The organism is Streptomyces sp. NBC_00400, from assembly GCF_036048035.1.
Lineage (GTDB): Bacteria > Actinomycetota > Actinomycetes > Streptomycetales > Streptomycetaceae > Streptomyces.
The window spans coordinates 7,239,119-7,296,789 of the sequence record NZ_CP107940.1; the positions used below are offsets into that span (position 1 = coordinate 7,239,119).

At 71.2% G+C, this 57,671-nt stretch carries 47 protein-coding genes and 2 pseudogenes (2 of these 49 running past the window's edge); 26 read left to right on the forward strand and 23 right to left on the reverse strand.

The window, feature by feature from the left end:
• From OHS81_RS31835 to OHS81_RS31890, 12 genes are all read right to left on the reverse strand, one after another.
• A protein-coding gene (locus OHS81_RS31835; RefSeq protein WP_328388973.1) for a bifunctional nitrate reductase/sulfite reductase flavoprotein subunit alpha crosses the window boundary here: on the reverse strand, positions 1–3,432 show its 5' portion. 840 nt of this gene lie to the left of the window's left edge; only the first 3,432 of its 4,272 coding nucleotides appear in the window; the start codon lies at positions 3,430–3,432; its stop codon lies off the left edge, out of view.
• Between the two features lie 141 nt (positions 3,433–3,573).
• Complete coding sequence (locus OHS81_RS31840) at positions 3,574–4,806, reverse strand: NAD(P)/FAD-dependent oxidoreductase (RefSeq protein WP_328388975.1); 1,233 nt, start codon at positions 4,804–4,806, stop codon at positions 3,574–3,576.
• A gap of 87 nt (positions 4,807–4,893) precedes the next feature.
• Positions 4,894–5,664, reverse strand: a complete 771-nt coding sequence (locus OHS81_RS31845) for an HpcH/HpaI aldolase family protein (protein WP_328388977.1) — start codon at positions 5,662–5,664, stop codon at positions 4,894–4,896.
• Complete coding sequence (locus OHS81_RS31850; RefSeq protein WP_328388979.1) at positions 5,665–6,912, reverse strand: type III PLP-dependent enzyme; 1,248 nt, start codon at positions 6,910–6,912, stop codon at positions 5,665–5,667. It lies immediately after the preceding gene.
• Complete coding sequence (locus OHS81_RS31855) at positions 6,909–8,690, reverse strand: IucA/IucC family protein (protein WP_328388981.1); 1,782 nt, start codon at positions 8,688–8,690, stop codon at positions 6,909–6,911. The genes OHS81_RS31850 and OHS81_RS31855 overlap by 4 nt, the downstream gene beginning before the upstream one ends.
• Positions 8,690–9,967, reverse strand: a complete 1,278-nt coding sequence (locus OHS81_RS31860) for an MFS transporter (RefSeq protein WP_328391559.1) — start codon at positions 9,965–9,967, stop codon at positions 8,690–8,692. Before OHS81_RS31860 ends, OHS81_RS31855 begins: the two co-directional genes overlap by 1 nt.
• A gap of 14 nt (positions 9,968–9,981) precedes the next feature.
• Positions 9,982–11,799: an IucA/IucC family protein gene (locus OHS81_RS31865; protein WP_328388983.1), complete on the reverse strand. Its 1,818-nt coding sequence runs from the start codon at positions 11,797–11,799 to the stop codon at positions 9,982–9,984.
• Positions 11,796–12,986 (reverse strand): ATP-grasp domain-containing protein, encoded by a 1,191-nt coding sequence (locus OHS81_RS31870; protein ID WP_328388985.1) that lies wholly within the window; start codon positions 12,984–12,986, stop codon positions 11,796–11,798. The genes OHS81_RS31865 and OHS81_RS31870 overlap by 4 nt, the downstream gene beginning before the upstream one ends.
• Positions 12,987–13,078: 92 nt before the next feature.
• Positions 13,079–14,092: an ABC transporter substrate-binding protein gene (locus OHS81_RS31875; RefSeq protein WP_328388987.1), complete on the reverse strand. Its 1,014-nt coding sequence runs from the start codon at positions 14,090–14,092 to the stop codon at positions 13,079–13,081.
• A 59-nt stretch (positions 14,093–14,151) separates the two neighbouring features.
• Positions 14,152–14,964 carry an ABC transporter ATP-binding protein gene (locus OHS81_RS31880; protein ID WP_328388989.1) on the reverse strand — a complete coding sequence of 271 codons (813 nt, stop codon included), beginning with the start codon at positions 14,962–14,964 and terminating at the stop codon, positions 14,152–14,154.
• On the reverse strand, positions 14,961–16,037 hold the full coding sequence (locus tag OHS81_RS31885) for a FecCD family ABC transporter permease (protein WP_328388991.1): 1,077 nt from the start codon (positions 16,035–16,037) through the stop codon (positions 14,961–14,963). The genes OHS81_RS31880 and OHS81_RS31885 overlap by 4 nt, the downstream gene beginning before the upstream one ends.
• The gene (locus OHS81_RS31890) at positions 16,034–17,044 is read right to left on the reverse strand and encodes a FecCD family ABC transporter permease (RefSeq protein WP_328388993.1); all 1,011 of its coding nucleotides are present in this window, start codon (positions 17,042–17,044) and stop codon (positions 16,034–16,036) included. The genes OHS81_RS31885 and OHS81_RS31890 overlap by 4 nt, the downstream gene beginning before the upstream one ends.
• Positions 17,045–17,368: 324 nt before the next feature.
• Here OHS81_RS31890 and OHS81_RS31895 point away from each other — a divergent pair, with 324 nt between their 5' ends.
• The 6 genes from OHS81_RS31895 (at position 17,369) to OHS81_RS31920 (ending at position 23,007) form a co-directional block, all read left to right on the forward strand.
• Entirely contained in the window at positions 17,369–18,538 is a 1,170-nt protein-coding gene (locus OHS81_RS31895; RefSeq protein WP_328388995.1) for an FAD-dependent oxidoreductase, read from the forward strand.
• A 133-nt stretch (positions 18,539–18,671) separates the two neighbouring features.
• A complete protein-coding gene (locus tag OHS81_RS31900) occupies positions 18,672–19,436 on the forward strand; it encodes a VOC family protein (RefSeq protein WP_328388997.1) in 765 nt (254 codons plus the stop codon).
• Positions 19,437–19,612: 176 nt separating this feature from the next.
• Complete coding sequence (locus OHS81_RS31905) at positions 19,613–20,032, forward strand: SH3 domain-containing protein (RefSeq protein ID WP_328388999.1); 420 nt, start codon at positions 19,613–19,615, stop codon at positions 20,030–20,032.
• A gap of 111 nt (positions 20,033–20,143) precedes the next feature.
• Positions 20,144–20,938, forward strand: coding sequence for an SDR family NAD(P)-dependent oxidoreductase (locus OHS81_RS31910; protein ID WP_328389001.1), 795 nt, complete (start codon positions 20,144–20,146; stop codon positions 20,936–20,938).
• A gap of 229 nt (positions 20,939–21,167) precedes the next feature.
• The gene (locus OHS81_RS31915) at positions 21,168–22,391 is read left to right on the forward strand and encodes an acyl-CoA dehydrogenase family protein (protein ID WP_328389003.1); all 1,224 of its coding nucleotides are present in this window, start codon (positions 21,168–21,170) and stop codon (positions 22,389–22,391) included.
• A 217-nt stretch (positions 22,392–22,608) separates the two neighbouring features.
• Positions 22,609–23,007 (forward strand): hypothetical protein, encoded by a 399-nt coding sequence (locus OHS81_RS31920; RefSeq protein ID WP_328389005.1) that lies wholly within the window; start codon positions 22,609–22,611, stop codon positions 23,005–23,007.
• Between the two features lie 990 nt (positions 23,008–23,997).
• Here the strand turns inward: OHS81_RS31920 and OHS81_RS31925 are convergent.
• The 5 genes and pseudogenes from OHS81_RS31925 to OHS81_RS31945 form a co-directional block, all read right to left on the reverse strand.
• Positions 23,998–25,104 (reverse strand): hypothetical protein, encoded by a 1,107-nt coding sequence (locus tag OHS81_RS31925; RefSeq protein WP_328389007.1) that lies wholly within the window; start codon positions 25,102–25,104, stop codon positions 23,998–24,000.
• A 677-nt stretch (positions 25,105–25,781) separates the two neighbouring features.
• Positions 25,782–26,210 carry a peptidase inhibitor family I36 protein gene (locus OHS81_RS31930; RefSeq protein WP_168476385.1) on the reverse strand — a complete coding sequence of 143 codons (429 nt, stop codon included), beginning with the start codon at positions 26,208–26,210 and terminating at the stop codon, positions 25,782–25,784.
• Positions 26,211–26,364: 154 nt separating this feature from the next.
• The gene (locus tag OHS81_RS31935; RefSeq protein WP_328389009.1) at positions 26,365–27,372 is read right to left on the reverse strand and encodes a helix-turn-helix domain-containing protein; all 1,008 of its coding nucleotides are present in this window, start codon (positions 27,370–27,372) and stop codon (positions 26,365–26,367) included.
• Positions 27,373–27,576: 204 nt separating this feature from the next.
• Positions 27,577–28,362, reverse strand: a pseudogene (locus OHS81_RS31940) (DDE-type integrase/transposase/recombinase); the annotation flags it as partial.
• An 87-nt stretch (positions 28,363–28,449) separates the two neighbouring features.
• Positions 28,450–28,815, reverse strand: a complete 366-nt coding sequence (locus OHS81_RS31945; protein ID WP_262036924.1) for a VOC family protein — start codon at positions 28,813–28,815, stop codon at positions 28,450–28,452.
• Between the two features lie 96 nt (positions 28,816–28,911).
• Here OHS81_RS31945 and OHS81_RS31950 point away from each other — a divergent pair, with 96 nt between their 5' ends.
• Positions 28,912–29,877: a helix-turn-helix transcriptional regulator gene (locus tag OHS81_RS31950; RefSeq protein WP_262036925.1), complete on the forward strand. Its 966-nt coding sequence runs from the start codon at positions 28,912–28,914 to the stop codon at positions 29,875–29,877.
• Between the two features lie 619 nt (positions 29,878–30,496).
• Positions 30,497–31,249, forward strand: coding sequence for a hypothetical protein (locus OHS81_RS31955; protein ID WP_328389011.1), 753 nt, complete (start codon positions 30,497–30,499; stop codon positions 31,247–31,249).
• A gap of 177 nt (positions 31,250–31,426) precedes the next feature.
• Here the strand turns inward: OHS81_RS31955 and OHS81_RS31960 are convergent.
• Together OHS81_RS31960 and OHS81_RS31965 are read right to left on the reverse strand one after the other, a co-directional pair.
• Positions 31,427–32,444, reverse strand: a pseudogene (locus OHS81_RS31960) (IS701 family transposase); the annotation flags it as partial.
• A gap of 36 nt (positions 32,445–32,480) precedes the next feature.
• Positions 32,481–32,858, reverse strand: a complete 378-nt coding sequence (locus tag OHS81_RS31965; RefSeq protein WP_328389013.1) for a VOC family protein — start codon at positions 32,856–32,858, stop codon at positions 32,481–32,483.
• Between the two features lie 440 nt (positions 32,859–33,298).
• On the opposite strand from OHS81_RS31965, the gene OHS81_RS31970 reads away from it, so the two are divergent.
• Together OHS81_RS31970 and OHS81_RS31975 are read left to right on the forward strand one after the other, a co-directional pair.
• Entirely contained in the window at positions 33,299–34,147 is an 849-nt protein-coding gene (locus OHS81_RS31970) for an oxygenase MpaB family protein (RefSeq protein WP_328391561.1), read from the forward strand.
• A gap of 25 nt (positions 34,148–34,172) precedes the next feature.
• Positions 34,173–36,290 (forward strand): serine/threonine-protein kinase, encoded by a 2,118-nt coding sequence (locus OHS81_RS31975; protein WP_328389015.1) that lies wholly within the window; start codon positions 34,173–34,175, stop codon positions 36,288–36,290.
• A gap of 186 nt (positions 36,291–36,476) precedes the next feature.
• Here OHS81_RS31975 and OHS81_RS31980 read toward each other — a convergent pair whose 3' ends face one another.
• Complete coding sequence (locus tag OHS81_RS31980) at positions 36,477–37,784, reverse strand: glycoside hydrolase family 27 protein (protein ID WP_328389017.1); 1,308 nt, start codon at positions 37,782–37,784, stop codon at positions 36,477–36,479.
• 179 nt (positions 37,785–37,963) lie between these two features.
• On the opposite strand from OHS81_RS31980, the gene OHS81_RS31985 reads away from it, so the two are divergent.
• The 6 genes from OHS81_RS31985 (at position 37,964) to OHS81_RS32010 (ending at position 45,576) form a co-directional block, all read left to right on the forward strand.
• Positions 37,964–39,535: a phytoene desaturase family protein gene (locus tag OHS81_RS31985; RefSeq protein ID WP_328389019.1), complete on the forward strand. Its 1,572-nt coding sequence runs from the start codon at positions 37,964–37,966 to the stop codon at positions 39,533–39,535.
• 124 nt (positions 39,536–39,659) lie between these two features.
• Positions 39,660–40,763, forward strand: a complete 1,104-nt coding sequence (locus tag OHS81_RS31990; RefSeq protein WP_328389021.1) for an NAD(P)H-dependent flavin oxidoreductase — start codon at positions 39,660–39,662, stop codon at positions 40,761–40,763.
• Between the two features lie 19 nt (positions 40,764–40,782).
• The gene (locus OHS81_RS31995) at positions 40,783–42,342 is read left to right on the forward strand and encodes an acyl-CoA synthetase (RefSeq protein ID WP_328389023.1); all 1,560 of its coding nucleotides are present in this window, start codon (positions 40,783–40,785) and stop codon (positions 42,340–42,342) included.
• A gap of 77 nt (positions 42,343–42,419) precedes the next feature.
• Complete coding sequence (locus OHS81_RS32000; protein WP_328389025.1) at positions 42,420–44,045, forward strand: fatty acyl-CoA synthetase; 1,626 nt, start codon at positions 42,420–42,422, stop codon at positions 44,043–44,045.
• Positions 44,046–44,156: 111 nt separating this feature from the next.
• The gene (locus OHS81_RS32005; RefSeq protein ID WP_328389027.1) at positions 44,157–44,957 is read left to right on the forward strand and encodes a VOC family protein; all 801 of its coding nucleotides are present in this window, start codon (positions 44,157–44,159) and stop codon (positions 44,955–44,957) included.
• A 172-nt stretch (positions 44,958–45,129) separates the two neighbouring features.
• Complete coding sequence (locus OHS81_RS32010; RefSeq protein WP_328389028.1) at positions 45,130–45,576, forward strand: alpha/beta hydrolase; 447 nt, start codon at positions 45,130–45,132, stop codon at positions 45,574–45,576.
• Here OHS81_RS32010 and paaK read toward each other — a convergent pair.
• Entirely contained in the window at positions 45,524–46,852 is a 1,329-nt protein-coding gene (paaK, locus tag OHS81_RS32015; RefSeq protein ID WP_328391563.1) for a phenylacetate--CoA ligase PaaK, read from the reverse strand. The genes OHS81_RS32010 and paaK overlap by 53 nt on opposite strands.
• A gap of 121 nt (positions 46,853–46,973) precedes the next feature.
• Between paaK and OHS81_RS32020 the strand changes: the two genes are divergently transcribed.
• Together OHS81_RS32020 and OHS81_RS32025 are read left to right on the forward strand one after the other, a co-directional pair.
• Positions 46,974–47,666, forward strand: a complete 693-nt coding sequence (locus OHS81_RS32020; protein WP_328389030.1) for an alpha/beta fold hydrolase — start codon at positions 46,974–46,976, stop codon at positions 47,664–47,666.
• Between the two features lie 144 nt (positions 47,667–47,810).
• A complete protein-coding gene (locus tag OHS81_RS32025) occupies positions 47,811–48,488 on the forward strand; it encodes a chorismate mutase (RefSeq protein ID WP_328389032.1) in 678 nt (225 codons plus the stop codon).
• Between the two features lie 52 nt (positions 48,489–48,540).
• Here OHS81_RS32025 and OHS81_RS32030 read toward each other — a convergent pair whose 3' ends face one another.
• Positions 48,541–50,169 carry an acyl-CoA synthetase gene (locus OHS81_RS32030; protein WP_328389034.1) on the reverse strand — a complete coding sequence of 543 codons (1,629 nt, stop codon included), beginning with the start codon at positions 50,167–50,169 and terminating at the stop codon, positions 48,541–48,543.
• A 165-nt stretch (positions 50,170–50,334) separates the two neighbouring features.
• Here OHS81_RS32030 and OHS81_RS32035 point away from each other — a divergent pair, with 165 nt between their 5' ends.
• The 8 genes from OHS81_RS32035 to OHS81_RS32070 all read left to right on the forward strand — a co-directional run bounded on the left by OHS81_RS32035 (position 50,335) and on the right by OHS81_RS32070 (position 56,523).
• Entirely contained in the window at positions 50,335–51,135 is an 801-nt protein-coding gene (locus tag OHS81_RS32035) for a crotonase/enoyl-CoA hydratase family protein (protein WP_328389036.1), read from the forward strand.
• Positions 51,136–51,150: 15 nt separating this feature from the next.
• Positions 51,151–52,134 (forward strand): Zn-ribbon domain-containing OB-fold protein, encoded by a 984-nt coding sequence (locus tag OHS81_RS32040; RefSeq protein WP_328389038.1) that lies wholly within the window; start codon positions 51,151–51,153, stop codon positions 52,132–52,134.
• Positions 52,134–53,219 (forward strand): thiolase domain-containing protein, encoded by a 1,086-nt coding sequence (locus tag OHS81_RS32045; protein WP_328389040.1) that lies wholly within the window; start codon positions 52,134–52,136, stop codon positions 53,217–53,219. Before OHS81_RS32040 ends, OHS81_RS32045 begins: the two co-directional genes overlap by 1 nt.
• The gene (locus OHS81_RS32050) at positions 53,216–54,382 is read left to right on the forward strand and encodes a thiolase domain-containing protein (protein WP_328389042.1); all 1,167 of its coding nucleotides are present in this window, start codon (positions 53,216–53,218) and stop codon (positions 54,380–54,382) included. Before OHS81_RS32045 ends, OHS81_RS32050 begins: the two co-directional genes overlap by 4 nt.
• Before the next feature lie 138 nt (positions 54,383–54,520).
• Complete coding sequence (locus OHS81_RS32055; RefSeq protein ID WP_311623862.1) at positions 54,521–54,760, forward strand: DUF397 domain-containing protein; 240 nt, start codon at positions 54,521–54,523, stop codon at positions 54,758–54,760.
• A gap of 151 nt (positions 54,761–54,911) precedes the next feature.
• Entirely contained in the window at positions 54,912–55,520 is a 609-nt protein-coding gene (locus OHS81_RS32060; protein WP_328389046.1) for a CGNR zinc finger domain-containing protein, read from the forward strand.
• A 9-nt stretch (positions 55,521–55,529) separates the two neighbouring features.
• Positions 55,530–55,925, forward strand: coding sequence for an ACT domain-containing protein (locus OHS81_RS32065; protein ID WP_328389048.1), 396 nt, complete (start codon positions 55,530–55,532; stop codon positions 55,923–55,925).
• A 97-nt stretch (positions 55,926–56,022) separates the two neighbouring features.
• Positions 56,023–56,523: a hypothetical protein gene (locus tag OHS81_RS32070; protein ID WP_328389050.1), complete on the forward strand. Its 501-nt coding sequence runs from the start codon at positions 56,023–56,025 to the stop codon at positions 56,521–56,523.
• Between the two features lie 99 nt (positions 56,524–56,622).
• Here the strand turns inward: OHS81_RS32070 and OHS81_RS32075 are convergent, their stop codons facing one another.
• On the reverse strand, positions 56,623–57,671 hold the 3' portion of the coding sequence (locus OHS81_RS32075; RefSeq protein WP_328389052.1) for an N-acetylmuramoyl-L-alanine amidase. 958 nt of this gene lie beyond the right edge of the window; only the last 1,049 of its 2,007 coding nucleotides appear in the window; its start codon lies beyond the right edge, outside the window; its stop codon occupies positions 56,623–56,625.

The window sequence follows — 57,671 nt, forward strand, 5'->3', positions numbered from 1 at the left end:
GGCGATATCGAGATGGCGGTGCAGGGCCTCGCCCAGCGGCACCGTGCCGAGGCCCGCGAGGTCGACGGCGGCGGCGGGATCGAGGCCGGTGACGGCCAGCCACTCCGCGACGAGGTCCGGGCAGTTCCGCGGCAGCACGCCGAGCGCGTCGCCGGCCTCGTAGTCCAGCGGCGGTCCGTCACCGTCGCGGGTGTCGAAGGTGAACTGCCGTACCTCCTTGGCGGCCCCGGGGCGGCTGAGCAGCTGATTGCCGACGAGGCGGACGGTGGCGGGCGCGGCCTTGGAGGGCCGGGCAGGGGCGGGAGCCGGGGTGGCCTCCGGGGCGGGAGCCGCGGGGGCCGGGGCCCCGGCGGTGCCGGTGTCCGCCCCTCCGCCCGGCTCCGTGCCGGACTCCAGGGCCGTGAGGACCTGGTCGAGCCACAGCCCCGCCGGCTGCTCGTAGTCCGGTTCGCAGTCCGTGCGCGGCGCCAGCCGCTCCGCGCCCAGTTCGGCGAGCCGGGCGTCGAGGCGGCGGCCGTGTCCGCAGAAGTCGTCGTACGAGGAATCGCCCAGCGCGAGGACGGAGTAGCGCACACCGTCCAGCCGCGGGCTGTCCGGCGCGTTCAGGGTCTCCCAGAAGCCCGCCCCGTTGTCGGGGGCGTCGCCGTCGCCGAAGGTGCTGGTGACCAGGAGCAGATCGGCGCCGCGGGGCAGGGTGGCCGGTGCGCTGTCGGCCATGCTCAGCAGCGTTGCATCCCGCCCGCTGCCCTGCAGGCGCCGGGCCGTGTCGGCGGCGGCCTCTTCCGCGTTGCCGGTCTGCGAGGCCCACAGGACCAGGACCGTACGGGCGGGCCGGGCGTCGGCCTCTTCTGCGGTGTCCGCCGGGCCCGCGGGCACCGGCCGGGTGTCCGGTGCCCGCGAGAACATCCCGGCCAGCACGCCGTTGACCCATAGCGCGCTCTCCGTAGCGAAGGGGGCGTGGGAGGGCAGGACGGGCGTGCCGGCGGTGGTTCCGGAGCCCAGCCCGGCGAGGAAGCCGGACAGGTAGCGGCGTTCGTGGCCGGCCAGCACCGGCGGGGCACTGCCGCCGAGCTGGAACACCTCGGCCAGCACCGCCACCGTCCGCTGGGCGCCGGGCCCCTGGCCGCCCTGGCCCGTACCGGAGTCCTGGCCCGTACGCGACTCCTGGTCCGCACCGGCCTTGGGCGCGCCGTCCGTATGCGCTGTGCCCGCCCCTCCCGGCCCGTGCCCCGCCTCGCCCGCCACCCTGGCCAACGACACCGCGCACACCTTGAACTCGGGCTGGAAGGAGACCGGGTCGACCGCGTCATGGGTGACCGCGTTGACGCTGAGGTATTCGCCGAACAGGTCGTTCCAGTGGAACGGCGCAAAGCAGTTCCCGGGCCGTACCCGGTCGGTCGGCACGGCGGGCAGCACCGCCCGGCCGCGCCGTGAGGCGACCTCGACGGGGTCGCCCTCCGCGATGCCCAGCGCCTTGGCGTCGTCCGGATGGAGCTCCACGAAGGGGCCGGGGTCGAGCTTGTTCAGCTTGGCGACCTTGCCGGTCTTGGTCAGGGTGTGCCACTGGTGCGGCAGCCGCCCGGTGTTCAGCACATACGGGAAGTCGTCGTCGGGCAGCTCGGCTGCCGGGAGGTGCGGGCGGGCGAAGAAGGCGGCCCGGCCGCCGGCGGTGGGGAAGGCCAGCCGGGGACGGGTGCCGTCCGGCCGCTCCCGAAGGGTCTGGCTGCTGCCGTCGTTGAGGTAGCGCACCGGATTGCGGTCGGGGCCGTCGGCGGCCGCGCTGGGCCACTGCACGGGGGTGTCCCGCAGCCGCTCATAGCTCACCCCGCGCAGGTCATAGCCGGTCTGCGGGTTCCAGGCGCGCTTGATCTCCTCGAATATCTCCTCCGCGCTCTCGTACCCGAAGGCGTCCTCGTAGCCCATCTCGCAGGCGATCCGGGCGATGATCCGCCAGTCCGGCCAGGCCTCGCCGGGAGGATCGGCGGCCTGCCGCACCAGCGTCAGGTTGCGCTCCGAATTGACCATCACGCCCTCGGACTCGGCCCACATGGCGGCCGGCAGCACCACATCGGCGTAGGCATGGGTCTCGGTCTCCGCGAAGACGTCCTGCGAGACGACGAACTCGGCCGCCTCCAGCCCCTCGATGACCGTCCTGCGGTTGGCGACCGAGGCGACGGGGTTGGTGCAGATGATCCAGCACGCCTTGATGTCCCCGTCCGCCATCCGCCGGAACATCTCGACGGTCCCCTGACCCCCTTCGTCAGCGCGCAGCGTCCCCGCCGCAAGGCCCCACAGCTCTTCGACGAAGGCCCGGTCGCCGGGCACCAGCGTCGAGCGCTGGCCGGGCAGGCCCGGGCCCATGTAGCCCATCTCGCGGCCGCCCATCGCATTGGGCTGACCGGTGAGCGAGAAGGGGCCGCTGCCGGGGCGGCAGATCGCACCGGTCGCCAGATGCAGGTTGATCAGGGCGTTGGTGTTCCAGGTGCCATGGGTGCTCTGGTTCAGGCCCATGGTCCAGCAGCTCATCCAGTCGCCCGCCGCGCCGATCCACTCGGCGGCCCGGCGCAGGTCCGCCTCCGGTATCCCGGTGATCTCCGAGACCACCGAGGGCGGATAGTCCCGCAGGAAGTCCGGCATCGCCTCCCAGCCCTCGGTGTGCTCGGCGATGAACTCGCGGTCGATGGCGCCGCTTTCGACCAGCAGGTGCAGCAGGCCGTTGAGCAGCGCCAGGTCCGTACCCGGCGCGATCTGCAGGAACAGATCGGCCTTGGCGGCGGTGGCGGTGCGCCGGGGATCGACCACGATCAGCTTGGCGCCCGCCTTCACCCTCTCCCGCATCCGCAGGAAGAGGATCGGATGGCAGTCGGCCATGTTCGAGCCGATGACGAAGAAGACCTCGGCGTGCTCGAAGTCCTGGTACGAGCCGGGCGGGCCGTCCGCGCCCAGCGACAGCTTGTAACCGCTGCCCGCGCTCGCCATGCACAGCCGCGAGTTGGACTCGATGTGCCGGGTGCGGACGAAGCCCTTGGCGAGCTTGTTCGCCACGTACTGCGCCTCCAGGGTCATCTGCCCGGAGACGTAGAGGGCGAGGGCGTCCGGTCCGTGCGCGTCGACGATCTCGCGCAGCCGCCCGGCGGTCCGCTTGATCGCGGTGTCCATCGCCTCGGGTGCCGGCTCGTCGCCGCGGTCCGCGCGCACCAGGGCGGTCGACAGCCGCCCCGGCGCGGCGAGCAGTTCGGCGCTGGTCGCGCCCTTGGTGCACAGTCGCCCGCCGTTCGCCGGGTGGGCCTTGTCACCGGCCGCCTTGCGGACCGTCCGCCGCCCGTCCGGGCCCGTCGCCACATCCAGCACGATCCCGCAGCCGACGCCGCAGTACGAGCATGCGGTGCGCACCTGCGTGATGCTCTCGGCCGGCGGTTCCGGTGCGGTCACGGGTGATCCCCTTCGTGGTCGGCTGCTCCGACCACGGTAGGAATCGCCCGTTAACCGGGTGTCACGCCTGGTGATCACCCGTCGTTACGGCGGCCACACAGTCGCCGGCCGCGCCCCGTGAGAACGGCCGGCGGCCGCCGCTCAGGAGAGGAGCGCGTCCAGCGGTACGTCCGTGTCGGCCAGCCGCTCCGGGTCCACGGCCTGCCCGCTCGCCACCAGGGCCCGGATCGGATCGGTGACGTCCCAGACGTTCACATTCATCCCGGCCAGCACCCGGCCGCCGGACAGCCAGAAGGCGATGAACTCACGGGCGGCGGTGTCGCCGCGGAAGACGACCCGGTCATACCCCGCCGGTTCCACGTATCCCGTGTACTCCATGCCCAGGTCGTACTGGTCGGTGAAGAAGTACGGCAGCCGGTCGTAGCGGACCTCCTGGCCCAGCATGGCCCGGGCGGCGGTCCGGGGCTGGTGGAGGGCGTTGGCCCAGTGCTCGACGCGGAGATGCCTGCCCAGGAGGGGGTGGTAGGCGTTGGCGACATCGCCGGCGGCGTAGATGTCCGGGTGCGAGGAGCACAGCCGCTCGTCCACCACGACCCCGTTGTCGACCTTGAGCCCGGCCGCGGCGGCCGGCTCGGTGTTGGGGGTGATGCCGATGCCGACGATGACCGCATCGGCCGCGATCCGGGTGCCGTCGGCCAACCGCACCCCGTCCACCGCACCGTTCGTGCCGGTGATCTCCGTGACCTGGGTGCCGCAGCGCAGCGCGACACCGTGCCCGGTGTGGAGACCGGCGAAGATCTGGGCGACCTCGGGGCCCAGCACCCCCAGCAGGGGCAGCGGCGCCGACTCCAGCACGGTGACCTCGGCACCGGCCGCCCGCGCGGCGGCCGTGGTCTCCAGACCGATCCAGCCACCGCCGATCACCACGACCCGGGACGCGGAGCGGAAGACCTCCTTGAGCCGGTCGCTGTCCGCCAGGCGCCGCAGCGTGTGGACCCCTTCGAGGTCGGCGCCGGGCACCGGCAGCGGGCGGGGGGTGGAGCCGGTGGCCAGCAGCAGCTTGGCGTAGCCCAGCCTGCTGCCGTCGGCGAGGGTCACCTCGTGGCCGGCCGGGTCGAGCGCGGTGACGGCGTTGCCCAGGCGCAGGTCGACGTCGTGCTCGGCGTACCACTGCGGCGGGTGGACGTACACCTTCTCCTTCTCGGAGGTGCCCAGGAGGTAGCCCTTGGACAGCGGCGGACGCTCATAGGGACGCTCGCGCTCGTCACCCAGCAGGACCACGGGGCCGTCGAAGCCCTCCGCCCGCAGTGTCTCCGCGGCCTTCGCGCCGGCCAGCCCCGCTCCCGCGATGATGAATGCCGTGTTCTGGGCCATGTCCCGCTCAGCTCCTTCGGACGATCGGTTACCCGGTCATCAGTTACCCGCCCGGGGCCCGGGCGGGTACCGCCGAAGGAGTTGCCGTCAGTCCCGCCCGGCGGTCCGCTCCAGATGTCCCCGCAGCGCCCGCGCCGTCAGATCCCGGTCCTCGCCCACGACGAAGGCCCGGACGCCGTCGGCGCGCCACTCCGCGCGGCGCTCCGGCGTGGTGGACATGGCGCAGAAGGACACCTCGTGGCGGGCGCAGGCGCCGCGGAGGCCGCGGACCGCCTCCCGGACGCGGGGGTGCCGGACCTGCCAGGGGACCCCGTAGGACTGGGAGAGGTCGCCGGGTCCTGGCAGGACCAGGTCGACGCCGCCGGGGGAGAGGATGTCGTCGATCGCCTCGACCCCCTCGGCGTCCTCGATGAGCGCCACGATCATGATCTCCTCGTTGGCCCGGCGGAGGTAGTCGGCCGGGTCGATGCGGCCGAAGCCGGGGCCCCGGCCGCCGTTGAGGGAGCGCATGCCCTCGGGCGCGTAGCGGGCGGCGCGGATCGTGGCGTCGATGTCCGCGCGCTCCCGGACGTGCGGGACGACGATGCCCATCGCCCCGGCGTCCAGGGCGCGCAGCACGGCGCCGGGGTCGGCCTCGGGGACCCGGACGAACGGGGTGAGCCCGGTCGTCTCGGCGGCCCTGATGAGGTTTTCCAGCCGCTGCGGGTCGACGAGCGTGTGCTCGGTGTCCAGGATGACGAAGTCGTAGCCGGCGCAGCCGATCATCTCGACCATGGTGGGCTCGGGCAGCGTGCTGAACAGTCCGTACGCCTCCTCGCCCGCGGCGAGCCTGCGCCGGACCTCGTTGGGGCGCAGCACTCAGACCTCCCCGGCCGCACCGGGCTCCCCGGCACCGAGGAAGTGGAAGCCGGGGCGCGGGTGCATCAGGAAGTCGTGGTGCGAGATGTTCCAGGCGTACGCCCCGGCCACCCCGAACACCACCCGGTCACCGGCCCGCAGCCCCGGCGCCGGGACGTTGCGGGCGAGGACGTCCTTGGGGGTGCACAGCTGCCCGGCGACGGTGACCTGGTCGCCCCGCGCCGCCGACCGCGGCCAGGGGTGCGGCCAGGGCGCGTCGGACGGCAGAACCGTGCACGGCTGGTCGTGTCCCTTGGTCGCGGGCGTGCGCAGATGGTGGGTGCCGCCGCGGACCACGGCGAACTCCTCGCCGTGGCTGTGCTTCACATCCAGCACCTCGGTGGCGTACCAGCCGCAGTACGCGGTCAGCGCACGCCCGGGCTCGATGCGCAGGGTGAAGCCGGGGTGGGCATCGGCGAGCCGCGCCAGACCCGCACCGTACGCCGCCCAGTCGAACCGGCGCTCCGGGGCGGCGTAGTCGACGGCCATGCCGCCGCCGATGGTCACCTCGGAGAGAGGTATCCCGTGGTGTGCGGCCAGGGCGGCGGCCCAGGTGACCACGGCCTCCGAGACGGCCAGCTGCTCGGGTGCCTCCAGGCCGCTGGCCAGGTGGGCGTGGATGCCGCGGAGTTCGAGCTGCGGGTAGGTGCCGTCGGTGAGCAGGGTGACGACCTCACCGGCCTGCGCGGGGTCCAGCCCGAAGGGGGTGGGCCGGCCGCCCATGGCGAGCGAACTGCCGTCCAGGGAGCCGTCGTCGACCGGCAGGTTGAACCGGGCCAGCACCGCGATCCGGCGCTGCGGCGCGAGGCGGGCGGCCAGGCTCGCGAGCATGTGGAGCTCGTACACGCTCTCCACGTGGAAGCGCGCCACACCCAGCTCCAGGGCCTGGGTGACCTCGGCGGGGGTCTTGCCCGGTCCGCCGAAGGCGAGCGGCGCGTCCGGCACGGCCTTGCCGACGTGCGCCAGCTCGCCGCCCGAGGAGACCTCGTAGCCGTCCACGTACGGGCGCAGCGCCTGAAGGATCTCCGGCTCCGGGTTGGCCTTGGCCGCGTAGTACAGCTCCACGCGCTCGGGCAGCGCGGCCCGGACCTCGGCCAGATGCGCGCGCAGCGCCGTCAGGTCGTAGAGGTAGGCGGGCAGTTCCTCGGGCGCGAGGGACAGGGCCCGGTCGCGGACGCCCGGGGTGAGGGCGGGGGCGGGAGGGGTCATCGGGCGCTCCAGGGGGTGGTGTCGTCGGTACGCACGGCGCCCGACAGAACGGCCTCGGCCAGCGGCGAGGGCAGCAGGACATAGCCGGCTTCACGGTCGGCCTTGCGCTCCCAGCGGGTGAGCAGATTGGCCTTCGCGGGCAGCGGGACGCCGGCCAGCAGGGCGGCCAGCCGCGGCGGGCAGCCGTACCGGTCCGCGTGGGTCTGCAGGGTGCGGCGGACCTGTGCCCACAGCTCCGTCTCGGTGTCCGGGTGCAGATCGGCGAGCGCGGCCAGCATTTCGGCGACGTGGTTGACCAGCAGGCAGTACACCACCCGGTCCCAGCCGCGCTGGGCGTCGTAGGTCATCGGCGCCGCGATCTGCTCGGGCAGCGAGGCCAGCAGGTCGGCGTGGTGCTCGGGGACGAGCTTGGTGCCCTCCAGGTCGCGGAAGAGGACCTGTGCGGGCATCCCGTCGCCGTCGACGCAGACCAGCACGTTCTGCAGATGCGGCTCCAGCACCAGGCCGTGGTCGAAGTAGGCGGCGAGCACCGGCGGCACCAGCAGGTTGAGGTAGGCGGCCCACCACTCCAGCGCGGCGTGCGGACCGGCGCCGTCCAGGAGGCGGGAGATGTGCGCGGGGCTGGTGGGGTACTCGTCGGCGACCGCGCCCGCCAGCAGCGGGGTGGTGCCCGGCAGCAGTCGCTGGGACAGGCCCTCGCGGACGATGACGCCGAAGCCCTCCAGCAGCTCGGTGTCCGGGCGGCCGTCGGCGCCGGGCAGCGCGAGGCTGCGGTAGGCGGGCTCCCGGAGCACCGCGGCGCCGGGGAAGCGGGTGGCGAGATCGGTGAGCGCCGGCGCCAGCAGCCGGGTGAGGGCCACGGCGCCCGACAGCTCGTAACTGGCGTTCTTCCGGAGGCAGTTGGTGATCCGGACGTTCAGGCTGAACTTCAAGAACGCGTCGCCGTCGTAGAGCGTGCGCACCGACGCGGTGGCGGCGAACGGCGTTTCGCTGCTGCCCAGGACGCGGACGTCGTCGCGCTCCAGCGCCTGTGCCAGGCCCGCGTGGTCGCGCAGCAGCTCGTACTGCCAGGGGTGGACGGGCAGCAGCCGGTAGCCCTCAGGGACGTCGGCGTGCAGCGCGTCCAGCGGGTCGGTGGCACCGTCGCCGGACCCCTCCTCGGCGATCAGCTCCTCGCGTACGGCGAGCAGCAGCAGCGGGAAGACGGCTCCGGTCTCGGGGGCGTAGGACTGCCAGGCGGTGGGGTCGCCGGTGCGGGCCTTGGGGGTCGGGTGGAAGCGGTGGCCCAGGAGCAGCGACTGCTCGGAGGTGACGTAGGCGGCCTGCCAGTCGTCCGCGCCGGCCGTCGGGACGGCCGGGTGCTGCTCCGTACGGGCCGCGAGCGCCGCCGAGACGGCCTGGTGGCTGGAGGCGATCTGGGCCAGGAACTCCTCGTTGTCGACACCGGTGCGCAGGGACAGCTCGGCGTGCACGTACTCGGCCAGCCGGCGCCAGCCGACCTCGGCCCAGCCGTCGGCGGTCTGCTCGGACACCGGGCCGGTGAACCGGTGCGCGCCGAGCAGCGAGGTACGGCGCAGCGCGACCCGCAGCAGCACGCCGCGGCGCGGCAGCCGCAGCAGCAGCCGGCTGTGGTCGACGGCGGTCTGGTGCTCGGGTCCGGACACCTCCCGCAGCAGGCAGTTGAGCAGGGTGTGCGCCACGGCCTGGTCCGCGGTGGGCAGCGTGGCGGGGGCGGCGCAGTCCGGGGCGGGGGCGGGCGAATTGGTCAGCGAGGGCATCAAAGGCTCCTGCGGGTGCGGAGAGTACGGGGAAGGCGGGGGACGGCGGTCGCCACCACGGTGACCAGCGCTATCGCGGTGCCGGTCAGGACGGGCGCGGTGGGGCCGAACCAGTCGTTGCCGGCCGCTGCGGCCACACCGGCGGCGACCGCGCCGGCCTTGGAGAAGAATTCGATCGACCCGAACAGCCCGCCGGGGGCACGGCCCTTGGCGCAGTCGGCGGCCAGCACCGACATACAGACCAGGCCCAGGGTGAGGCCGGCGCCGAGCACCACACGCACCGCGACGAACGCGGTGAGCGAGTGGGCGATGCCGTGCCCGGCCAGGCCCAGCGCGATACAGCCGAAGCCGAGCGCTATGCCGGCCCGGGGGCGGCTGCGGAAGAGCGAGTGCACCGGGATCGCGGCGATCAGGTAGCACATGTGCGGCAGGGCGAACAGGACACCGGACACCATCGGTCCGGTGCCGGGTATCCGCTCCTTGATGAGGGAGATCAGGTACGGGAACGAGATGACGGTGGAGAAGACGAAGGCGAACTCGATGGCGTACAGGGCCCGCAGGGAAGCGGCGGGGGCACGCCCGGAGGGCTCGGCCGCGGGCTCGACCACCGGCGTTCCGTCCGCCTCGGTCTCCGCGGTGGTGGCCTGCGGGGCGGCGGGCCGGGTCCGCGGCGGCTCCGGCAGCGCCGCCAGCATCACGGCGGCGGCCAGCGGCAGCACGGCCAGCAGCGCGTACTGGCGGTGCGGCGACAGCCACGGCGTCAGCGAGCCGACCACGATCGGCGCGCACACCAGCGCCGCGCGGGCACTGCCCTGCATCAGCGTCAGCGCCCGGGACAGCGCATGGCCCTCCAGCGCCGCCCCCAGGTAGCCGTTCGAGGCGGCGAAGGTGCCGCCCAGTACGCCCTGGATCACCAGGGCGGCGGCGAAGGTGCCGATCGAGTCGGCCCAGCCCGCCAGCAGGAACGCCGCGGCGAGCCCCAACTGCGCCCGCAGCAGCAGCCGTTTGCGGCCGAACCGGTCCGCGAGCCGCCCCCACAGCGGCGCGCCGATGGCGCCGAAGATGGTGGGCACGACGTAGAGCAGACCGGCCCAGCGGGCGGCGCCGTCGCCCAGCTCGGGCAGGATCTCGGTGAGGTAGGGCGGCAGTCCCAGCGCGGCGAACGAGGCCACGAAGTAGCAGCCGGCCACGGCGAACACCTGGCGGCGGGCGAGTTGGGGGCTGACCTTGGTCTCGACGGCGTGCGGTTCGACCCGTGCGGCGGTGGCGGTTTTCATCGGGCTCATCGGGCTCATCGGGAAATCCCCGTCGGCAGCAGATAGTTGGGGCCGGTGGTGTAGTGCTTGTTGATGTCGGCCGCGCCGGACCGCTCCTTGGACAGCAGGGTGCCGGCGCTGACCATCGCCTTGACCGGCAGCTCCGGGGCGTCCAGGACGTGTGCCCGCAGCGCGGCGCCCGGCCCGCCCGGCGTAGTGCCCAGGCGTGCGACGGCCTCGGCGAGCCGGTCGCGGACCAGGCCCAGCAGCCGGTCGAGCGGCGCCCGTCCGTGCCGGGCCAGCCCGAAGGCGTAGGAGCCCGCGCACAGATGGAGCGTGATGGTGCTGAACAGGTCCAGCACCGGCCGGTCGTGGTCCGCGAAGATCCGCGGATCGGCGAAGTCGGCGGGGTCCGGGGCGTCCTCGCCCAGGGTCTCCCGCAGTCGTACGGCGTTGATGCGCGGCGCGTCGTTGTCCTTGAACAGCAGCCGCAGCCGGGTGCCGTGCGCCCCCTCGTCCAGGACCAGCGAGATGTTCTGCTGATGCGACTCCAGGCCGAAGCCGTAGCCGAACAGGGTGGTCTGCCAGTCGAAGAGCAGGGTGAGCACGGCGTCCAGCAGGGCCAGTGGGTCACCGCCGTAGAAGCGGTCGGCGAGTTCGTCGATCACCAGCCGTCCGCCGGGCGCCCGGCCCAGCAGCGCGGCCATCGGCACCACGGCGCTGCCGTCCAGCCCGGCCGGGTAGCGCCGGCACAGCACGGCCAGCAGCTCATGGCCGGCGTGCGCGTAGACCGTCTCGTCGGCCTGCAGGATCGATTCCGCGAACCGCGGTTCGCGGGCGATCACCTTGTCCAGCAGCCGCTGGCCCTCGGCGCCGTCGATGAGCGTACGGGGCTTGATGGTGCGTCGGTTGCGCAGCCCCAGCGTCGCGGTGGCCAGCGGCAGCTTCAGATGCAGCCGGGGGTCGGCGTCCACCGCCACGGTCCGCATCGACAGGGTCGGCACGGCGCGGAGCAGGGCGCGCCCGGACAGCACCGCCTCGCCCTGCAGACCGGTCTCGCGCAGCGCCTCGTCCAGCGGGCCGCCGAGCGTCAGCGGGTGGACGGGCAGCGCGAGATGGCTGTCGTCGAGGTGCGGCAGATCCAGCTCGGCCGGCGTCGGCCAGCAGCCGGGCAGCGCCGCGGTGCCGCCCGCGACGGTCATCGCGGCGCGCGGTACGGCCAGCCAGCGCAGCGGGAATTCCGGGTGGAACTCGGGGGCGTAGGAGCGCAACTGGTCCTCGTCCAGGCCGGAGCGGCCCCGCGAGGTCGGGTAGACGGGATGGTCGATACGCGCGGCGAGGGTGTCGTAGGCCAGGCCGCCGTCCACTCCCTGCCAGGCACCGGCCGAGGCGCCATGGCGCTCGGTCAGTACCCGGTCGACCTCGTCCCGGGTGCGGGTGTGCAGCCGCATCGTCGCCAGGGTCTGCCGGCACTCCTCGGCGAAGGCGTCGAAGCCGGGGCGGTCGGCCGGGTCGGCGAGCGCACGCAGCGCGGTGAGGACCGCGCCGACCGAGGTGAGCCGGGCGCCGTCGGATTCGCGGACGAGCAGCGGCAGCCGGGCCGCACGGGTGCTCTGGTAACCGTCCGCGCCCAGCGGCAGCAGCAGGGCACCGGCGTCCGGGCCGGCGGGCAGCCGCAGCCAGGGGCCGTCCGGCCGCTCCACCAGCGTGCCGCGGGTGCGCAGACCGACCACGTCCTCGCGCAGCAGCGCGCTCAGCACCCGCACCAGCAGTTCGGACTCCTCGGCCCCGGCCGCCTCCTGCCCGGCCGTGTCGGCGGTGAGGCCGGCGGTGATGTCGGGGGAGACCGTCATGACGAGATCTCCCAGCGCTCCGCGGCGAAGAAGCCCTTCGCGGCCTGCTCCAGGGCGGCGTGGTCGGTGCCGGTGGCCCGCAGGACGCCGAGGTAGTCGCGGTTGGTGCGGTACAGCGGGTGTTCGGCGCCGACCGCGCGCAGCGGCCGGTAGGCCAGCCGTACGCCGTCCGTCTCGCGGTCCGTGGCGGCGGGCGCGGCGGTGAGCGTCCCCGCCCGGTCGGCGAGGGCGTACTCCACCCGGCCCGCGCCGTCCTGCCGGGTACCGAGGTCGGCGGGCAGCGGCTCGCCGAGATGGGTGCGCAGGACGTGCTCGAACAGCTCGATGCCCAGGACCCGGGCGAGCAGCAGATCGCACTGGTCGCCGATGACGCGGTAGTTCACCTCGATGAGCCGCGCCCGGCCCTCGTGCACCACGAACTCCGTGTGGCAGGCGCCGAACCCGACACCCAGCGCGTCGAGTTGGGCCAGCACCTGGGCGACGACGGGCTCCGGGTGGGCGGCGACGAAGTCGTGCCGTTCCTCGATGAAGGACGGCGGGGCGGAGAGGGTGGTGTGGAAACCGCCCAGGACATGGCGCAGCCGGCCGTCACCGAGGGTTTCCAGCGTGTACAGCTCGCCGGCCAGGAACTCCTCGGCGACCAGCGCCGCCTCCGGGCGGCGGGCCTGTATCTCCTCGGCGCGCGCCACCAGTTCCCCGGGGCCGCCGGCCGGCATCACGTCCTCGCTGGCCACGCCCTCGCGGGGTTTGACGACACAGGGGTAGGGGAGCCCGGCGGCGGTGAGCGCCGAGGGGTCCTGCCCGGGGGCGAGCTCCACGGACCGCACGCTGTCGGCGCCGGACGCGGCGAGGTGGCGGCGCATCTCGGCCTTGTTCTTGGCACGCAGCGTGGCCCGCCAGTCCTTGCCCGGCAGCCCGAAGTACTCGGCGGCCAGGGCCGCCTGGGTCTGCAGATGGTCGCTGTTGGTGAAGACCGCGGCGGCGGGGTGGTGGGTGGCGATGCGGGTGATGACGGCACGGAAGTCACGGACGTCGCACTCCAGGACCTCTGCCCGGAAGCCGGTACGCCGGTGTGCCTCGGGCTGGTCCGTCAGCAGCGTGACATCGAGACCGAGGCGGGCGGCGGCGGGGAGGAATCCCTCGGTGACCGAGTCGGTGGGGTTGAGAGCGAGCAGGTACATCCGCATGGGCGGGGCCCTTCAGGATCAAGGGTGGTGCGGGGGACATCGAGGACGGGGGCGGGCCGTGGGGACGGCGGCCCACCCCCGTTGCGGGCGGGTCAGCCCTTGGGCAGCGGCACGCCGGTGGCCTTGGCCACGTCGGCGAGCATGTGCTCGGCGGCCTGGATACCGATGCCGGACATCCAGGTCTCGTCGGGCACGTTGATGACCTTGTGCTTCTTGACGGCCGGCAGGTCCTTCCAGACCGGGTTGGACGTGACGTCCTTCTGCTGGGTCTTGCTCGGCGTGTCCGCGGTGGTGACGAACACCAGGTCAGCGTCGGCCTTGTCGATCTGCTCCGGGCTCACGTCGAGCATCGTCTTGGCCGGGTCGGTCGAGCTCTGCGACTTCGGCCGGGCCAGGCCGATGTCGTCGAGGACCACACCGCTGTAGGAGGACTTCTGGTAGAGGCGGGTCGGGCCGGCGACGAAGCGCACCACGGACGCGGACGGCATCTTGCCGTGGTACTTCTTCTTGATGGCCTCGCCCAGCGCCTTGGCCCGGGTCTCGTACTCCTTCAGCTTCCGGTCGGCTTCCTTCTCCAGACCCAGCGCCTTGGCGTGGACCTTGAGATTGGCCTTCCAGGGGCCGCCGGTGGTCTCGGTGAAGACGGTCGGCGCGATCTGCTGGAGCTTGTCGTAGATCTTCTCGTGCCGGACCTTGGAGGACAGGATCAGGTCGGGCTTCAGGGCGATGATCTTCTCCAGGTTCGGCTCCAGCAGCGGACCGACGTCCTTGACACCCCCGATCTCGTCCTTGAGGTAGGAGGGGAAGCCGCCCTCGGTCTTCATGTGCGGGGAGACCGCGCCGACGGGCTTGATGCCGAGCGTGGCGACGTCGTCGAGTTCACCGGTGTCCAGGACGACCACGCGCTTGGGCTTGGCGGGGATCTTCACGTCACCGCCCATGGCGCTCTTCACGGTGCGCGGGAAGCCGGCGCCGCCCTTCGCCGCGTCATCGCCGCCCGAGGACGTGCCGCCGCCGCACGCGGTGAGGGCGCCCGCGCCCAGGACGACGGAGAGCAGCGCGGCCGGCAGCCGGCCGGCGCCGTGGCGAGTGGATCTGGTCAGCATGAGGGTTCAACTTCCTGAGGGGGAGGGGGAGGGGAGAAGTCGTGGGGGGAGAGGCCGGGTCAGGCGGAGACGGTGGTGTGCCGTTTCGCGTTGCCCTTGGGGACCACCAGCGGGGTGCCGGTCTCGGGGTCGGGGATCACCCGGCAGTCCACGTCGAACACGGACTTGACCAGCTCCGCGTCGAGGACGTCCGCCGGTGCGCCGGCCGCCGCCAGCTGCCCGTCCTGGAGGACCACGAGGTGATCCGCGTACCGGGCCGCCTGGCCGAGGTCGTGCAGCACCATCACCACGGTGCGGCCCGCCTCGGAGTGCAACGCGGCGACCAGATCGAGGACATCGAGCTGGTGCCGCAGATCGAGGAAGGTGGTCGGCTCGTCGAGCAGCAGCAGCTCGGTGTCCTGGGCCAGCGCGAGCGCGATCCAGGCGCGCTGCCGCTGGCCGCCGGAGAGCCGGTCGACGCTCTGGTCACGCAGCTCCAGGGTGCCGGTGCGCCGCAGCGCCTCCTCCACCGCCTGTTGATCCGCCGTCGACCAGGGGCTCAGCAGCCGCTGGTGCGGGTAGCGGCCCAGCCGGACCAGCGCCTCGACCGTGATCGCGTCGGGGGTGACCGGCTGCTGGGGGAGCAGCCCCATCCGCAGGGCGAGCGCCCGCGCCGGCATCCGGTGGATATCGGCGCCGTCCAGCGCGACGGAGCCGGCGGACGGCGCCAGCAGCCGGGTCAGCCCGCGCAACAGGGTCGACTTGCCGCAGGCGTTGGGACCGACGATCGCGGTGACGGCGCCGCCGGGCAGCACCAGATCCAGACCGCCGACGATCAGCCGGTCGCCGTAGCGCAGATCGAGTCCCTGGGTGGAGAGCTGGTTGGCGGTCATCGGACACTCCTGTTGACGGAACTGCTCTGACGGATCATCAACACCAGCAGCCACGGCGCGCCCAGCGTGGCGGTGACCACGCCGACCGGCAGCCCGCCGACCGGCAGCAGGTACTGCGCCACGAGGTCGGAGGCGAGCAGCAGCACCGCACCGGCCAGGCCGGACAGCGCCAGCGTCCCGGCGGTCGGCGGCCCGGCGAGGAACCGCACCATGTGCGGGACGGCGAGCGCGACGAAGGCGACCGGGCCGGTGAGCGCGGCGGCCAGCGAGGCCAGCACGATGGCGACGACCAGGATCTGCAGGCGGGCGGTGTGGGTACGCAGTCCGAGCGCGCCCGCCGAGTCGTCGCCCAGGTCGAGGACCGCGAGCCGGCGCTGCAGCACGAAGGCGGCGAGCAGCGCCACGGCCATCGCCCCGCCCGCTGACCACACCTCGGTCCAGGTCCGCCCGTACACCGACCCCGTGGTCCACTGCAGGGCCGAACCGGCCAGCTCGGTGGGGAAGCGGACCACCATGAAGCTCACCGCCGCCGACAGCCCCGCCTGTACGGCGAGACCGACCAGCACCAGGCGGGTCACGCTGACCCCGGCGCGCCAGCCGAACACCCCCAGCAGGACCGCGGCCAGCAGCCCGCCGCCGAGGGCGGCCAGCGGCATCAGCGCCTGTGAGGCCCCGGCGGCCAGCATCGCCACCGCGCCGAACGAGGCACCGCCGGTCACCCCCATCACATCGGGGGAGGCGAGCGGATTGCGGAACAGCCGCTGCAGCAGGGCACCGGCCACCGCCAGGCCCGCGCCCGCGACGATCGCCGCGACCATCCGCGGGGCCCGGAACTCCTGGACCACCAGCACGGTGGCGGAATCGCCGATCCCGAACAGGCCCTGGACCGCATCGGCGGGCGGCAGCGGCATATCGCCGTTGGCCACCGACACCGTCACCAGCGCGCCGAGCACCACGAGGCCGGCGAGGGCGAGCAGCTGGGTCCGGCGGACCGTGCGCCCGCGCCGGGAAGCGGGGGAGGGAGAGGAGGACGGCGAGCCGAGCGGCTTCTCGTCCCGTGCGAGGTCGGTCATCGGGCCACCTTCCGGGCCAGCAGCGCCAGCAGCGGCGCGCCGAGGAACGCGCTGATGATGCCGACCTGCAGCTCGGACGGCCGGATGACGATCCGTCCGAGAATGTCGGCGGCGAGCAGCAGCAGGGGACCGGCGATCAGACAGCCGGGCACCACGATCCGGTGGTCGGAGGTGCGCAGCAGCTGGCGGACCAGGTGCGGTGCGGCCAGTCCGATGAAGGCCAGCGGACCGGCCACCGCCACCGCCGACGCGGCGAGCAGGACGACCGCCAGGCCGCCGGCCACCCGGATCCGGGTCACGCGCACGCCCAGCGCCTGCGCCGCATCGTCGCCCAGCGCCAGCGCGTTGAGGGCGGGGGCGAGGGCCAGCGCGAGGAGCAGGCCGAGCACCAGGGTCGGCAGCACCGGGTAGAGCACCGACAGCGGGCGCTCGGCCAGCGAACCGGCCATCCAGAACCGGGCCTCGTCCAGCGACCGCTTGCTGGCCAGCATGACCGTCGAGGTCCAGGAGATCAGCACGAGTTGGAGGACGGTGCCGCCCAGCGCGAGCCGCGCCGGATCGAGATCACCCGCGCGCCGGGCCAGCGCCTGGGCGAACAGCGCGGCGGCCGCGGCCCCGGCGAACGCGAACCAGACGTACTGGCCGGGGCGGGTCAGATGCAGTGCGTAGATCGCGGTGACCACCGCGAAGCCCGCGCCGGCGTTGATGCCGAGCGTCGTCGGGGACGCGAGCGGGTTGCGGGTGACGCCCTGGACGACCGCGCCGGCGACGCCGAGCGCCGCGCCGACCGCGAGGGCCACCACGGTCCGCGGCAGCCGAAGTCCGGTCACCACAAGGGCATCCCGTCCGTGGACGGCGCCGGACAGCGCGTCCCACACGGTGGACAGCGGTACGGACCGGGCACCGAGGGCGAGGCTCAGGGCGGCACAGGCCGCCAGAGCGCAGAGCCCGGCCACGAACAGCGGGACGCGCCGCAGGAGGTTCGCGGCGGGACGCGCATCGGGCACAGGGGGTGCAGTGGCAGGTGGTTTGAACGTCGGCACGCGTCGTTACATTAGGTTAGGCATACCTAATCCTGCAAGCGCGGAAGCGTTAACCGATCAACTGTCCCTTTTGCCGGCGGACATCCGCCGCTGGACCCTCGCGGGGCCCCGACCTGGGGTGATCTACCCATCCGCAATCCCGCTCACTCCGGTGAATCGCCGCGATTCCTCTGCCGCGCCCCTCTCCCGCAGGGGGCGAGATGTGCGGAAAGTAAGCCTATGGAGCTTTTCGCCCGATGTGCTTTTCTGGGGGAGAGGCCCCGCCGTCCTGTCCGCCTGAGGAGCGCCATGACCCCCGCCACTCCCCGTATCGCGATCATCGGCGCCGGCCCCGGCGGACTGACCTGCGCCCGCGTTCTGCAGCGCAACGACGTACCGGTCACCGTCTTCGAGCACGACGCCTCCGCCGGTGCCCGCCCGCAAAGAGGCGCACTGGAGCTGCACCTGACGACCGGTCAGGCGGCGCTGCGGGCCGCCGGTCTGCAGAAGGAGTTCGCCGCTGTCGCCCGCCCCGCGGGCCAGGAGGTCCGGCTGCTCGACCACACCGCGACGGTCCTCTTCCAGCACGCCCCCACTCCCGCTCCCACTCCCGCTCCCGCCCCCGGCGCGGCCGGCCGCGCCGAGATCGACCGGGGCGAGCTGCGCCGGCTGCTGCTGGACTCCCTCACCCCCGAAACCGTGCGCTGGGGCAGCTATCTGCGCACCCTTCATCCGCTCGGCGACGGCCGCCACCGGGCCGAGTTCGACGACGGCCACACCGAGACCTACGAGCTGGTCATCGGTGCCGACGGCAGCTGGTCCAGGGTCCGGCCGATGCTCTCCGACGCCACCCCCCACTACACCGGGGTCACCTTCGTCGAGTCCGGATTCGAGGACGCCGACACCCGGCACCCCGAGGTCGCCCGGCTGGTCGGCGCCGGCAGTATGAGGGCGGAGTCCGCCGGCAAGGCGCTGATCGCCCGGCGCTGCAGCCGCGGCCGCATCCGCCTCTATGCCGCCTTCCGCGGCTCCCAGGACTGGGCGCTGGAGGCCGGGGTACGGATCACGGACACCGAGGCCGTCCGCGCCGTACTCCTCGACCGGTTCGCGGGCTGGGACGAACGGCTGCTGGCGCTGCTGCGGGACAACGACGGCGGGTTCGCGAACCGGCCGCTGTTCGCCCTGCCGGTGCCGCACACCTGGACGCACACCCCCGGCCTGACCCTGCTCGGCGACGCCGCGCATCTGATGCCGCCGTTCGCCCGCCCGGGCGCCGGCCTCGCCATGCTCGACGGTGCCGAACTCGCCCGGAACCTCACCGGACACCGCGACCCCGACGAAGCGGTAAGCGCCTACGAAGCGGCCCTGCGGCCCCGCGCCGCCGAGGCCGCCGAGCACGCTGCCCGTGGTCTGGCCGAAGCCCTCGCCCCCGACGCCCCGCGCGGCTCGCTGCGCCATCCGCGCGACCGCCCGCGGTGACCTGCGGGCCCTCCGGTTGCGGCCCCGTCGCACCCGTCGGACGATCGGCAGCGTACGAACGCCGACCGGCAGTGCGCGGCCGCGAGCGCGGCACCGCCCGGCCACGGCCGGGCGCGGAGGGACGGAACGCACCGTGAAGATCACTGAGCCCACACCCGGCGCGCCCTGCTGGGTGGAGCTGGGTACGTCGGACGTGGACGCCGCCAAGGTGTACTACCGCCAGGTCTTCGGCTGGCGCGCCGAGACCGACCCGCGCGACGAGGCGGGCGGCTACACCATGCTGTACCTCGGGCCCGCCCCGGTCGCCGCGCTGACTCCGCTCTACGCCCCCGGGCAGCCGACCGCCTGGACCGTGTCGTTCGCGACGCGGGACGCCGATGCGCAGGCCGCGGCGGTCACCGAGGCGGGCGGGCGCCGGCTGACGGGTCCGATGGACGTCTTCGACCTGGGCCGCTTCGCCGTACTGGCCGACCCGGAAGGTGCGGTCTTCTCGCTGTGGCAGGGCCGGTCGTTCGCCGGCGCCGCGGTGTTCAACGCACCGGGCTCGCTCGGCTGGGTCGAGCTCGCGACCCGGGACGAGGAGGCCGCCAAGGCCTTCTACACACGGATCTTCGGCTGGACCGTGGGCACACACAAGGACTACCCGCAATGGGGGGTCGACGGCGCCGACTTCGGCGGGATGAGCGCGCTGGACGAGTTCTACCCGGACGACGTCAGGGCGCACTGGCTGCCGTACTTCGCGGTCGCCGACGTCGACGGGACGGCCGCCCGGGCCGCAGAGTCGGGCGGCATGCTGCTGGTGCCCCCGACCGATGTGCCCGCGGGGCCGAGGATTGCGGTGATCCGGGATCCGCAGGGAGGACACTTCGGGATCCACGGCGCCGGTATGGAGGGCTGAGTCCGGTATCGCTCCGGTGTACCCGCGGTGCGGCGACTGCCCGCGCCACGGGCGCACTTGCGCTGTCACACGATCGGCGGCCTGTTCGTCGTTTCACCACATTCCAGGAGTGGTTTATGCGTAATGTCCACTTCGCGGCAATGGGTGGCATTGCGCGTCGAGAACAGGAGACCCCTATGCCCACGACCGACCTCCTCGTGGCCCGAGGCAAAAAGCTCGCAGCCGGCGCGGGCGCACTGGCCGCGGCCGCCGCTCTCGGCGCGACGCTGCTCGCCGCGGCCCCGGCGCACGCGGCCCCCGAACCCGCCAAGCCCTTTGGTGTGGTCACCGCCAAGACGGGCCTGAGTCAGCGTCAGTACCCCAGCACGGACTCCTCGGTGCGGGGCCACCTCCACCACCGTGCGCAGGTCGGCCTGGTGTGCAAGGTCCGCACCCAGAGCGTCGGCGGCAACACCATCTGGTACCTCACCCGCGAGGAGCGCGCGACCTGGGTCTCGGCCAGGTACGTGACCAGCAGCGGCGCCGTCAGGTACTGCAAGGACGTCCAGCGCAGCCGGCTGCTGCCGCCCAACGCGGCGAAGCACACCGTGGGCTGATGGAACCCCGGGAAGGCCCGGTCCGGTGCCGCGGAGGCACCGGACCGGGCCTTCATGTGTGCGCCGGGCGGAAAGGAAAGGAAGAGCGGGCAGAAGGGAGAGGAAGAGACCGTGCAGATCGATCTCAGCGGACGGACCGCAATCGTCACCGGGTCGACGCAGGGCATCGGGGCGGCCATCGCCCTGGGGCTGGCGCGCGCCGGAGCCAGGGTCGCCGTGAACGGCCGCAGTGCCGGGTCCGTGGATGCGGCGCTGGAGCGGATGCGGGCCGAGGAACCGGACGCGGCATTTCTCGCGGCGCCCGGTGACATCGGCACCGACGACGGCCTCGACCGCGTCGCCGAGGCCGTACCGCAGGCGGACATCCTCATCAACAACCTGGGTATCTTCGGCCCCCGGCCCGCCCTGGAGATCGATGACGCCGAGTGGCGGCGTTACTTCGAGATCAATGTGCTCACCGCCGTCCGGATGATCCGCCGCTATCTGCCCGGAATGACCGAACGGGGCTGGGGCCGCATCCAGAACATCGCCAGCGACTCCGCCGTGGTGATTCCGGCGGAGATGATTCATTACGGGATGTCCAAGACGGCGCTGCTCGCGGTGTCCCGGGGCTTCGCGAAGGAGGCGGCCGGGAGCGGGGTGTGTGTGAACTCGGTCATCGCCGGACCGACCCATACGGGCGGGGTCGAGGACTTCGTTTACGACCTCGTCGGGCGGGATCTGTCATGGGACGAGGCGCAACGTGCCTTCATGCGGGAGTACCGGCCGCAGTCACTGATCCAGCGAATGATCGAACCGGAGGAGATCGCCGCCATGGTGGTCTACCTCAGCTCCCCGTTCGCCTCGGCGACGACCGGCGCGGCCGTCCGCGTCGACGGCGGTTACGTCGACTCGATCCTCCCCTGACCGGGCGGGCGAGCGTCCCGTCGCTGCCTCCCGTCACTGCCTCCCGCGACGGCCTCCCGCCCTCCGGACGTACTCCGGCTCGCCCCCGCACGACCAGCCTCCCGTGCAGCCGCACCCTTCCGAATTACTGAAACAAGTTCTACTGTGCCCTCGATCCGGCAGCCGACGGGCCGTCAGCATCCCGTGCCCCCTCGGACCGGACGACCGGACCGGACGAACTGGAGGGGCCGTGCACCTCGAATACACCCCCGAGCAGCAGCAGTTGCGCGCCGAGCTGCGCACCTACTTCGCCGAGCTGGTGCCGGACGGTGCCCTCGCCGGCCCCCACGGTTCCGAGGCCGGCGCAGGCGGCTCCCTCGCCGGCGCCGCCGACCGGAAGCGCTTCTACCGTGAGACCGTACGACGGCTGGGCACCGACGGCTGGCTGGGCGTCGGCTGGCCCAAGGAGTTCGGCGGGCGCGGCCTGTCCCCGACGGAACAGTTCATCTTCTTCGACGAGGCGGCCCAGGCGGGCGTGCCGCTGCCGCTGATGGCGCTGAACACCGTCGGCCCGACGATCATGCAGTTCGGCACCGACGAACAGAAGGCCTACTTCCTGCCCCGGATCCTCTCCGGCGAGATCGATTTCGCCATCGGCTACAGCGAGCCGGACGCCGGCACCGACCTGGCCGCCCTCAAGACCCGCGCCGTACGCGAGGGCGACGAGCAGAGCGGCCACTACGTCGTCAACGGGCAGAAGATCTGGACGACCAACGGCGACACCGCGGACTGGGTATGGCTCGCCGTACGCACCGATCCCCAAGCCCCGCCCCACAAGGGCATCACCATGCTCCTCGTCCCCACCAGCGACCCCGGCTACTCCTGCACTCTGATCAACACCCTCGCCTCGCACGACACCACCGCCAGCTACTACGAGAACATCACCGTCCCGGCCTCCCGCCGCGTCGGCCAGGAGAACAAGGGCTGGCGGATCATCACCAACCAGCTCAACCACGAGCGGGTCACCCTCGCCGCCCACGGGACCATGGCCATCCGCGCCCTGCACGACGTCCAGCGCTGGGCCGCCGCCACCGAGCTCACCGACGGCCGCCGGGTCATCGACCTGGGGTGGGTGCGCGGAAGACTGGCCCGCACCCACACCAGACTCGACGCCATGAAGCTGCTGAACTGGCAGATGGTCGACGCGCTCCAGCAGGGCACCCTCACCCCCCAGGACGCCTCCGCGGTCAAGGTCTACGGCTCCGAGGCCCGCCGGGACGCCTATGCCTGGCTGATGGAGGTCGTCGGCTCCGCGGGCCCGCTCAAAGAGGGCTCGGCCGGCGCGGTACTGCACGGAGAACTGGAACGCGGCTACCGCTCCGCCGTCATCTTCACCTTCGGCGGCGGCAACAACGAGATCCAGCGCGAAATCATCTCGTGGATCGGCCTGGGGATGCCCCGCGTACGGCGCTGAATCGGTGTGACTCAGAATTATAGTTGGCACAAAGGAGAGATGCTTGGCACCGTGATCAACTGTCCCCTCCGGTGTGGAGTCACGGCACAGTAGGTAGCCTGCCTACTGACGTTGCATCAGGATCTCCCTGAAGTTACTGGCCAAGAAATGCGGTTCGGCTGCCTGGCGATCCTGGATCCAGCAGAATGTTCCTTCGCTAGGAAAGAGGAAGGGCATCATGGCCACGGGGAAGCCGCAACTGTTGTTCGTACATGGCATCGGCGGCCTTCGGGACACCGCCACTGACCGCGACAGGTGGCTGCAGGCGCTTGCCGCCGGAGCGCGGGATGCCGGGATGGTCGATGCGATCTCCGGACTGACACAGGGCTGGCTGGCGGATGTCACGTTCGCCAACTACAGCGACCTGTTCAACCGCCGGGGAGCCCAGGGCGATCCAGCCAGGGAACTCGACGAGCATGAAGTCCCCTTCTGGGCTCGCACCCTGATGCGCACCGACCCGTCCGGCTGCGAGGCCGTCCTCGTCCCCGCAACCGGCCGACCGCCCCTGCGTCGCCGCCGTCCCGGCCCGACCAGCCCGCCCGCCTCTGCACCCGCTGACGACCAGGTACGCGCGTGAGCCGAGACATTCGCGGACGACCGTGAGTCTCCTGCTGTCCGCCTCGCCATCGCCGCCTCCCCGCTCGCTTCCTTCACGCTGCCCGTTCTCGACGTGCTCCGCGACCGCCTAGTCCCGGATGCCGCGCTCGCCGACACCGCGGAGTTCCTCACCGCTGGCCTACTTACTGCCACCCGCAGCGAATCGGCCGACATGATCTACCAATTCCACCCCGCAGCAGCCGCCCACCTGACCACCCTGCTCACCCGCGACCAACTCTGGGACACCCACTTCGCCCTCAGTGACCACCTAGCAGCCCGCCTTCAAGCCCCTCACGGCATTCCAGTTGTCCTCCACTCGCCCCACACCGATGAAACCCTGGCAGCCGGTATCCGTCCCATCGCCTACGCCGCAGCTACTACGGCGCGACTGCTGGGAGTCGAGGCAACCGACCTCCTGCCCGAAGCCAGGCGCCTCCCGGCGGCTGGCCTGACGGCGGAATCATCGAGCGAGACGCAACGCGGCCCTGTGCCTATCACTCCCACTTCGACGGCAGGCTAGATTCAGCACGCGTCGAGCTGGAGTTTCTCGGTACAAATACCCCTGACCTTCACTCACGCGTGGAGATCCGGCGGCGCGAGACCAAGGCGCCGGATGGCACGTAGAAAAGCGTGTCCACCGGGCGGAATGCTCTCCAATGGCACGATTCGTAGCTTCGTCGTCCCGACGCGCGATATCAATGGCGCTCGGCAGAGCGGCGGCTGAAGGCTGTCTCTCACTGCCCGGACTTACCTTCAGCGCCACAGGAGGCTCGGGCGATGACTCCCGTTGGTTGCTCAACTCAGCTTGAACAGTTGTGCCCGCACCCTTCTCAGTCAGGCGCTGTGAGTCCGTGCCTGGCACGCCGCTCTCCCAGCTATAGCCGAGGCAGAGCCAGAGGTCGTCCTCCGCGTCCGTGATCACCTTCGCCCACCTCGGCTTGCCCTGCTGGCGACACCGCGACGCTGCGGTTCACGAGACGAGGACAGTACTCTGCGATTGGTCACAGGCGAAGGCAAGGCGACTGGCGTAGTGGTTGATCCGGTGGAGAAGCTCGGTCTTGTCGCCTCTGCGGACATCAGAAGCACGGATCTGGTTCACGGCTGAGACCAGGTGTTTGGTGCCTTGCCCGTGCTGCCGCAGGGCGTTGAGGGCGGGGCTGTGGAGGTAGTCCCCCTGGGTGACCTCAGCCCATACCAGTGCGGTGGCGGCCTTCGGGCTGGGCGAAGTAGGCGCATTCCTGAACTTTCCTAACCCATCACACAGTTCGGTCCATTGGGCATCGGGCAGTTGCCATGAGGCGAGCGCGTGACGTCGCCTGGCGTAGTCGATGCGGAGGACATCGGAATCCAGAGCGCAGGCGACTTGGTCGACAGCGTTATCGAACATCTCCCATGACTCGGTGGGTGCGAGTACGCGTTTGAGGATCTTGAGGGTCTGTTGTGCGGTATTCCAAGGAGTTCCGAGAGCCTCTGCACATTCGGGCCAGGTGCCGCCTGCCGCCATCTCGACGAGTTTGAGTGACGCAGCTCGGCGCAGGTGACGGGTGTTCCAGGCTGTGATCGGCCCTACGCGGTCCAGGAGGGTGGTGAAGTGGGCGTCTATCCATGTGGAGGGAAGCAGAGCAGGAACGTGTTCGGCGCTGAAGAGGCACTCGCGCGAGGGCGCCCGGAGTTTGGAGTGTGGGTGGCCGCCTGTGTGATAGAAGCCGTTGACCTTGCGGGCCAGGGCACGGGCGAGAGTTGGTGAGAACTGCATCCGGCGGAAGGCTGCGGCCACGTTTGCGGGGATGCGTTCGAAGGCGGCGCGAGCCAGTGGCTGGACGCGGTCCCGCAGATTGGTCTCGACCTGGGAATGATGGCCGAGGAGAGTGTCGGCGGCCAGGAGGAGGGCTGCACACTCGGAGGAATCGTCCGGGGCGTGCCATACGCTGCGGGAACGCGTGCCTGCAGCGGGCGGATGATCGAGGTGGTTGATGATTGGAGTAGCGTGATCGTCGATGAGGGCGGCCAAGGTAGGGGAACGGACCAGGCCGGCACCTAAAGGCCAGCTGAACTTGACCAGTTGGGCAGCTGCCACCAGATCGAGGAAGAAGTAACGGTCTCCTGTCCCGTTCCCCGCGCTGGTTTGTGGGCTGCCCCGGAGTAAGCGCTGATTGATGCGGCGTTGCAGAGAGATTAGGCGATCCAGGTCATCGGGGGCCGTGATCAAGGGGCTCTCGGATGGCTGATCCAGCCGTGCCTCGCAGGAGCGGTGGAAACCTGCTGGAGGCAACCGAGTACCCAGCATCGGATGGCGACACTGCGTTGGGTGGAGCCCGTCCACGGCACGTTCCATGATCAGGCCAGCGCGTTCGGTTCCCTGTGGACGGTTCGGCGGATTGCGGCACTGAGGACAGACGCTGGACAGCAGCAGGGAATGCTCGGGGCAGGCGAATGTAACCGGCAGGTGCCAGCGCAGCTTCCAGGCGCCACCGAGCCTGCTCTGTACAAGGCTGCCGTCCCCGGCGAGACATCGGGGGCTAAGCACTTGATCTTGGGTCTTTAGCACAGGCGATCGGTCCGGTATGTGGGTTCGATCGAAGATCGTCGATCACTGGCAGGGCCTGTCTACGTTCCGTGCATGCCGGTGGAATGGACCAAACGCACAGTCGCACCGGTCCACTAGCAACTGGGCCGGGTGCCGTCCTCTTAGGTGGGGGCGGCACCCGGCCTTCGTCGGATCGGCGACCGGTGAGCGGGGCCGGTCCGACATGGTCAGCAGGGGGCGTAGACCGAGCTGATTTTGTCGTTGAAGTTGCTCGGAACGTTGATCGTCGGACCGAAGGCGCCGTACGCGGCCAGCAGGCCACTCCCGCCGGTGCCGTCGTAGACGCTCAGTGGGCTGCCCGCGCGGTTCCACAGCGAGCTGGTCCGGTTGTTGATGCTGGAGTCGAGGTTGTAGATCCGGCCGCAGGACGGCACGACGTACATGGTCCCGCCGCCGTTGCTGTTCTGGAACAGACACGCCTGACCATGCTGGCAGTTGTCCCACCCCTGCGCCCCGAACGGCACAGGAATCGCGCGGAGCACCGGAGCGCTCGCGGCGGAAGGGGCAGTGGTCGTACTGTTCTGGGCGGAAGCGCTGCCTACTGCGGACGCCAGCAGCAGGGCGGCGCTCGCGGCGATGAAAGCGACTCTCTTCATGGGCGGATGTCTCCTTTTCGGTTCGCTCGACGTCACTCGAAGACCGCTGCCACCGCACCGGCGTCCGCTCAGCCCGGTGCTGCCGCTGCGGTCTGCCCATCGTGGGCCCCGCAAGGCCCGGGGAGTTGAGGATGAGCGCGGGATCGCTTGGCACTCAGTGCGGATCGTGCATCGCGGACACCTCGTAGCGGAACTGGCTGGGCGTTGCCCCGTACGTCCTGCGAAACACCCGGCTGAACTCCGCCGGGCTCAGGAACCCCCAGCGCGCCGCTACCGCGGCGATCGGGCGCGCCCGCAGCACCGGGTCGGCGAGATCGGCCCGGCAGCGTTCCAGTCGGTGCCGCCGGACCGTGGCCATCACCGCCTCCGGCTCGCTCCGGAACAGCTCGTGCAGGGTGCGGACCGAAACATGGTGCCGGGCGGCGATCACGGCCGGGCAGAGCCCCGGATCGCCGAGGTTCGCCTCGATGAAGCCGCCGATCTGCGCCATAAGTTCCCGCCGCCGGGTCTCTGCCGGCAGCGCACCAGCCGCGTCCAGGTGACCAGCGAGGAACGCCGCCACCAGATCGACCGCGATCGTGCCGAGCCGGTAGCTCTCGGCCTGGTCCTGGCCGGCCAACCGCCCCAGCGTCGAATAGAGCAGTTGCCGCAGCAGCGAGCCGGTGGCACCGCACGGGGAGAGCGGGCGGGACAGCAGCCGGTCAGCTTGGTCCTGCGGCAGCGCCAGGGCGGCCCGGGGCAGCCGCAGCATCGTGACCATCGGAGTGCCCCGGGCGTCCTGGAACTCCGCGTCCAGTGGATGCGAACTGTCGAATAGAACCATCCCGCCGGCCTGAACCACCGCTTCGTGGCGCCGCTGGTGGACGAGTACCAGCCCCCTCCGGATCAGCGCCAGATGATACGTCTCGGGATCGTCGCGCCGGATGTGCCGCGAGGTGCGGACAGCACCCAGGGGCGGGAAGGAGAAGGTTGCCAACTGCGCGGTGCCGAGATCGGCGCTCATCACCCGGGCGGGGAAGTCCCGCGCGTGCGGACTGGTGAGCGTGAAGGGCGCGATGCCCTCCCGCACCCGGTCGACGTACCAGCCGAACCGGTCGCGCTCGGTCAGCACGTCATTTGAGAGGGAGAGGACGGGCGAGGGGGTGACCATGGTGTGAGACACACCGCCATGCTGTAGACGAATGCCTCACGGGCAAAGCGGCTCCTCGGCCATACCTTCCCGCCGCTTCCCGGACGCCGGGCGGACGTCACGGTGCCGACAGGGTGTGGCCGCTGCGGGTGACGCCGACACGACGCCGCCCTCATAGACCACCGCTCCGAACCATGATCGACTGCTTGGCGTTAATGGCTGTTCGGTTGGTCCCCAAGGCCGGTAAGGACGTGTGCGCTTCGGCGTGATGGCCAGGGCCTCGCAGGTGTCGCGCCAGAGGAAGGACCGGTACGCGCCTCCGTTGTCCGACAGAATTCGCTCGGTGGTAACGCCGCGTTCGGCGAACCACGCCACCGCTCGATGCAGCACCCCGACGGCGGTGATGGCGGTCTCGTCGTCGTGTACCTCGGTGTATGCGACGCGTGAGTGGTCGTCGATGATCGTGTGCATGAAGGCGTAGCCGAGTTTCGGGTTGCCCCACTTGCTCTTCAGCTTGTCGGGAGTGGCCGAGCGGTTCCTCTCGCCTTGCCGTCGCCCGACATAGCGCCACCCACCGCCGTCAGGGATGTTCCCGAATTTCTTAACGTCCACGTGCACCAGCGAGCCGGGGTACGGGTGCTCGTAAGCGCGGATGGGTTCTCCAGTGGCACGGTCGAGATAGGACAGCCTGTTCAGCCGCGCCGCGGTGAGGATACGGTGGACTGTCGACGCGGCGATGCCGAGTCGTGTCGCGAGTTGAACTGGGCCCTCCCTCAATCGCCTCCGCAAGCTGACGCATCGCATCGATACTGCCTTGGGCGTCTTCTTCGGCGAGGTCTTCGGTCGGGACGAGCGGTCTTGCATTGACTCGCCAGCAAGGTGGCGGTCGACCCAGCGCTTCACGGTGGGCCAGGAGACCTGGAAACGGGCCGCAACTTCGCTGATTGGCCAGCCGTCGTCAACGACGAGTCGCGCGACTTTCAGACGGTGGCGCGGGGTGAGGGCAGCGTTCGGATGTGACATGTCTGAGCTCCTGGACAAGCTGAAGGGCCGGCCATCGTGTGTGGCCGACCCTTCGAGAACGAACATAGTGGGTAAGGGTCGTGCAGCTCAGTCCACCGGGGAGACCCGGATGAGGTTGCCGTCGGGGTCCGTGATCACGAACGTGCGGCCGAAGACGGCGTCGTACGGCTCCTCCACGACATGGACTCCCTTCGAGACCCAACTCGTGAAGATCTCGTCAACTGCGGACGCTGCTCCCGGCACCATCAGCCCGACTTCGCTCGTGCGAGGGGTGCTCGGGACCGCGTGTTCGCTGCCCCCCGTCCACAACGCGAACAGGACGCCGGGGGCTACCTCGAAAGCCACGTAGTGGGGACTGGTGAAGGTCGGTTCGATCTCGAACAGGTCGCTGTAGAAGGCCGTAGCGGCCTCGGCGTCGCGGACGTAGATCAGGAACAGGTTGGGTGCGGGCATAGAGCGCTCCTCAGATCGTTGAATTCTCGGTACCGCTCCAGTTGATCGCTTAACCGCGACAGAACCTGTCACCTTTTTCTGCGAACATTGGTCAGCATGAAGGCTTCGAGGCTGTTGCACCTCTTGCTGCTCCTACAGACCCGTCAGCGCATCACCACCACCGAGCTCGCCAAGCGCCTGGAGGTGTCCCGGCGGACTGTGCTGCGGGATGTCGAGGCACTCTCGACAGCAGGTGTGCCTGTTTATGCCGAACGCGGGCGGAATGGTGGGATCGTTCTGCTCCCCGGTGCACGGCTCAACGCATCCCATCTGGAACCACCAGAGCTGGAGGCCCTCTCCGTGGCTGGTTTGGACAGCGCGCAACTTGAGCGCATGGGCCTGTCTGCGGTGCAGGAGTCGGCCGCGCGCAAGATCGCCGCCCGCCAGGCCGCAGCACCTGAGTCGCCGAGCCTGCTGCGACTGGCGGACCTGGTACTGGTGGACAGCAACGCGTGGCTTGCTGACTCAAAGCCAGCGGTAGACGTATCGGATCTAGCCTCGGCCCTGCGACACCGACGCCGGCTGCGAATCCAGTACCGGCGCAGCGCCGAGAAACAGGCCTCGGCGCGGGTGGTCGACCCGTACGGGATCGTGGCGAAATCAGGCCGCTGGTATCTCATCGCCGACGACCATGGGACCGGTCGGCTGTTCGCTCTGGAACGACTCTCGGCCTACGAACAACTCGACGCGCCAGCTGTTCTCCGGCCAGATGAGACCCTCCGCACAAGGTGGGCTGCGTTGAAGGAACGCACCGAGAGGCCAGGCCGCGTGAGCGTGACCGTCCGTCTGCGAGAAAATGGCCTCGACCTGGCACGGCGCATCCTCGGCACCCGCATCCACGATGTCTCCGACACGGAAAACGGCTGGTGCACCATTGTCGTCCGCTACCCCGACATCGAGTCAGTGCGTCAGCTCCTCCAGTTCGGCAACCACATCGAGATACTCACCCCAGAGACAGCCCGCAAACGCATCAGCCAGCTTGCCAAGGACCTGACTGAAAGACACTCGGCCCCAGCCTCGTGACTGCTAAGCGGCACGCCCTGCTCTCGATCAATGTCCCCGGTCGGTACATCTAGTCCAGTTCCCAGCCGCCGGAGTAAGGGGGGCCAGGGCCTGGCGGAATCCCTTGATCACGGCGGTCCGTGTGGGGGTGAGCTTGGCGCACTGACACAGCGGCGAGGACGTTCCCTTCGGCAGTCCGCCGGTGTTAGGAACAGTTCATCTGTATCAGGAGCTCCCAGTCGTGACCTCTGCGGAGACCCCGCCTGCTCCGTCACCACCACCGCCTCCGGCGCCTTCTTGAGTACGCACCCGAGGGAACATCCGCCCGGAGGGCAGATGGCCCCCGTGCCCCCGGTGAAACACCCCGTGACCTGCGGTGTACCAAAGTGCCAACTATCTCTCTGATTCCGTGCCTGTAGTTGCTGAACCTGGTTGGCATCAGGGCAGGTCACGAACGTGGTCTAGTGCCAACTAGCGATCCTGGTCACAACGGGTGTGACAAGGATTTCCAGTTGACACACAAGTGGGATGGTTGGCGCTACGCAGAATCTCACCGGACTCTGCAACACCCTTCCCCGCCCGGGCGGGGAAAACATGCGTTCCCCTCCAAAGCGCCGGTGGCCGCAAGTACAGTTAACGCATGGCTTCCGATGACCCGGCCGAGATGGTCTGGGAAAAAATGTGGGTTGGGCGTCCAAGCGGAACGCATCTTTCGCAATCGCGAACTTCTGGTGGTTCCAGCCCTCTCGCGCGTAGCGATGGCACGAATCAGCTCGAAACGCATGTCACGCTCTTTCCTGCCCGTGGTGAAGACGAGCAAGATCCGTCAGCAACACTGCTCAAGGTGTTCGTAGGCGTTGCGGTGGGCGTTGTTGCGGCCATTGCTGCCAGCAAGGCTGTGCCACACATCAAGAGCCGGTTGAATTCGAAGTGGAACAGAAGTTCGGAAAAGGGTGAGGTCGGCAGTCAAGCCGCTACCGCCGAGATGGCCGCAGTGAGCAGGGCTGCTACTGCACACTTTTCCATCGAAGTTGATGTCGCGCTCGAAGAGCACGGAACGAGTATGAGCAGTGCCGAAGCTCAGAAACGTCTTCTTGCGCTTCTGGCGGCTGCGGCGTGCATCGCCGATCAGGTGAGGGCGCTGGTTAATGCTCGGATCGAAGACGATGAGGCTTCTCTGGAGCTGAAGAGAGTAATGGAGAAACTCACGGCTCCGCAGATCACGGACAGCATCAACCGGGTGCTTGAGGCGGACTCTTCTCTGCTCGACGAAGAGGTATCCGCTGAGTTCATGAAGATCTTTGGGGGAGGCCGAACCGTTGATGGCCAGTATGTGCCGCTGCGAAACGAAAAGATCAAAGAGGCACTACGTCTGACTGGTGGTGAGGCGTAGCCGCGGCTACTCCCGCAGAGTTCGTCCCGACCTTCGTGTTCACCGGCGGCAACAGCCCCGACACCGCCGCCCGCTTCCCGCGCGGGGAAGACCCTTCACCACCCCCGCCGCGGACCTGTGGCAATCCGGGCGCGAGGCCAGCTCTGGCCTATGTACTCCAGCTGTAGATCATGATCTTCATGTCTGGGATGCGGCTTGTCGCCGGTAATGGCTGACTCGTGCTCGTGCCTGGTGGCGACGTCGCCAGCCGGACCAGCCGAGCCGGTGGGCGGAGGCGGATCGGGCCGGGCGACGAGTGTGGTGAACAGTCGCTGGATCTCGTTGCAAGTGAGCGGGATCAGTCCGTCCGGGGCGGGGTGCCGGGCGTGCTCATCGGCCCGGACCACGGCGAGGAAGGCGTGGGCGAGCATGGCGAGGGTGACCCAGCGGGACCAGGAGGTGAAGCGGCGGACCTGATGTTCGTCCAGCCCGGTCAGGCCCTTTCCTGCCTGGAAGGTCTCCTTGACCCGCCATCTCGATCCGGCGACCCGCACCAGTGTGGGCAGAGGCACGGAGGCGGGTGACCAGCAGTGGTAGTAGGCGAGTTCGCCAGTGGTGCGGCTGCGGCGGATCAGCAGCTGACGGTGGCCGGTCCCGGGGGCGGTGAGGTCCACGACGGCCCAGTCGTAGAAGCGGTGCCCCTTGGCGCCGCCCCCTGCCGACAGCCTCTGCCAGGCCCGTTTGGGGACCTTCGCGGCCAGCGCGTCCGCCCGGAACTTCCCACCGGTGGCAATGACTTCGGACGAGCAGGCAATGGCAAGCACGTAGCCGGCCCCGCGCTCCTCCAGCGCGGCCCGTAGCCTCGGATTGCCGCCGTAGACCTCATCGCCCGCGACCCAGCCCGCACGGTACCCGGCGTCCAGGAACCGGCCGATCATGCGGGCGGCCAGCTCCGGCTTGGCGGCGAAGGCGATGTCCTCGTCCAGTCCGGCGGCCTGGCAGCGGTCCACGAGCGTGGCACGTAGAGTTCCCGGTCCACCGCCGCGTGCCCTCGGCGGCCCGCGTAGACGAGGTAGACCGCGACCTGGGAATTCTCGATTCTGCCCGCAGTGCCGGTGTACTGGCGCTGAACACCGACCATGCAGGTTCCCTTCTTGAGGTCGCCCGTCTCGTCGACCACCAAGACCGCCTCGTCGTCGTGGAGGTGTGCGACGACGATGATCACCGGTGGCCGCACCCTGCGCGTCCTTTGTCAGTCCCGAACGAGACAGAACGGGTGACCTGCCGGGTCGGCGTAGATCCGCCAACTACGCTTCTGGGTACCAGCGTCGAGCAGTGTGGCGCCCAGCTTGCGAACCTCTTGCTGGGCCTGATCGAGGTCCGTGACTCCCAGGTCGAGGTGGAACTGCTGTGGCCAAGCAGGATCCGGCCACCGGGGCGGCCGATGGTCTTCCACACGCTGGAAGGCGAGCACGAGCCCGGTCTCGGTGTGGAGGGTCGCCCAATCGTCGCCGAGCGACCACCGTGGGTCCGGCTGGTTCACCACGCCGCCCAGGAGAGACTGGTAGAACCGGGCGAGCTCAAGGACATCAGCACAATCCAGCACGACACACTGCAGCTTGGCGATCACGAAGGGCAGCGTAGACCAGCGATACATAGGCCACCCCTCCAGCCCTGATCACGATCTACAGCCGGAGTACTAGCGATGATGCAGCTCGGACCCAACCTTCTGGCCAAAACTCTGCGGGCGGTCGCCACCAGCCGGCCAGAGCGCCGGCCTGCTCCGTGCGGGCCCTGAGTCTGATTGGTGTACGGATACACCTCACGAGCGCCTGTGGGCACAGCGTCGAGAAAAATTCGGCCCGAGGCACGGACCTGGCCGTAGCGGCCTTGAGTATGAGCACGAGGGCGAGGGTGTGGCCACGGCACCCGCCCGGAGCGCATGCTGCAGAGGAACCACGGCACGACCGACAATGGAGACACGCCGACGGCAGTGCGGCCCGGCAGCGGGAGGTGTGGAACGTGGCAGGCGACCCGGGGCTCTTCGGGCCCCGTTCCGTGACCTGGCAGATGCACAGCGATCCGATGATGTGGATCGCGGGCGTCCGTGCGCTGTACCTCCAGGCGCTGCACCCTCGCGCGGTACGCGGTGTCCTCCAGAACTCGGACTTCAGGAGTGACGCCTGGGGCCGGCTGATGCGGACCGCCCGGTTCGTCGGCACCCTCACCTACGACACCACCGACGCCGCCGAACAGGCCGGTGCCACGGTCCGCCGTATCCACCGCCGGCTGTCCGCCACCGATCCCGGCACCGGTGAGCGCTACGGCGTCGACGAGCCGGACCTGCTGCTGTGGGTGCACTGCGCGGCGGTGGATTCCTATCTGCACGTCCTGCGCCGCTCCGGCTACCCCCTCGGCGATGCCCATGCCGACGCCTACCTCCACGAGCAGCGCGAAAGCGCCCGGCTCGTCGGCCTCGACCCGGCCGGTGTGCCCGGCAGCCGGGCCGCGCTCGCCGCCTACTTCGCCCGCGTGCGGCCCGAGTTGGCACTGACCCCCGAAGCCTGTGACGTGGACGCATTTCTGCGCAGGCCACCGACCCCGGCCCCGCTCGTGCCTGCCCGCGCCCTGCTCTGGCAGCGGGTGGCACAGCTCGCCTACGGCGCACTCCCGGCGTATGCCCAGGAGCTCTACGGGCGCCCCGTACCCCCGCCCGCAACCGTCACCCGACGGCTGCGCGCCACCGGCCGCCTCCTTCGCGCCATTCCGCCCACCGTCCGCTGGCAGCTCCCGCCCCGGCACATCCTGCGCGCCGTCGCACGACTCGGCCCCGGCGCCCGCCCAGCGCCCTACAAGCTCCGCCCTTCCGCCGCCATACTGGACGGGCAGAAGGACACGCAGGGGGAACTGCGCGGCTGACCACGGGGGACGGGGGCGGCGACACATGGGTGCGGACGAGAGACTGATCCAACGGCGGTACCGGCTGCTCGACACCATCGGGCGCGGCGGCATGGGGGAGGTGTGGCGGGCCCGCGACGAGTCGCTGGGCCGGCAGGTCGCCGTCAAATGCCTCAAGCCCACCGAGCCACGGCACGAACCCTCGTTCCTGCAGGTGCTGCGCGAACGTTTCCGCCGTGAGGCCCGGGTCGCTGCCGCACTGCAGCACCGCGGTATCACCGTCGTCCATGACTTCGGCGAGGACGAGGGCACCCTCTTCATCGTCATGGAGCTGCTCAGCGGCCGGAACCTCAGCCAGCTGCTGGACGACAACCGCCGCCAGCCGCTGCCCGTACCGGACCTCGTCGAGATCGCCGAGCAGGTCACCGCCGCGCTCGCCTACACCCACGAAGAAGCCGTTGTGCACCGCGATCTGAAACCGGCGAACATCGTCCGGACCACCGACGGCACGGTCAAGATCTGCGACTTCGGCATCGCCCGGCTCGGCCACGACATCGGCTTCACCGCCCGCCTCACCGGCACCGGCATCGCCATGGGCAGTCCGCACTACATGTCGCCCGAACAGATCGGCGCCCACGGCGTCGACCACCGCAGCGACCTCTACTCCCTCGGCTGTGTGCTGTACGAGATCGCCACCGGCGTGCCGCCCTTCGACCTGGGGGATGCCTGGGCGGTGCTCGTCGGACACCGTGACCAGGCGCCACAACCGCCCCGCACGCTGCGCCCCGACCTTCCCGAGGCCTACGAGCGCATCATCCTCGAACTGCTCGCCAAGGACCCCGACGACCGGCCCAGGGACGCCGACGAGCTGGGCAAACGCCTCGCCGATGCCCGCCATCCGCACCCCGGCCGGGGCGCCGCGGCCGGCTCGGACGATGCGACGGGTCCCGCCCGCCGGCTGCCCTCCTGGACCCGTGGCATGACCCTCGGCTCCTTGGCGGCCCCCGGCCGGCGGGCACACGGGTACCCGGCGGACCGGACCGCCACCGTCCTGACCGACACCTGGACCGGCGGAAGGAACCCGCAGTGCGGTGAGGCGTCCCCGGCCGCCGGCATCGCCAGCCCGGCACCGCCGGACGACCGCCGCGCCGCCCTCGCCGCGCTGGCCGGACGGCATACCGCCGCGCTGAACCTGGGCCGGCTGGGCCGCTGGGAGGAGGCCGGCGAGGCACACCGTGCGCTCGCCGCGGAACGCGAGCGGCTGCTCGGCCCCGGCCACCCCGACACGCTCACCAGCCGTCTGGAGGCCGGTCATGCCCTGAGCCGCCTCGGCCGGAGCTTCGAGGCGCACCAGATCTACACCGAGGTGCTGACGGGCCGTGAACGCGCGCTGGGCCCCGACCACCCCGACTCGCTGAGCTGCCGCCACCATGTCGCGCTGAACCTCGGCCGGCTGGGGCGGCTGGAGGACTGCAGCGCCATGGCCCGGGAGGTGGCCGAGGCCCGCGCCCGGGTGCTCGGCGCGGACCACGCCGACACCCTCGCCACCCGCTGCGAACTCGCCCATGTCCTGGGCAGGCTGGGCCAGTGGACGGAGGCCCTGCACACCTACCGGGACATCGCGGCGACGCGCACCGTCTCGCTCGGCTCCGACCACCCCGACACCCTCGCCGCCCGCTACGAGGTCGGCATCGGCCTCGGCCGGCTCGGCCGCAGCGGCGAAGCCCTGGCGCTCTACCGGGACCTGGCCGCCGCCCGTACCCGTGCCCAGGGCGCGGACGATCCGGAGACATTGCGCGCCCGGCACGGCCTGGGCGTCAGCCTCGGACGGCAGAACCGCTGGCAGGAGGCGCTGGTGGAGGGACGTGCGGTCGCCGAGGCCCGCGCCCGGGTGCTCGGTCCCGACCACCCCGACACCCTGGTCAGCCGCCGGGAGACCGCCGTGGCGCTCGGCTGGCTCGGCCGCTGGGACGAGGCGCTGGACCTCTACCGCGAGGTCGCGGACGCCCGCGAACGGGTCCTGGGCGCCGGCCATCTCGACGCGTTGGCCAGCTACGGCGACCTGGCCCAGTGCCTGGAGCAACTGGGCCGTACGGACGAGGCAGCCGCCCTCCACCGCCGGGTCGCGGCGCTGCGCCGGGAGCGTGCCGCGCGCCGGCGGTAGGGGGCGGCCCGCAGGCCATCCGCATCATCTGGATGGCTGCGGGCCCATGGGGATGATGCGCCGGGGCACGGTGGTGTCCGGGCCACCCCGGCTCGCAGTGACCGGGGCGGCCCGCGGTGACCCGATAACCCGAGGTGCCCGGGTCGGCCCGCGGCGACCGGGGCGGCCCTCGGAGACCGGGGCAGATCAGTCCGGAGTGACCCGGTAGAGCACCGTGCTGTGGGGCGGCACCTCGCGTCCCACGATCGTGCCATTGCTGTGCGCACGGCGGCCGCTGACCAGATCGTGCAGCTGATAGGAGCCCGCCTCCGGCAGTCCGGCCGTTTCGGCCGTGACCGACAGCGTGCGGGGTGCGTCGCCCGAGTTGAACAGGGCGACCGCCCAGTCACCGTTCTTCAGCGGCTTGGCCAGCACCGCCGAGCCGTCGTCCTCCTGCACGACGGTCCCCTGGACGCCGAGCGCGTCCTGGTCGACGGCGATGACCTTCTTGTTCCCGAGCACCTTGCGTGCCGCCGGGGACAGATGGGCGAGGTCCGTGCTGGAGATCAGGGGGGCGGCCATCATCGCCCACAGCGACATCTGGCTCTGCATCTCCTGCTGCGTCACGCCCGTGTCACCGGCCAGCAGGAAGTCCGGGTCGTTCCAGCGGCCGGGACGCTGGAGGCCGGCCAGCCGCGCGTTGTAGCGGAAGTTGTAGAGGATGGAGGACCACTTCACGGCCGGTGCGTGCTTCTGCAGCGCAATGTCCCGCCCGCCCCGCCACAGATTGCCGAGCGCGGCCGACCAGCCGATGACCCGGTGCCAGACGCTGTCACCGTCGTACTGGAAGTAGGCCGGCGCCGACACCGAGAAGGTGATCGGGCGGCCGGTGGCCCGCAGCGCACGGCTCATCTGGCCGTACAGGTCCCGGTAGGTCTCCTCCTTGCTGTGCCCCGGAGCGACGGGCACATTGCAGCCGTCCGCCTTGACGTAGTCGACCTTCCAGCGGGCGAACAGCTCCGCATCTTCCCGGAAATGGCCGAGACTGCCCGGATATTTCTCACAGGTCAGGGTGCCGACGTCCTCATAGATCCCGAACTTCAGTCCGAGCTCGTGCAGCTTCCGCCCGAGGTAGGCCATGCCGTGCGGGAACTTCGTCCGGTCCGCCGTCAGTTCGCCCTCGGGGCCGCGCTGCCTGCTCATCCAGCAGTCGTCGACGGTGACGGTGCGGTAGCCGCGCCGGGCCAGCCCCGAACGGACCAGCGCCCGCGCATTGTCGAGGATCACCTTCTCGTTGATGTCGCACATGTAGTACGACCAGTCGTTCCAGCCCATCGGGGGTCTCGGCGCCAGGTTCGGATACCTCTCCGCGAGGCGCCGGGCGTCGGAGGTACGGGCCGGACCGGGGGCTGCGGAGGCGGGAGCGGGGGCCGCGAGCAGCCCGGCCGAACAGGCGGCGACGGCGGTCAGTCCGGCGAAGGTGCGGCCGATGCGGGGTACCGGCGAGTGGGACACGGGTCACCTCACGGGTGGGCGGGACGGTCTGACGGGAGCGCGGCGGGGGTGGTACCGGGGCGGAGCACGGCCGGACGCTAGGAGCAGCCCCCTGCCCGGTCAAGAAGCCGCACCGCCCCGGGCGAAGGTTTCAGCCGCCTGCACCTGGCGACCGCGATCACCGCGTGCTACCAAGGGGCATGCCGGAACGGACTTCGTATGACGCGGTCATCGTCGGCGGCGGGCACAACGGACTGGTGGCCGCCGCCTATCTCGCACGCGCCGGGCGCAGCGTGCTGGTGCTGGAGCGGCTGGACCACACCGGTGGTGCCGCCGTGTCGACCCGGGCGTTCGCCGGGGTCGACGCCCGGCTGTCCCGTTACTCCTACCTCGTCAGCCTGTTGCCGCCGAAGATCGTGCGGGACCTCGGTCTGCGCTTCGCGGTCCGCAAACGCACCGTCTCCTCCTACACCCCCACCGTGCGCGACGGCCGGCCCACCGGTCTCCTGGTCGGCGGCGGTGAGGCCCGGACCCGTACCGCCTTCGCCGAACTCACCGGATCGGAGCGTGAGTTCGCTGCCTGGCAGCACTTCTACGGCACCACGGCGCGGCTCGCCGAACGCGTCTTCCCCACCCTGACCGAGCCGCTTCCCACCCGCGCCGAGCTCCGCGCCGTGGTGGACGACGACGCCACCTGGCACGCCCTGTTCGAACGCCCCCTGGGCGAGGTGGTCGAGGAGACCTTCACCGACGACCTGGTCCGCGGTGTGGTCCTCACCGACGCCCTCATCGGCACCTTCGCCACCGCCCACGACCCGTCGCTGCGTCAGAACCGCTGTTTCCTCTACCACGTCATCGGCGGCGGTACCGGCGACTGGGACGTCCCCATCGGCGGGATGGGCGCCCTCACCGACGCACTGGCCGACGCTGCCCGGCGGGCCGGCGCGGAGATCGTCACCGACTGCGCGGTGACCGGTGTCGCGACGGACGGCCGCAGTGCGGAAGTGACCTGTGAGCAGGGCACCATCGGCGCCCGCCGGGTCCTCGTCAACGCCGCCCCGCGCGAGCTGGCCCGCCTGCTGGGCGAGGCCCCGCCGCCACCCGCCGAGGGCGCCCAGCTCAAGGTCAACATGCTGCTCACCCGGCTGCCACGGCTACGGGACACCGGGGTGGACCCACGGGAGGCCTTCTCCGGCACCTTCCACATCGCCGAGGGCTACCGCCAGCTGGAGAGCGCCTACCAACAGGCCGCGTCCGGCACCCTGCCCGCCTCCCCGCCCTCCGAGATCTACTGCCACTCCCTCACCGACCCCTCGATCCTCGGCGCCGACCTGGTCCGGCAGGGCTACCAGACCCTCACCCTGTTCGGCCTGCACGCCCCGGCGAGCCTCTTCACCGCCGACAACGACACCACCCGCGACCGCCTCCTCGCGGCCACCCTCGCCGAACTGGACCGCCACCTCGCCGAACCGCTCGCCGACTGCCTGGCCCGCGACGCCGACGGCCGCCCCTGCATCGAGGCCCGGTCGCCCCTCGACCTGGACCGTGAACTCGGCCTGCCGGGCGGCAATATCTTCCACCGCGACCTGGCCTTTCCCTACGCGGATCCCTCGGACGAAGCTCTCGGCGACGCCCGGTCCGCCCCGGCCCGCTGGGGCGTGGCGACCACTCACCCCAACGTCCTCCTGTGCGGGGCGGGCGCGGTACGCGGCGGGGGCGTGAGCGGTATTCCGGGACACAATGCGGCGATGGCGGTGCTGGAGGAGGGGTGACGGGGCGGGCGCCGGGCGGGCTACGGGCGGCACCCGCCGGTGGCCCGCCACCTCCGTAGCAGGTTTCTGACGCTGCATCAGAAACTCTCTTCCCTCGTACGGCCCGCTGCGGCATCCTTCGCCCATGCAGACGGAGCTGAGCAACACGCTGGGAGTCGAGCACGCCGTCTTCGGGTTCACGCCCTTCCCGGCGGTCGCCGCGGCGATCACCCGGGCCGGCGGGTTCGGGGTGCTCGGCGCGGTCCGCTACACCGCCCCGGACGAGCTGGCCCGCGACCTGGACTGGATGCAGGAGCACACCGAGGGGCTGCCGTACGGGCTCGATGTGGTGATGCCCGCCAAGAAGGTGGAAGGCGTCACCGAGGCCGAGGTCGAGGCGATGATCCCGGAGGAGCACCGCCGCTTCGTCACCGCACTCCTCGACAAACACCAGGTGCCGCAGCTCGCCGAGGGCGAGGCGTCCGGCTGGCGGATCACCGGGTGGATGGAACAGGTCGCCCGCACCCAGCTCGACGTGGCCTTCGGCTATCCGGTCAAGCTGCTGGCCAACGCCCTCGGCTCACCCCCGCCCGACATCGTCCGGCGCGCCCACGACCACGGCATCCTCGTCGCCGCGCTGGCCGGCAGCCCGCGCCACGCCCGGCACCACAAGGCCGCCGGTATCGACATCGTCGTCGCCCAGGGGTACGAGGCGGGCGGCCACACCGGCGAGATCGCCACCATGGTGCTCACCCCGGAGGTGGTGGCGGCCGTCGACCCGCTGCCGGTGCTCGCCGCGGGCGGTATCGGTACCGGTGAGCAGATCGCCGCCGGGCTCGCCCTCGGTGCCCAGGGCGTCTGGCTGGGCTCGCTCTGGCTGACCTGCGAGGAGGCGGATCTGCACTCCCGGCGGCTGACCGCGAAACTGCTCGCCGCCGGCCCGGGCGACACCGTCCGCTCCCGCGCCCTGACCGGCAAACCCGCCCGCCAGTTGCGCACCGAATGGACCGATGCCTGGGACGAGCCGAGCGGCCCCGGCCCCCTCCCGATGCCGCTGCAGGGGCTGCTGGTCGCCGAGGCCCATTCCCGTATCCAGCGCTACGAGGTCGAGCCGCTGCTCGGCACCCCGGTCGGCCAGATCGTCGGCCGGATGAACAGCGAACGCAGTGTGCAGGCCGTCTTCGACGACCTCACCCGCGGCTTCGAGCGGGCCATCGACCGCATCAACCGCATCGCCGGACGTGCCTGATCCCGAGGAGGACAGCGGAATGACCCACGACTCCCCACCGCCCAACGGCTTCTGGGCGCAGGCCACCGCCGACCCGGACCGTACGGTCCTGATCGCCCCCGACGGCGAGGAGTGGACCGCCGGACGGCTGCACGCCGCGAGCAACCAACTCGTCCACGGGCTGCGTGCGGCAGGACTGCGGCGCGGCGACGCCTTCGCCGTGGTCCTCCCCAACGGCGTCGAGTTCTTCACCGCCTACCTCGCCGCGTCCCAGGCCGGTTTCTACCTCGTCCCCGTCAACCACCACCTGGTCGGACCGGAGATCGCCTGGATCGTCGCCGACTCCGGCGCGAAGGTGCTGATCGCCCACGAGCGGTTCGCCGAGGCGGCCCGGCAGGCGGCGGACGAGGCGAAGCTGCCCGCGTCCCACCGCTACGCCGTCGGTGCGGCCGGCGGCTTCCGGCCCTACGCCCAACTCCTCGACGGGCAGCCGGAGTCCGCGCCCGGCGACCGCACGCTGGGCTGGGTCATGAACTACACCTCGGGCACCACCGGACGCCCGCGCGGCATCCGCCGCCCGCTGCCCGGCACCGAGCCCGAGGCCGCCCACCTCGGCGGATTCCTCGCCATCTTCGGCATCACACCGTTCGACGACCACGTCCATCTGGTCTGCTCCCCGCTCTACCACACCGCCGTCCTGCAGTTCGCCGGCGCCTCGCTGCACATCGGCCACCGCCTCGTCCTGATGGACAAGTGGACGCCGCAGGACATGCTGGCCCTGATCGAGGCGCACCGCTGCACCCACACCCATATGGTGCCCACCCAGTTCCACCGGCTGCTCGCGCTGCCGGAGGAGACCCGCGCGGCATACGACGTGAGCTCGATGCGGCACGCCCTCCACGGGGCCGCGCCCTGCCCCGACCACGTCAAACGCGCCATGATCGACTGGTGGGGGGAGTGCGTCGAGGAGTACTACGCGGCCAGCGAGGGCGGCGGCGCATTCGCGACCGCCGAGGACTGGCTCAAGAAGCCCGGTACGGTCGGCAAGGCCTGGCCGATCAGCGAGCTGGCCGTCTTCGACGACGACGGAAACCGGCTGCCCCCGGGCGAACTCGGCACCGTCTACATGAAGATGAGCACCGGCGGCTTCCAGTACCACAAGGACGAGGGGAAGACGAAGAAGAACCGGATCGGCGACTTCTTCACCGTCGGCGACCTCGGGTACCTGGACGCGGACGGATTCCTCTTCCTCCGCGACCGCAAGATCGACATGATCATCTCGGGCGGGGTGAACATCTACCCCGCCGAGATCGAATCCGTCCTGCTCGGCCACCCCGCGGTCGCCGACGCGGCCGCCTTCGGCATCCCGCACGACGACTGGGGCGAGGAGGTCAAGGCCGTCGTGGAACCCGCCGAGGGCCAGGTGCCGGGGCCCGAACTGGCCGTGGAGATCATGGCCCACTGCGCACGGCAACTGGCAGGCTACAAGCGCCCCAAGTCGGTCGGCTTCCTCACCACCATGCCACGCGACCCCAACGGCAAGCTCTACAAGCGCCGGCTGCGCGACCCGTACTGGGAGGGGCGGGAGCGCTCCGTGTAGCCGGTGGCTTCCGGCCAGGGCTCCGGTCTCCGGTCGGGTGGCTTGACCGGTGGTGAGGGGCGGTCGAGGATCGCGCCATGACGCAAGCGCGGAGCAATACGGTCGACGGAGTCCTGCGGCGCAGCGCCCGTCGGGTGCCCGGACGAACTGCGGTGCGGTACGCGGACCGGGCCTGGACCTATCGCGAGCTGGACGACGCGGTGACCGGCGCGGCACGGGTGCTGCGGGCGGACGGCCTGCGGCCCGGCGACCGGGTCGCCTCCTACGGGCACAACTCGGATGCGTACCTGATCGGGTTTCTGGCCTGTGCCCGCGCCGGGCTGGTGCATGTGCCGGTCAACCACGGCCTCACCGGTGAGGATCTGCGCTACGTCCTGGAACAGTCGGGCAGCGCGCTGGTGCTCACCGACGCCGCGCTCGCGCCCCGGCTGCCGGATGCGGTACGCACCATGGCGCTGTACGGGACACCCGACGGCCTGCTGGAGCGGCTTGCGTCCCGCGACGGGCCGGACGCGGACGCCGACGGGCCGGGGGCGGACGCCGACGGGCCGGGGGCGGACGCCGACGGGCCGGGGGCCGAGGTGTCCGACGAGGATCTGGTCCAGCTGCTCTACACCTCGGGGACCACCGCCCTGCCCAAGGGCGCGATGATGACGCACCGTGCCCTGGTGCACGAGTACACCAGCGCCGTCGTCGCCCTCGACCTGAAGGAGACGGACCGGCCGCTGCACTCGCTCCCGCTCTACCACTCCGCGCAGATGCACGTCTTCCTGCTGCCCTATCTGGCGGTAGGTGCGGAGAACACCATCCTGGACGGGCCCGACCCGGGACGGATCTTCGACCTGGTGGAAAGGGGCCTGGCCGACAGCCTGTTCGCGCCGCCGACCGTGTGGATTGCGCTGTCGAACCACCCCGACTTCGCCGCCCGGGAGCTGAGCGGGCTGCGCAAGGCCTACTACGGTGCCTCGATCATGCCGGTGCCGGTACTGGAACGGCTCCGCGCCCGGCTGCCCGGGCTCGCCTTCTACAACTGCTTCGGGCAGAGCGAGATCGGGCCGCTGGCCACCGTGCTCGGCCCCGGTGAACACGAGGGCCGGATGGACTCCTGCGGGCGCCCGGTGCTGTTCGTCGAGGCACGGGTGGTGGACGAGGAGGGCCGGGAGGTGCCGGACGGCACCCGGGGCGAGGTCGTCTACCGCTCCCCGCAACTGTGCACCGGCTACTGGGACAAGCCGGAGGAGACCGCGGAGGCGTTCCGGGACGGCTGGTTCCACTCCGGCGACCTCGCCGTGCGTGACACGGAGGGCTATTTCACCGTGGTCGACCGGGTCAAGGACGTCATCAACTCCGGTGGCGTACTGGTCGCCTCACGCCAGGTCGAGGATGTGCTCCACGAGCATCCGCAGGTGGCCGAGGTCGCGGTCATCGGGCTGCCGGACGAGCGCTGGATCGAGGCGGTGACCGCGGTGGTGGTGCTGCGTTCGGACGGGCCGGAAGGCACGGGCGGTACAGCCGGTACGGGCGGTGCCGGGGGAGAGCCGGGCGGCGCCGGCGTCGGGGAGCAGGAGCTGATCGCGGCGGCCCGCGCCCGCCTTGCGCCCTTCAAGGCGCCCAAACGGGTGATGTTCGTGGACGCACTGCCGCGCAACGCCAGTGGCAAGGTCCTCAAGCGGGAGCTGCGGGCACGGTTCGACGCGTCCTGAGCCGGGGAACGGCCGGGCACGCGGAAGGGCGGTTGTCAGTGCCCCCTGCCATCCTGAGAAACGGCGGGCAACAGCCGAGCACGCCACCATCCGTGCGACGGAGGACCACCCATGCTGACGACCCACTACGTCCCGGGCACACCCAATTGGCTCGACCTCGGTGCCCCCGATATCGACGACGCCGTCGCCTTCTACGGCGCCGTGTTCGGCTGGACCTTCCAGTCGGCCGGCCCGGACGCCGGCGGCTACGGCTTCTTCCAGCTCGACGGCAGGACGGTGGGAGCCATCGGCCCGCTGATGGACGAGGGTGCGCAGTCCGCCTGGACGGTGTACTTCCAGACCCCCGACGCGGACGCCACGCTCAAGTCGGTGGAGCAGGCCGGCGGCGTGGTGCGCGTCCCCCCGATGGACGTCTTCACCGCGGGCCGGCTGGCGGCGTTCACCGATCCGACGGGCGCCGAATTCGCCGTATGGCAGCCGGGCGACGTCCAGGGCCTGGACACCGTCATGGAACCGAACTCCCTGTGCTGGACGGAGCTCTACACCACGGACGCGGCCGCCGCGAAGGACTTCTACCGCTCGGTCTTCTCCTGGAGCCACCAGGACATGCCGATGGGCGGTGACATCGTCTACTCCGTCGTCTCCGCGCCGGGCGGCGGCAAGGACGACGACACCGGGCACGGCGGCATCATGCAGCTGCAGAAGGAGCATCTGCAGGCCGGTTCGAGCTCGGAGTGGCACCCGTACTTCGGCGTGACCGACTGCGACGCCACCTTCGCCGCGGCCACCGACCGCGGCGCCACGGTCCTGATCCCGCCCACCGACGCCCCGGGTGTCGGCCGGCTGGCCATGGTCAAGGACCCGGCAGGGGCCCCGTTCGCCCTCATCAAGGGGGACCCGACGTTGGGGTGAGCCGGCCCCTGGGCTGAGCCGACCCGCGGCCCGGCCGTTGCCTCGCGGACGCGGAGGCCGAAAATGCCGCGCCCGCAACGGCCGGCAGTGCCTATCGTCCCCGGGGCGGCGGAACGCATGATGTAGGGCGAAGAGCCCGGGCATACCGCATGACGGAGAGCGAGCGGACACGGTGGAGGCAGCGCGGCAGGAGTGGTGGACGGCTTCCGGAGTCAGGCTGCGCCGGGTCTCCTCCGGCGGCGGGCGCGGGAACTGGCTCTTCGTGCCCGGCGGACCGGGGCTGGGTTGCGAGTCCCTGCACGGCCTGGTGGCGGCGGCCCGGGTCCCCGGGTCCGCCTGGCTGGTCGATCTGCCCGGCGACGGCTCCAACCGTGGCCTTCCCGCGATTCCGGCCGATCCTTACGCCCACTGGCCGGGAGCCCTGACGGAGGCCGCGCAGGCGCTGGACGACGTGGTGATGGTCGGCCACTCCACCGGAGGCATGTTCCTGCTGTCCGTCCCGGAACTCGCGGCACATCTCACGGGCCTGGCCCTCATCAGCAGCACCCCCAGAGAGACACCCCGTACTAGGGAGTCCCTGCAGCCTTGTCACGCGGCCGGGCGTCCACGATGCGTTTGATCTTGCCGACCGAGCGCTCCAGGGTCTCCGGGTCGACGATCTCGACCGCGACCGACACCCCGATCCCGTCCTTGACGCCCCGTGCGATCAGCGCGGCGGCGGCGGTGCGCGCCTCGGGGGCCGCGTCCGGCCGGGCCTCGGCGCGCACGGTCAGATGGTCCATCCGCCCCTCCCGGGTCAGCCTCAGCTGGAAGTGCGGGGCGACCCCGGGCGTCCGCAGGACGATCTCCTCGACCTGCGCGGGGAAGAGATTGACCCCACGCAGAATGATCATGTCGTCGCTGCGTCCGGTGATCTTCTCCATCCGCCGGAAGGCGGCGCGCGCGGTACCGGGAAGCAGCCGGGTCAGATCACGGGTGCGATAGCGGATGACCGGCATCGCCTCCTTGGTGAGCGAGGTGAAGACCAGCTCGCCGTGCGCACCGTCCGGCAGCACCTCACCGGTGATCGGATCGACCACCTCCGGGTAGAAGTGGTCCTCCCAGATGTGGAGCCCGTCCTTGGTCTCCACACACTCCTGGGCGACACCGGGGCCCATCACCTCCGACAGGCCGTAGATGTCCACGGCGTCGATCGCGAACCGTTCCTCGATCTCGCGGCGCATCTCCTGCGTCCAGGGCTCGGCACCGAAGACGCCCACCTGGAGCGAGGTCGTACGGGGATCGATGCCCTGCCGCTCGAACTCGTCCAGCAGCGTGAGCATGTAGGACGGCGTGACCATGATGATCTCGGGCCGGAGGTCCTGGATGATCTGCACCTGGCGGCTGGTCATCCCACCGGACGCCGGTACGACCGTGCAGCCGAGCCGCTCCGCGCCGTAGTGGGCGCCCAGACCGCCGGTGAACAGCCCGTACCCGTAAGCGATATGGACGGTGTGCCCGGGTCGCCCGCCTGCCGCGTGGAGGGAGCGGGCCACGACGTCCGCCCACTGCGTCAGATCGCGCTCGGTGTAGCCGACGACCGTCGGGCGGCCCGTGGTGCCGCTGGAGGCGTGAATACGGCGCACCTTCTCCTTCGGGACGGCGAACATCCCGAAGGGGTACTGGGCGCGCAGATCATCCTTGACGGTGAACGGGAAGCGGGCGAGATCACCGAGTGAGCGGCAGTCCCGCGGATGCACCCCGGCCCGGTCGAAGGACTCCCGGTAGAACGGGACGTGGTCATAGGCATGCTGCAACGAGGCGCGCAGCCGGGTCAGTTGCAGGCAGTGCAGGGCGTCCGCCGAAAGCCGCTCCGCCTCGTCGAACGTCTCACTGCCCGTAGCCGCTTCCGGCATGGAGTCCACCGCCTCGTTTCCCTACCGATCATTCGGTAGCCATCTGCTGATCCAAGTAATCAGCGCGCGGCGAACACGTCAAGGGGCGTGGCGCCGACACCTCCCGGGTAGCTTCCAGCGCATGAGTGACGTCCGGAAAGTGCAGGTCGGTGAGGTCCAGCTGGCATACCGGGTATGGGGGGAGGAGGACGCGCCCCCAGCCGTGCTGCTGCACTGCCTCGGGGAGGACGGCGAGGACTGGCGCGGTGTGGTCGGACGGCTCGCCGGCACCCACCGTGTCTACGCCCCCGACCAGCGGGGCCACGGCCTCAGCGACTGGCCCGGTGCGTACGGCTTCGAACGGTGGCGGGACGACGCGATCGGCTTCCTGGAGGCGCTCGGGCTGGAGCGGGTGGCCCTGATCGGGCATTCGCTGGGTGCGGTGGCCGCACTGCTGCTGGCCGCGGACCGGCCCGAGCTGGTGGACCGGCTGGTCCTGGAGGAAGTGCCATTGCCGCTGCCCGCCGTGCCGCCGCAGGAGGTGCCGGAGCAACCGGCCGGCCCGCAGCCGTTCGACTGGCACGCCAAGGCCGCGGTGGTCGCGGAGCGCAATGCGCCCGACCCCGCGTGGTGGGACGCGCCGGCGAAGGTCACCGCACCGACCCTGGTCATCGGCGGCGGCGAGTCCAGCCATATCCCGCAGGACCACCTCGCCGGCCTGGTCGAGCGGATCCCCGACGCCCGCCTGGTGACGGTGGAGGGCGCCGGCCATCTCGTCCACGAGGAGCGCCCCGGAGAATTCCTCGCCGCGGTCACCTCGTTCCTGGCGCCGTAGCCGTAGCCGTAGCCGTAGCCGTAGCCTGCCGCGGGGCTGCGCGGCCCGGGGCCCCGCCGGCCCGGTTTCTCCGGGCCCCGGCCCCATGCCGTCCGTTCGTTGACCTCCCCGGGGATTCCCGGGGTTCGAGAAAGGCCGCCGACCGTGCACCTGACCACCTCGCTACGGAGCACCCTGGCCCTCGGCGCGGCCGCGGCCCTCCTGCTCACCGGAACCGGCGCAGCCGCAGCGGCACCGGCCGTACGGCCTGCCGCAGCCGCAACCGCAGCCGCACCGTCTGCCGCTGCCGCACCGTCTGCCACACCCGCACCGTCCGCCGACACCGCGCACTCTCCCTACGGCCAACTCCGGCCGCTCGCCGAGCTGTCCGCCGAGCGGCTGGCCACCGGCGATCTGGTGGCCGCGGCGAAATGGGGCACCGGCAGTCCGATCGACGATCCGGCCCGTGAGCAGGAGGTGCTGGACACGGTGGCGGACCAGGCCCGGCGGCTGGGTGCCGACCCGGCCGCCACGGTGCGGGTCTTCCGGGATCAGATCGAGGCCAACAAGGTCGTGCAGCGCGGGCTGTACCGCCGGTGGGACGCGAACCCGGCGCAGGCACCCACCGGGCGGCCCGACCTCCAGGAGGTCCGCAAGGAGATCAACCGCATCAATGGCGCGCTGGTACAGGCCCTGGCCGGCTCCCCGCGCGCCCGTTCGGCGCCGTACTGCGCTCCGCTGCTGACCGCGGCCGCCGTGCGGGTACACCAGCAGCGGCGCCTGGACGCGCTGCACACGGCGGCCCTGGCCCGCTCGCTGCGCTCGGTCTGCACCGGAGCCTGACCGGCCAGGGCTCGGCGCCCCGCCCGTCAGCCCGCCCGCCACATCACCCGACTCACCCCGTCCCCCCGCCCGCCGCCACCGCCCGCGCCCAGCGGTAGTCCGCCTTGCCGCTGGGCGAACGCTGGATGTGGTCGGTGAAGACGGCGGCGCGCGGGATCTTGTACCCCGCCAGCCGGGTCCGGCAGTGGCGCTGCAGCCCTTCCAGACCCAACGGCGCCGCGCCGGCACGCAGTTGCACCACGGCCGCGACGCGGCTGCCCCACCGTTCGTCCGGTACGCCCGCCACCAGGGCGTCATAGACGTCCGGATGCGCCTTCAGCGCCTGCTCGACCTCCTCCGGATAGACCTTCTCGCCGCCGGAGTTGATGCACTGCGAGCCCCGGCCGAGAACGGTGACGATGCCCGCCTCGTCCACGGTCGCCATATCGCCCAGCAGCACCCATCGGTCGCCGTGCGCCTCGAAGAAGGTCTCGGCGGTCTTCTTCGGGTCGTTGTAGTAGCCCAGCGGGACATGCCCGCGCAGCGCGATACGGCCGACCTCACCGGCCGGCACCGGCTCATGGGTCGCCAGGTCCACCACCGCCGTACGGGAGTTGACGTGCAGCCGGAAGCCCTTGCCGGGGCCCGAGTCGTCGGTGGCGGTGCCGTTGAACCCGGACTCGGACGAGCCGAAGTTGTTGAGCAGCATGACGTGCGGGAGCAGCGCGGCGAACTGGGCGCGTACGGTCTCGGAGAGGATCGCGCCGGAGCTGCTGACGCTGAACAGCGAGGAGCAGTCGGTGCCCTTGAGCGGCCCGGCGAGCGCATCGACGAGCGGACGCAGCATCGCATCGCCGACCAGCGACACGCTGGTGACCCGCTCCCGCTCGACGGTCCGCAGCACTTCCTCGGGCACGTATTTGCGGTGGACGACGACCTTCTGGCCGAAGTGGAAGGCGATGAACGCGGTGAGGGTGGAGGTGCCGTGCATCAGCGGGGGAGCGGGGAAGAAGACGATGCCGTCACCGCCGGCCGCGACCCGCTCGGCCAGCTCCTGCGGCCGCGTCACCGGCTCTCCGGTCGGTGCCCCGCCGCCCATTCCGGCGAAGAACAGGTCCTCGTGGCGCCACATCACGCCCTTGGGCATACCGGTGGTGCCGCCGGTGTAGATCACGATCTGGTCGTCGGCGGAGCGCGGCCCGAAGCCGCGCGCGGGGGAGGCGGCGGCCTCGGCGTCCGCGAGCGCGACGGGGGCGACCGGCGGTTCGGGGGCGCCGGCGGGCGGGGTGCCGACCCGTACGAGGTGCCGCAGCCCGGGTGCCTGGGGGAGGGTGGCGGCCACCCGCGCGGTGAACTCCGCGTCGAAGACCAGCGCCACCAGGTCGGCGTCCCGGTAGAGATAGACCAGCTCCTCCTCGACGTAGCGGTAGTTGACGTTCACCGGGACGGCGCGGATCTTCAGGCAGGCGTAGACGGCCTGGAGGTATTCGATGCCGTTGTAGAGGTGCAGTCCGACGTGCTGACCGGGGCGGACACCGCGGTCGGCGAGGTGGTGGGCCAGGCGGTTGGCGGCGCGGTCCAGTTCGGCGTAGGTCAGCCGCCGTTCGCTGCCGGTCCCCGGATGGTCGACGTACACCAGCGCCTCGCGGTCCGGGACCGTGTCGGCGATCGACTCGAAGAGGTCGGCAAGGTTGTACTCCACGTCTCCTCCAGACCGGGCGGGCGTCGGCTTGGCGGTCATTAGAGCGCCGCCGGAAGGAGCAGGGAAGGGCCGCGGCGAAGAAATCTGACTACCTGTCAGAAAGGTCTTGAAGTCGGTGTGCCGCTCCTGCAACCTGTTCTCCGTCGTGAGACGGGAGGACGGAACATGGGTGGTACGGAACATCTGTCGGTGGAGCGCGTCGGCGCGACACTGGTGCTCACCCTCAACCGGCCGGAGGCGAAGAACGCGCTCTCGCTGCCGATGCTGGTGGGCCTGTACGACGGCTGGATCTCCGCCGACGAGGACGACACGATCCGCTCCGTCGTCCTCACCGGCGCCGGCGGCACTTTCTGCGCCGGCATGGACCTCAAGGCCCTCGCGGGCGACGGCATGGCCGGCGAGCAGTACCGCGACCGGCTGCGCGCCGACCCCGATCTGCACTGGAAGGCGATGCTGCGGCACCACCGCCCCCGCAAACCCGTGATCGCCGCCGTCGAGGGGCACTGCGTCGCGGGCGGGACGGAGATCCTGCAGGGCACCGACATCCGCGTCGCCGGGGAGAGCGCCACCTTCGGGCTCTACGAGGTCCGGCGCGGACTGTTCCCGATCGGCGGCTCCACCGTCCGCCTCGCCCGCCAGATCCCCCGCACCCACGCCCTGGAAATGCTGCTCACCGGCCGGCCCTACCCTGCGCGCGAGGCCGAACGCATCGGGCTGATCGGCCATGTCGTGCCCGAGGGGACCGCGCTGGACAAGGCCCTGGAGATCGCGGAACTGGTCAACGGCTGCGGACCGCTCGCCGTCGAAGCCGTCAAGGCCTCCGTCTACGAAACCGCCGAGATGAGTGAGACCGACGGTCTGAAGGCCGAACTCGCCCGCGGCTGGCCGGTCTTCGACACCGCCGACGCCAAAGAGGGCTCCCGGGCCTTCGCCGAGAAGCGCCCGCCCGTCTACCGGCGCGCCTGACCCAAGGAGCCCCGCATGCCAGACGTCCTCACGGCGCCCCTCGTCGTGGAATTCCCCTTCACCCGCTCCCTCGGCCCTGTCCAGAGCGCCTTCCTCACCGGGCTGCGCGAGCGCACCGTCCTCGGCGTCACGGCGAGCGACGGCCGGGTGGTCGTCCCGCCCACCGAGTACGACCCGGTCACCGCAGAGGAGATCCGCGACCTGGTGGAGGTCGGCACCAGCGGCACCGTCACCACCTGGGCCTGGAACCCGTCCCCCCGCCGCGGCCAGCCCCTCACCACCCCCTTCGCCTGGGTCCTGGTCCGGCTCGACGGCGCCGACACCGCCCTGCTGCACGCCCTGGACGCGCCCGGCCCCGACGCCGTACGCACCGGTATGCGGGTCCGGGTCCGCTGGGCCGCGGAGCGCACCGGCGCGATCACCGACATCGCCTGCTTCGAGCCGGACGACGGCGCCACCGCGGAGAGCCGGCCGGCACCGGACGACAGCGCCGAAGGGGCCGGCCGGCCGGCGGCGCACAACGGGGAGTTCGCAGATCCCGTCACCGGAATCACCACCCCCGCCCGGCTCGACTACACCTACGCGCCCGGCCGTGCCCAGTCCCGCTACCTCCAGGCGCTCTCGGACCACCGGATCGTGGGCGAGCGCTGCCCCTCCTGCCGCAAGGTCTACGTCCCGCCCCGCGGTGCCTGCCCCACCTGCGGCGTCGCCACCGACACCCAGGTCGAGGCCGGACCCCGCGGCACCGTCACCACCTTCTGCATCGTCAACATCAAGGCCAAGAACCTCGACATCGAGGTCCCCTACGTCTACGCCCATATCGCCCTGGACGGCGCCGACCTGGCCCTGCACGCCCGGATCGGCGGCATCCCGTACGACCGGGTCCGCATGGGGCTGCGCGTCGAACCCGTCTGGGCCGGGGACAGCCGCTTTCCCGACCACTACCGCCCCACCGGCGAACCCGATGCCGACTACGACAGCTACAAGGAGCTGATCTGATGCGCGACGTCGCCATCGTCGCCTTCGGGCAGAGCGATCACGTCCGCGACAGTGCGGAGACCTCCGAGGTCGAGATGCTGATGCCGGTCCTCCACGACGTGCTGGCGCAAACCGGCCTGGCGGCCCGGGACATCGACTTCACCTGCTCCGGCTCGTCCGACTACCTCGCCGGCCGGGCCTTCTCCTTCACCATGGCCCTGGACGGCGTCGGCGCCTGGCCGCCGATCTCCGAATCCCATGTCGAAATGGACGGCGCCTGGGCGCTGTACGAGGCCTGGGTGAAGATCCTCACCGGCGAGGCGGAGACCGCACTCGTCTACGCCTACGGCAAGTCCTCGCCCGGCGACGTCCGCGAAGTCCTCACCCGCCAGCTCGACCCGTACTACGTCGCCCCGCTGTGGCCCGACTCCGTCGCGCTCGCCGCCCTCCAGGCGCAGGCCCTGATCGACGCGGAGCTGACCGACGAGCGGGAACTGGCCGGTATCGCCGCCCGCCGCCGCACCGCCGCCGGGTCCAACCCGCACGCCCAGCTGCGCGGCGAGGTGCCCATGGGCGAACCGCTCGTCGCCCCTCTGCGCACCGGCGACTGCCCGCCCATCGGTGACGGCGCGGCCGCCGTCGTCCTCGCCGCCGGCGACACCGCCCGCCGGCTGGCCGACCGCCCCGCCTGGATCCGCGGCCTCGACCACCGCATCGAGGCACACAGCCTGGGCGTCCGCGACCTCACCGACTCACCGTCCACCCGGCTCGCCGCCGAGCGCGCCGGCGCCTTCGAGCTCCCCCATGGCCTCAAGGGCATGGGAGGTGCCCCCATGGTGGACACCGCCGAGCTGCACGCCCCCTTCACCTCCCAGGAAGTCGTGCTGCGCCGCGCCCTGAAACTCGACGCGCCGGACAGCACGGTGTGCATCAACCCGTCCGGCGGCGCGCTCGCCGCCAACCCCGTCATGGCCGCGGGCCTGATCCGCCTCGGCGAGGCCGCCGCCCGCATCCAGCGGGGCGCCTCCGACCGCGCCCTCGCCCACGCCACCTCGGGTCCGTGCCTGCAGCACAACCTGGTCGCCGTCCTGGAAGGTGAGCGATGAGCAAGGAGCCCGTGGCCGTCGTCGGCATCGGACAGACCACACACGTCGCCGCGCGCCGCGACGTCTCGCTCGCCGGACTCGTCCGTGAGGCGGCCCGACGCGCCCTGGACGACGCCCAGTTGGCCTGGGCGGACATCGACGCCGTGGTGATCGGCAAAGCCCCCGACTTCTTCGAGGGGGTGATGATGCCCGAGCTGTACCTCGCCGATGCCCTGGGCGCCGTCGGCAAACCGATGCTGCGGGTGCACACCGCCGGCTCGGTCGGCGGCTCCACCGCCCTGGTCGCCGCGAACCTCGTGGCCGCCCGGGTCCACCGCACCGTCCTCACCGTCGCCTTCGAGAAGCAGTCCGAGTCCAACGCCATGTGGGGCCTGTCCCTGCCCGTCCCCTTCCAGCAGCCCCTGCTGGCCGGCGCCGGCGGCTTCTTCGCCCCGCACGTCCGCGCCTATATGCGGCGCACCGGCGCCCCGGACACCGTCGGCTCCCTCGTCGCCTACAAGGACCGCCGCAACGCCCTCAAGAACCCCTACGCCCACCTCCATGAACACGACATCACCCTGGAAAAGGTCCGGTCCTCGCCGATGCTCTGGGACCCGATCCGCTACTCCGAGACCTGCCCGTCCTCCGACGGCGCCTGCGCGATGATCCTCACCGGCCGCACCGGAGCCGCCCGCGCACCGCACCCGGCGGCCTGGGTGCACGGCGGGGCCATGCGCAGCGAACCCACCCTCTTCGCCGGCAAGGACTTCGTCTCCCCGCAGGCCGGCAAGGACTGCGCCGCCGATGTCTACCGGCAGGCCGGAATCACCGACCCGCGCCGGCAGATCGACGCGGTGGAGATGTACGTCCCCTTCAGCTGGTACGAGCCGATGTGGCTGGAGAACCTGGGCTTCGCCGAGGAGGGGGAGGGCTGGAAGCTCACCGAGTCGGGCGTCACCGAGCTGGACGGCGATCTCCCCGTCAACCCGTCCGGCGGGGTGCTGTCCACGAACCCCATCGGCGCCTCCGGCATGATCCGCTTCGCGGAGGCCGCCCTCCAGGTGCGCGGACAGGCCGGCGCCCACCAAGTCGACGGCGCACAACGGGCGTTGGGGCATGCGTACGGCGGCGGCTCCCAGTTCTTCTCGATGTGGCTGGTGGGTGCCGACGCGCCGGCCACCTGACACCCGACGGGGGCGGGCGCGCAACACGGGCGCGCCCCTCCCGGACCCACCACTCCACCGCCTCGCCACGTCCCCTGTCCGTCCCCGGACACAGTGGTTAGGCTGACCGCGGACGACGATCCGGGAGGAGCGGGACACGTGACCGACAGCATCACCGAGCAGCGGCTCGTGGGCGGGCCGAGGCCCGATCTCGACCTGACGCAGGCCGAGTGGCAGTCGAGCACCCAGGGCGTGGGCGGCGTCCAGATCGCCTTCGTCGAGGGCTATATCGCCATGCGAAACCGCCACAGCCCGGAGATCCCGGCGTTGATCTTCACCCCCGCCGAGTGGCGGGCCTTCGTCCTCGACGCCCGCGAGGGCGAATTCGATCTGACCTAGGGCCTGTCAGCCTGCACACGGGAGGTGCGGCGGACCCGGGACGGGGGCGTGGCTGCCTGCGAACACCGGAAGATCGCGGGGTAATTGGCGTACGTCGGCCATACCACCCTCTAGGTAGTTAATGGTTGACCGTGAAGTTACCGTTAGCGCCATGACCGCCACACGGCTCGCACTCGAACTCGCCGTCACCCTCCGGCATGACGGGCACGGCGGCGTCACCGACGACCTGGCCGGTCCGGAAGGGCTCGCGGTCTGGGTCCACGAGCGGGCCGCGCTGCTGGACTGCGCGGCCGACCCGGCCACCCCCGACGAGGCGCTGCACACCGCCGTGCGGGAGCTGCGGGCCGCGGTCCGGTCGCTGTTCGCCCGCGCCGTCCGGCCGGGACCGCCCAGCTCCGCCGATGCCCACCGGCTGCTCCCGGAGGAGGAGGCGCTGCGCCGGCTCAATGCGGCCGCGGCCCTGGTCCCCACGGCCCCCCGGCTCAGCTGGGAGCCCGGCGCACCGCCCGCGGTCCGGCACCACCCGGCCGGATCCCCGCCGCCCGCCGACCGGATCGTCGCCGCGCTGGCCCGTGCCGCCCTCGCCTTCCTGGCCGGCCCCGACCGGCTGCAGCTGCGGGCCTGCCCCGCCCCGCGCTGTGTGCGCTACTTCGTCAAGGACCACGCCCGCCAGGAGTGGTGCACCCCCTCCTGCGGCAACCGCGCCCGGGTCGCCCGCCACCACGAGCGGCGCAGGGAAGGACAGGACGGGGCCCCGTAGGGTGGTGGCATGACCGGTGAACGTGATCTCCGGGCCCTGCTGAGCGGGATGCGTCCCGAGCGGAACGAGGGCCGCTTCGTCTTTGTGAGCGTGCCCGGCGCGGTCCCCGGCGGGCTGACGCCGGTGGTCACCGTCACCGAACCCGAGGGCCGCACCCTCGTCGTCCACCAGGAGGAGGCCGACCGTGCGGGCCTGTCGTACGAGTATGTCGCCGGCTGGATCACCCTGCGGGTGCACTCCGCCCTGGACGCCGTCGGACTGACCGCCGCCGTGGCCACCGCACTCGCCCAGGCCGGCCTCAGCTGCAATGTCGTCGCCGGTTTCCACCACGATCACCTCTTCGTGCCGCATGCCGCGACCGACGAGGCGCTGCGCCGGCTGCGCGCACTGGCCGACCAGGCATAACGACCGCCGGCAAGAGGAGGCGGCGGCTCCGTACGCGGGGCGCCCCGCAGGCCGACGTCCGCGCCGCGTGCCCGGCCGGGCCACGTACGATGGCGGCATGTCCTTCCTCCGCCGCCGCAGCGCAGCCACGCCCGCCGGGCCTGACTTCGACGTCCTCGCCATGGACCCCGGGGACTGGCCGGGCAATCTCGGAGCCGGGCTGCTGCCCGCGCCCGACGGGAGCTGCCAGGGCGTCTTCCTCCGCTACGACCTGTTCGGCGGCCGCGGTCCCGCGATGATCATCGGCAATCTGCCGGAGGGGTCCCCGGCCCGCGAGCTCGACGACGATCAGGTGCCCTTCGAGGTGGCCCAGCTGCTCGCCGCGCTCGGCAACGACGAACCGGTGACGGTCGTCGAGAGCGAGGACACCCCCGTCATGCACGAGGACAACCTGCTGATCGTCAAGCGCATCAAGTGCTCCGAGAGCCGGATCTCCTGCGCCCAGTTCGACCGCAGCGACGGCGTACTGGTCACCATCGCCAGCTGGGACCGGCCGATCACCGACGATCTCTACGCGCTGCTCAAGCCGCTGCCGGCGGAGCTCTTCCAGCAGGGCTGAGCCCCGGCACGGCACCGGAGCGGACACCGTCGCGCCCGGTGGACGGCAGACCCGTCCACCGGGCGCGTATGCGCTCACCCGATCGGTGCGCGCGAGAGCTCAGGAATCCGAGCGCCGCACATCGACGTCGGCCGCCCGCACATAGCCGACCCGGTGACCGAGCTGGATTTCGTAGTAGACGTCCTCGCCGCGCACGATCGCATGCTGGGAGAGGTCGAAGGTCGGCGCGTAGAAGTAGTCACCCGTCATCCGGTCCCCGACGGCGTACTTCTGGCCGGCGGCGAGCTTGTACGGCAGGGCGGAGACCGCCTGATAGGGCACTCCGGCCGGGTAGGCCCCCTTCTCCGGGTAGGCGCGGCCGTAGACCGGGATCTCCTCCCGGTCCGCCTTCGGCGTGGCGATCATGCCCTGGGCGTTCACCGCCGTCGGCGCGTGGTGCGGATTGCGGAACCACGCCTTCTGCCCGAGGTACCAGATCGCCGTCCAGTCGCCGGACCGGCCCGCCACCGCGAACCGCTGGCCGGTGGAGGCCCGGGCACCGGTGTCGTTCACGCCCGTGGTTGCGTCACTGCCGTCCGGGTGCAGACCGACGTCCTTGACCAGCGGGGCGTCGGCGTCCGGCGCGGTGTGCAGCCGGACCGCAGCGGAACCGTGCGGCTCGCAGGTGTCGCCGGCTTTCTCGCAGCCCGTGTAGACCGGCTTGTTCCTGGCGTAGTCCGGGCGGATGGTGACCAGCCCGCCGTGCGAGCCCGGGGCGGCCTTGAACGGTTTGCCCAGCAGGGAGAAGTAGTGCGCCCAGTCCCAGTACGGGCCGGGGTCGGTGTGCATCCCGGGGATGGTGGCCGTGGTCGTGCCGGGCACATTGTCGTGGCCCAGGATGTGCTGTCGGTCGAGCGGCACGTCGTACTTGCGGCTCAGATACTTCACCAGCCGGGCCGACGTGCGGTACATCGCCTCCGTGTACCAGGCGTCCGGCGCGGCGAGGAAGCCCTCGTGCTCGATGCCCACGGAGTGCGAGTTGATGTACCAGTTGCCCGCATGCCAGGCGACGTCCTTGGCCGGCACATGCTGGGCGATCAGGCCGTCCGAGGAGCGGATGGTGTAGTTCCAGGACACATAGGCCGGGTCCTTGATCAGCTTGAGCGTGG

Bases quoted from the DNA above. Each gene is read 5' to 3' on its own strand.
- OHS81_RS32000 (WP_328389025.1), top strand. From the start codon at position 42,420: ATGACGCAAGCGCGGAGCAATACGGTCGACGGAGTCCTGCGGCGCAGC.
- paaK (WP_328391563.1), bottom strand. From the start codon at position 46,852: ATGCCGGAAGCGGCTACGGGCAGTGAGACGTTCGACGAGGCGGAGCGG.
- OHS81_RS31930 (WP_168476385.1), bottom strand. From the start codon at position 26,210: ATGAAGAGAGTCGCTTTCATCGCCGCGAGCGCCGCCCTGCTGCTGGCG.
- OHS81_RS31990 (WP_328389021.1), top strand. From the start codon at position 39,660: ATGCAGACGGAGCTGAGCAACACGCTGGGAGTCGAGCACGCCGTCTTC.
- OHS81_RS31840 (WP_328388975.1), bottom strand. From the start codon at position 4,806: ATGGCCCAGAACACGGCATTCATCATCGCGGGAGCGGGGCTGGCCGGC.
- OHS81_RS31870 (WP_328388985.1), bottom strand. From the start codon at position 12,986: ATGCGGATGTACCTGCTCGCTCTCAACCCCACCGACTCGGTCACCGAG.
- OHS81_RS31885 (WP_328388991.1), bottom strand. From the start codon at position 16,037: ATGACCGACCTCGCACGGGACGAGAAGCCGCTCGGCTCGCCGTCCTCC.
- OHS81_RS32035 (WP_328389036.1), top strand. From the start codon at position 50,335: ATGGGTGGTACGGAACATCTGTCGGTGGAGCGCGTCGGCGCGACACTG.
- OHS81_RS31865 (WP_328388983.1), bottom strand. From the start codon at position 11,799: ATGACGGTCTCCCCCGACATCACCGCCGGCCTCACCGCCGACACGGCC.
- OHS81_RS31975 (WP_328389015.1), top strand. From the start codon at position 34,173: ATGGGTGCGGACGAGAGACTGATCCAACGGCGGTACCGGCTGCTCGAC.
- OHS81_RS31945 (WP_262036924.1), bottom strand. From the start codon at position 28,815: ATGCCCGCACCCAACCTGTTCCTGATCTACGTCCGCGACGCCGAGGCC.
- OHS81_RS31985 (WP_328389019.1), top strand. From the start codon at position 37,964: ATGCCGGAACGGACTTCGTATGACGCGGTCATCGTCGGCGGCGGGCAC.
- OHS81_RS31920 (WP_328389005.1), top strand. From the start codon at position 22,609: ATGGCCACGGGGAAGCCGCAACTGTTGTTCGTACATGGCATCGGCGGC.
- OHS81_RS31850 (WP_328388979.1), bottom strand. From the start codon at position 6,912: ATGACCCCTCCCGCCCCCGCCCTCACCCCGGGCGTCCGCGACCGGGCC.
- OHS81_RS32065 (WP_328389048.1), top strand. From the start codon at position 55,530: ATGACCGGTGAACGTGATCTCCGGGCCCTGCTGAGCGGGATGCGTCCC.
- OHS81_RS31875 (WP_328388987.1), bottom strand. From the start codon at position 14,092: ATGCTGACCAGATCCACTCGCCACGGCGCCGGCCGGCTGCCGGCCGCG.
- OHS81_RS32050 (WP_328389042.1), top strand. From the start codon at position 53,216: ATGAGCAAGGAGCCCGTGGCCGTCGTCGGCATCGGACAGACCACACAC.
- OHS81_RS32040 (WP_328389038.1), top strand. From the start codon at position 51,151: ATGCCAGACGTCCTCACGGCGCCCCTCGTCGTGGAATTCCCCTTCACC.
- OHS81_RS31905 (WP_328388999.1), top strand. From the start codon at position 19,613: ATGCCCACGACCGACCTCCTCGTGGCCCGAGGCAAAAAGCTCGCAGCC.
- OHS81_RS31880 (WP_328388989.1), bottom strand. From the start codon at position 14,964: ATGACCGCCAACCAGCTCTCCACCCAGGGACTCGATCTGCGCTACGGC.
- OHS81_RS32060 (WP_328389046.1), top strand. From the start codon at position 54,912: ATGACCGCCACACGGCTCGCACTCGAACTCGCCGTCACCCTCCGGCAT.
- OHS81_RS31950 (WP_262036925.1), top strand. From the start codon at position 28,912: ATGAAGGCTTCGAGGCTGTTGCACCTCTTGCTGCTCCTACAGACCCGT.
- OHS81_RS31955 (WP_328389011.1), top strand. From the start codon at position 30,497: ATGGCTTCCGATGACCCGGCCGAGATGGTCTGGGAAAAAATGTGGGTT.
- OHS81_RS32045 (WP_328389040.1), top strand. From the start codon at position 52,134: ATGCGCGACGTCGCCATCGTCGCCTTCGGGCAGAGCGATCACGTCCGC.
- OHS81_RS32020 (WP_328389030.1), top strand. From the start codon at position 46,974: ATGAGTGACGTCCGGAAAGTGCAGGTCGGTGAGGTCCAGCTGGCATAC.
- OHS81_RS31970 (WP_328391561.1), top strand. From the start codon at position 33,299: ATGCACAGCGATCCGATGATGTGGATCGCGGGCGTCCGTGCGCTGTAC.
- OHS81_RS32070 (WP_328389050.1), top strand. From the start codon at position 56,023: ATGTCCTTCCTCCGCCGCCGCAGCGCAGCCACGCCCGCCGGGCCTGAC.
- OHS81_RS31895 (WP_328388995.1), top strand. From the start codon at position 17,369: ATGACCCCCGCCACTCCCCGTATCGCGATCATCGGCGCCGGCCCCGGC.
- OHS81_RS32005 (WP_328389027.1), top strand. From the start codon at position 44,157: ATGCTGACGACCCACTACGTCCCGGGCACACCCAATTGGCTCGACCTC.
- OHS81_RS31855 (WP_328388981.1), bottom strand. From the start codon at position 8,690: ATGCCCTCGCTGACCAATTCGCCCGCCCCCGCCCCGGACTGCGCCGCC.
- OHS81_RS31995 (WP_328389023.1), top strand. From the start codon at position 40,783: ATGACCCACGACTCCCCACCGCCCAACGGCTTCTGGGCGCAGGCCACC.
- OHS81_RS31860 (WP_328391559.1), bottom strand. From the start codon at position 9,967: ATGAAAACCGCCACCGCCGCACGGGTCGAACCGCACGCCGTCGAGACC.